Consider the following 57,671-nt stretch of genomic DNA (forward strand, 5'->3'; position numbering starts at 1 on the left):
GGCCCGGCGGCGAGGCACCGGCCGCGGCCGGGTCGGCTCAGGTCATCGTCGGGTCCCCCTTGATCAAGGCGAACGGGGCCCCTGCCGGATCCTTGAGCATGGCCAGCCGGCCGACGCCCGGGGCATCGGTGGGCGGGATGAGGACCGTGGCGCCGTGGCCGGTGGCCGCGGCGAAGGTGGCGTCGCAGTCGGTCACCCCGAAATACGGGTGCCACTCCGAGGTCGAGCCGGCCTGCAGGTGCTCCCTCTGCAACTGCATGATGCCACCGTGTCCCGGGTCGTCGGTCTTGCCGCCGCCCGGGGCGGAGACGATGGAGTAGACCATGTCCGCACCCATCGGCATGTCCTGATGGCCCCAGGAGAAGACCGAGCGGTAGAAGTCCTTCGCGGCGGCCGCGTCGGTGGTGTACAGCTCCGTCCAGCACAGGGAGTCCGGTTCCATGACCGTCTCCAGGCCCTTGACGTCGCCCGGCTGCCACACCGCGAAGTCGGCGCCCGTCGGATCGGTGAAGGCAGCCAGCCGGCCCGCGGTGAAGACGTCCATCGGCGGGACGCGCACCGAGCCGCCGGCCTGCTCCACCGCCTTGACCGTGGCGTCCGCGTCGGGGGTCTGGAAATACACCGTCCAGGCGGAGCGCGCGCCCTCGTCCGGCAGCGGGCCGACGGCACCGACCGTCTTGCCGTCGCGCTGGAGGAAGCCGTACCCGCCGGCGTCCGGGCCGGCCGACCGGAAGGTCCAGCCGAACACGGCGGTGTAGAAGGAGACGGCGTCGTCGATGTCCGGGGCCCCGAGGTCGAGCCAGTTGGGTGTGCCCGGGACGTAGTTGGTCGTCAGCATGGGTGGTCCTCCGTCGCACGGATCGGGACGTTCACGGCTGTTTCCCGCTGTTTCCCAGCATGGCAGGGGGCACTGACAGCCGCCCTTCACGCGCACCGTGCCGGGAGCGGCTCAGGGCGCTGCGAACCGTGCGCGCAGCTCGCGCTTGAGAACCTTGCCGCTGGCGTTGCGCGGCAGCGCGTCCACGAACATCACCCGTTTGGGCGCCTTGAACGGCGCGAGGCGGGCGCGGGCCGCCGCGATCAGCTCCTCCTCCCCCACGCCCTCACCGCCGTCCATGCCCGCGGCACCGCCCGTGCCGTCCGTACGCCGTACGACCACCGCGGTCACCGCCTCGATCCAGCGCTCGTCCGGCAGCCCGATGACCGCGACCTCGGCCACCTGCGGATGTTCGTAGAGCACGTCCTCCACCTGGCGCGAGGCGACCAGGACGCCGCCGGAGTTGATGACGTCCTTGACCCGGTCGACCACCGTGAAGTAGCCCTCCGCGTCGCGGACGGCGAGGTCCCCGGAGTGGAACCAGCCGTCCCGGAACGCCTCGGCGGTCTCCTCCGGCTTGTCCCAGTAGCCGGTGCACAGTTGCGGGGAGCGGTAGACGACCTCGCCCCGGGTGCCGTCCGGCACTTCCCGGCCCTCCTCGTCCACCACCCGCGCCTCGACGAACAGCACGGGGCGCCCGCAGGAGTCCATCCGGCCCTCGTGTTCGCCGGGGCCCAGCACGGTGGCCAGCGGCCCGATCTCGCTCTGGCCGAAGCAGTTGTAGAAGGCCAGCGCGGGCAGCCGGGCGCGGAGCCGCTCCAGGACCGGCACCGGCATGATCGAGGCACCGTAGTAGGCCTTGCGCAGCCCGCCCAGCTCCCGGGTGGTGAAGCCGGGGTGGTTCGCCAGCGCGATCCACACGGTCGGCGGCGCGAACAGGCTGTCCGCCCGCCCCGCTTCCACCAGGTCGAAGATCCGCCCCGGGTCGGGTCCGTCCAGGATGGTGTTCTCCGCGCCCACCGCCAGATAGGGCAGCAGAAACACATGCATCTGCGCGGAGTGGTAGAGCGGGAGCGAGTGCAGCGGCCGGTCCGTCTCCTTCAGGTCGAGGGCGACGACGGCGCTGGTGTACTCGTGCACCAGGGCCCGGTGGGTCATCATCGCGCCCTTGGGCAGGGCGGTGGTCCCCGAGGTGTAGAGAAGCTGGACCAGGGCGTCGTCGGGCAGCTCGGCCGCCGGTTCGGCGTCGTCCGGGACTTCGCCGGCCGCGAGCCGTTCCAGCAGCCCGTCGGGCGCCCCGTACAGCGGCATGGTGCGTACGGAATCCGGCAGCCGGTGCGCGAGCGCGGGATCGGTGAGGACCAGGGCGCTGCCCGACTGCTCGACGAGGTAGCGCAGATCCTCGCCCGTCAGGCCGTGGTTGACCGGCACGTGTACCAGTCCGGCGCGGGCGCAGGCCAGAAAACCGATCAGATACGCATCCGAGTTGTGGCCGTAGGAGGCGACGCGGTCGCCGGGCCGCAGGCCGTCCGTCCGCAGCACCCGGGCCGCGGCGGTCACCGCGTCGTCCAGCTCCCGATAGGTCCAGGCCCGGTCCGCATACCGCACCGCAGTCCGTTCGGGCACCCGGCGGGCGCTGCGCCGCAGGACTCCGTCGACCGTATTGCTCCGCGCTTGCGTCATGCCGCGATCCTGGGCCGCCGTCCATCGCGGGTCAAGGCACCCGACCGGAGTCCGGGGACGACAGCCGCCCGCGGTCGTGGCCCTGCCGGCTCCCGGTCGCGCGCCTCGCGCCCCGGCCGATTCTCACCCCCGCCCCTGCGGGCACGGTTCCCGCAGCGAATGACCGGCCGCCGGGTACGCTCAACCGCCTTTGCTCTCACTCCTGTTGGGAGGAATCATGCGCAGCCGTCCCGGAGCACCGGGGCTGCGGGTGCGGCACATGCAGCCCTGACCGCCCCGGCAGGCAGGTGCCCGCGGCGGCCGGTCACCGAGGGGGGACCGGCCGCCGTGGGCTGTCCGGGACCCATGGCTACACGGCCCGCTCCCGCCCCTGCCAGTACGGGTCACGCAGCCGGCGTTTGTAGAGCTTGCCGTTGGGGTCGCGGGGCATGGCGGTGATGAAGTCGACCGACTTGGGCCGTTTGTAGCCGGCCAGCTGCCCGGCGCAGTGGGCCAGGATCCCGGCGGCCAGTTCGGGCCCCGGCGGATGGCCCTCGGCGGGCTCGACGACGGCCTTGACCTCCTCGCCCCAGTCGTCGTGCGGGATGCCGAAGACGGCCGCGTCGGCGACCGCGGGGTGGCCGAGCAGGGCGGACTCGATTTCGGCGGGGTAGATGTTCACCCCGCCCGAGATGATCATGTCGATCTTGCGGTCACGGAGGAAGAGGAAGCCGTCCGCGTCCAGATACCCGAGGTCGCCGACGGTGAAGAAGTCACCGATCCGGTTCTTCTCCGTCTTCCCTTCGTCCTTGTGATAACGGAAGCCGCCGGTGCTCATCTTCATGTAGACGGTGCCGAGTTGGCCCGCGGGCAGCCGGTTGCCGTCGTCGTCGAAGACGGCCAGTTCGCTGATCGGCCAGGCCTTGCCGACCGTGCCGGGCTTCTCGAGCCAGTCCTCGGCGGTCGCGAAGGCGCCGCCGCCCTCGCTGGCCGCGTAATACTCCTCGACACAGCCGCCCCACCAGTCGATCATCGCGCGTTTGACGTGGTCGGGGCAGGGTGCGGCGCCGTGGATGGCGTGCCGCATCGCGCTCACGTCGTACGCCGCACGGGTGTCCGCCGGCAGGGCGAGCAGCCGGTGGAACTGGGTGGGCACCATATGGGTGTGGGTGCAGCGGTGGGTGTCCATCAGCGCCAGCATCTGCTGCGGCGTCCACTTGTCCATCAGGACGAGGCGATGGCCGAGGTGCAGCGAGGCGCCGGCGAATTGCAGCACGGCGGTGTGGTAAAGCGGCGAGCAGACCAGATGCACATTGCCGTCGAACGGTTTGATGCCGAAGATGCCGAGGAAACCGCCGAGGTGGGCGTCCTCGGGTGCGGTGCCGGGCAGCGGGCGGCGGATGCCGCGCGGGCGCCCGGTGGTTCCCGAGGTGTAGTTCATGACCCAGCCCAGGGTCCGGCCGGCGGGCGCGGACTCCGGCTGCCCGTCGAGGAGTTCGGCATACGGCCGGAAGCCGTCGAGGTGACCGACGGCATGGCGATGGGACGCCGGCAGCTTCGCCTCGTCCGCGGCGTGCCGGGCCGCCTGGGCGAACTGCTCGTGCGCGATCAGCACCTTCGCCCCGGAGTCGGCGACGATCCAGGCGATCTCCGGGCCGACCAGGTGGTGGTTGACGGGGACGAGATAGAAGCCCGCCTGGGACGCGGCGAGATAGGCGGTGAAGAACTCGACGCCGTTGGGGAGGACCACGGCGAACGCGTCGCCGCGCTCCAGACCCGCCGCGCGCAGCCCGTGGACCAGTTGGTTGCTCGCGGCGTGCAGCCGGCCCGCGGTCCACTCCTCGCCGTCCGGGGCGACCAGGACCGTACGGTCCGGGTCGGCGGCGGCCTGCGCCCAAAAGCCGTTGGGCGGTGGGGAGTCATGGGTCATTCCGCTGTCCTCCTCGGGATCGGGATCAGACGCGTCCGGCGATGCGGTTGATGCGGTCGACGGCCCGCTCGAAGCCGCGGGTGAGGTCGTCGAAGACGGCCTGTACGCTGCGTTCGCTGTTCATCCGGCCGACGATCTGGCCGACCGGGGTACCGAGCAGCGGCTCGACCTCGTGCCGCTGGATACGGGAGTTGGCCTCGGCGACCAGCAGGCCCTGCAGCGGCATCGGGAGGGGGCCGGGACCGCTCGGATCGTCCCAGGCATCGGTCCATTCGGTGCGCAGCTGGCGGGCGGGTTTGCCGGTCAGGGCGCGGGAGCGGACGGTGTCGCCCGGTCCCGCGGCGAGCAGTTTCTCCGTCAGCCGCCGGGAGTGCAGACCGGCCTCCTCGGTGGTCAGCCAGAGCGAGCCCAGCCAGACGCCCTGCGCGCCGAGCGCGAGCCCGGCGGCGATCTGCTCACCGGTGCCGATACCGCCCGCGGCGAGCACCGGCAGCGGGTCGACGGCGGCGACCACTTCCGGGGTGAGGACCATGGTGGCGATCTCACCGGTGTGCCCGCCGGCCTCGTACCCCTGGGCGACGACGATGTCGATACCGGCGGCCTTGTGGTGGCGTGCGTGCCGGGGGCTGCCGGCCAGCGCGGCGACGAGGATGCCGTGCTCGTGGGCGCGCCGGACGATGTCGGGCGGCGGCGAGCCGAGGGCGTTGGCCAGCAGCTTGACCGGATAGTCGAAGGCCACCTCGAGCTGGCTGCGGGCGACCTGCTCCATCCATCCGGTGATCCGCCAGCCGGACGCCTCCCCTTCCGCGAGCTGCGGCACCTGATGCTTGTCGAGGAGCTCGGTGACGAAGCGACGGTGCCCCTCCGGGATCATCGCCTCGACCTCGGCCTCGGTGACCCCTTCCACCTTCTTGGCAGGCATCACCACATCGAGGCCGTACGGCAGCCCGTCGGTGTGCTCCTGCATCCAGTCCAGGTCGCGCGCCAGCTCGTCCGGCGCGGTGTAGCGGACCGCGCCGAGCACCCCGAAGCCGCCGGCCCGGGTGATCGCCGCGGCGACCGCGGGAAAGGGGGTGAACCCGAAGACGGCGTGCTCGGCTCCCAGCGTGTTGCTCAGCTCCGTCTGCATGGGCGCAGGATGCCGCAGCGGACCGTACGAGGGAAGAGATTTTCTGATGCAGCGTCAGAAACTTGGCACCGGCCTCCGGGACGGGCGGCCCCGGCCGCCCGGGACGCCGGGGGCCGGCCCCGCCCCTCACCCCTCCGCCAGCACCGCCATCGCCGCATTGTGCCCCGGGATGCCGCTCACTCCGCCGCCGCGCACCGCACCCGCCCCGCACAGCAGGACGTTGGGGTGGGTGGTCGCCACGCCCCAGCGGGCCGGGGCGGACGGGGCGCCGCCGGCGGCCTCGTGCGACGGGTCCGCGTAGGGAAAAGCCAGGTCCCGGTGGAAGATGTTGCCGCCCGGCAGACCGAGTTCGCGGTCCAGGTCGAGCGGGGAGCGGGCTTCGATGCAGGGGCGGCCGTCGGCGTCGTGAGCCAGGCAGTCGGCGAGCGGTTCGGCGAGATGACTGTCGAGTTCGGCGAGGGTGGCCGCCAGGAGGCGGTCGCGGGTGGTGTCGTTGTCGGCGGTGAACAGGCTCGCGGGGGCGTGCAGGCCGAACAGGGTGAGCGTCTGGTAGCCCTGGCGGACCAGGTCGGCCCCGAGGATGGAGGGGTCGGTGAGGGAGTGGCAGTAGATCTCCGAGGGCGGGGCGGCGGGCAGGGTGCCGGACGCGGCCTGTCGGTAGGCGCTCTCCAGCTGCCGGTAGCCCTCGGCGATATGGAAGGTGCCGGAGAAGGCCTCCCGCGGGTCCACCCGGGTGTCCGTCAGCCGCGGCAGCCGGGTGAGCAGCATATTGACCTTGAGCTGGGCGCCCTCGGCGGGCGGCGGTGGTGCCTCGCCCAGCAGGCGGGCCAGCTCGCGCGGGGCGGCGTTGACCAGGACCCGGCGGGCGCCGACGGTGCCCGCCGCGCAGGTCACCTCCGCGCTCCTGCCGTCCGTGGCGATACCGGTCACCTCGCAGTCGGTGACGATCTCCACCCCGGCCCGGCGGGCGGCCTCAGCCAGTGCGTCGGTCAGGGCGCCCATACCGCCGATGGGGACGTCCCAGTCACCCGTGCCGCCGCCGATGACGTGGTAGAGGAAGCAGCGGTTCTGCCGCAGGGACGGGTCGTGGGCGGTGGTGAACGTGCCGATGAGGGCGTCGGTGAGGACCACGCCGCGGACCAGGTCGTCGGCGAAGGTCTCCTCGACCACCTCCCCCAGGGGACGTTCGAACAGGGCGTGCCAGGTGGCGTCGTCGTCGACCGTGGCGCGGAGCGCGGCGCGGGTGGGGAGGGGCTCGGTCAGGGTCGGGAAGATGCGCGCGGCAAGCCGCCCGGTCGTGCCGTAGAAGCGCTGCCAGGCGGTGAACTCCCGGTCGGATCCGGTGAGTTCGGCGAACGCGGTACGGGTCCTGGCCTCGCCGCCGCCGACGAGCAGACCGGTGGGGCGGCCGTCGCGTACGGCGGGGGTGTAGGAGGACACGGTGCGTTTGCGGACCGCGAAGCGCAGACCGAGGTCCCGCACGATCTTCGGCGGCAGCAGGCTCACGAGGTAGGAGTAGCGGGACAGCCGGGCGTCGACCCCGGCGAATGCCCGGGTCGACACGGCGGCACCACCGGTGTGGTCCAGCCGCTCCAGCACCAGCACGCTGTGCCCGGCGCGTGCGAGATAGGCGGCGGCCACCAGTCCGTTGTGGCCGCCGCCGACGATGACCGCGTCATACGAAGTCCGTTCCGGCATGCCCCTTGGTAGCACGCGGTGATCCCGGTCGCCAGGTACACGCGGCTGAAACCTTCGCCCCGGTCGGTGCGGCTTCTTGACCGGGCCGGGGGCTGCTCCTAGCGTCCGGCCGTGCTCCGTCCCGGCACCACCCCCGTCGTCCTCTCCTCAGGCCGTCCCGCCCACTCGTGAGGTGACCCGTGTCCCACTCGTCGGTACCCCGCATCGGCCGCATTCTCGCCGGACTGACCGCCGTCGCCGCCTGCTCGGCCGGGCTGCTCGCGGCTCCCGCGCCCGCCTCCGCCGCCCCGGATCCGGCCCGTGCGCCCGGCGCCCGGCACGCCGCGGGAGCGTATCCGAATCTGGCCCCGAGACCCCCGATGGGCTGGAACAACTGGTCGTACTACATGTGCGACATCAACGAGAGGGTCGTCCTCGACAACGCGCGGGCGCTGGTCCGTTCGGGGCTGGCGCGGCGGGGCTACCGCACCGTCACCGTCGACGACTGCTGGATGAGCCGGCAGCGCGGCCCCCGGGGCGAGCTGACGGCCGACCCGGCGAAGTTCCCGCACGGGATGGCCCACCTCGGGCGGCAGCTGCACGCGCTGGGACTGAAATTCGGGATCTACGAGGATGTCGGCACCCTCACCTGTGAGAAGTATCCGGGCAGTCTTGGCCATTTTTCCGAGGACGCGAAGCTGTTCGCGCGCTGGAAGGTCGACTATGTCAAGGCGGACGGCTGCAATGTGCCCGTCGCCCCGGGGCACACCAAGGAGGAGACCTACCGGGATCTGTACGGGCAGATGAGCGGTGCGCTCCGGGCGACCGGCCGCCCGATCACCTTCTCGGTGTCGGCGCCGGCCTACTTCCAGTTCGACGGTGACAGCGTCTGGCACCGGGTCATCGGCTGGTCGGCGGAGCTCGGCAACCTCTGGCGGGGCGGGCGGGATGTGGCGCTGCAGAAGAACACTCCGGCCGCGAAGTGGACCTCGATCGTCTACAACTTCCGCTACAACGCGCGACTGGCCGGCCTCCAGCACCCCGGCCGCTGGAACGACCCGGACTTCCTGCTGGCCGGCGACACGGGCCTGACGCAGCAGGAGATGCAGAGCCAGATGTCGCTGTGGGCGATGATGGCCGCTCCCCTGATCTCCAGTACGGACGTCGGCAAGCTGTCCCCGGCGGCGCGCAAGGTGCTCGGGAACAAGGAGGTCATCGCCGTCGACCAGGATGCGCTCGGAGTCCAGGGGAACCTCGTGCAGCAGGACGACGGCTCCGCGGTGCTGGCCAAGCCGCTGAAGAACGGCGACCACGCGATCGCCCTGTTCAACTCGGGTGACACCCCGCGCACGCTGTCCGTGACGGCCGCCGCGGCCGGGCTGCCGGCGGCACGCTCCTACCGGCTGCACGATCTGGTCACCGGCCGCCGTACGCACAGCGCGGACCCGGTCGTGGCACGGGAGGTACCGCCGCACAGCACGGTGCTCTACCGCGTCACTCCGGACTGACGGGTCGCCACGGACCGGGGCGCCACGCTTTTGGCCCGGCGGATTCCGATGGACCGCGCGCCGTCCCTACCGCCGGCGCGCGGCGCGCTCCTGGCGCAGTCCCGCGACCCGGCGGTGGAGGACGGCCGCCTCGTCCGTGCGGCCCAGCCGCTCCAGGCACTGGGCCAGGTCACCGGAGCTGGCCAGCACGTCGAGGTGGGCGGCGCCCAGCACCCGTTCGCGGGCGTCCGCAACCTCGCGGTAGAGGTCCAGTGCCTCGTCCCAGCGGCCGAGCCAGCCGAGCGCCACGGCGGTCTCCCGGCGGCTGACCAGTGTGTCGGGGGCATCGGGGCCGAGCACCCGCGCCCGTTCCGCGGCCACCTCGCGGGCCTCCACGAGCGCCTCCTGCCAGCGGTTCTGCCGTCCGAGGCTGACGCCCAAGCCGTGCCGGGCGCGCAGTGTCTCGGGGGCGTCGGCGCCCCGGGCGCGGGCGCAGTCGGCCGCCAGGTCCCGGTAGACCGCCAGGGCATCGGCGCTGTGGCCGAGGCGGCCGAAGCCGATCCCGACCTCGTAACGGGCGGCGAGGGCGTCGGGATGGTCGCGGCCGAGGGTCGCGCTGCGCGCCGCCGCGACGTCCCGGCAGATGGCCAGCGCCTCCGCCCACAGACCCAACTTGCCCAGCACATGGGCGAGCTCGAAGCGGGTGGCGAGGGTGTCGGCGTGGCGGGGGCCGAGTACCCGGGCGCGGGCCCCGGCCACCTCGTGGACCATGGCGCGGCAGTCCTCCAGCCGTCCCAGCCGGCCGAGGTTGAGCGCGACATGGTGACGGCAGCTCAGCGAGTCGGGGTGGTCGGGGCCCAGCGCACGTTCGCGGCCCGTCAGCACCTCGGTGTAGATCTGGTGCGCCTCGAAGTTCCGGCCGAGCCGGCTCAGCGCGTGGCCCGCCTCCAGACGGCTGGTGAGGGTGTCGGGATGATCGGGGCCGAGGAGCCGCTCGCGTTCCGCGGCGAGCGCCCGGTGTGCCTCGCCCGCCTCTTCCCAGCGGCCCAGCCGGCCGAGGTTCAGCGCGGCGGTGTGCCGGCCGGCCGGCGCGGCGAGGGTGGCGCGGCGGTCGTCGGGCCGTGCCGGGCCGGCGATGCCGGCGGCCGGGGACGCGTCGCCGCACTGCGGACCACTCCCGCCGGTCCAGGAATCGGTGAGGACCGTGGCGCCCGGGTCCGCCGGCGACCCGTGCGTCCGCCGGGCGGGGCCCGCCGGTGAGCCGAGGGTCATGCCGTGGGTCCAGGAGGGCAGCCACCGGCCGGGGACCGTCGGATCGTCCGCGCCTGCCGCGCGGCCCGCGCGGCCCGCGCGGCCCCGCCCGGGGTGCGCATGGCGGGCATCGGCGAGGCGTTTGCCCAGTTCGTCGGCGTTCCTGGGGCGGTCGTCGGGGTCCTTGGCGAGCAGTTCGAGCATGATCCGCTCGTAGGCCTCGGGCAGGTCGGGGCGGAGCGTACGGGGCGGCTTCGGGGTCAGGTCGCGATGCCCGACGAGCACCGCCCAGGCGTCGCCCAGGTCGAACGGCGGGACGCCGGTGGCGATCTCGTACAGCACACAGCCGAGGGAGTAGAGATCGCTGCGGTGGTCGACGCCGTGGGCGCCGATCTGTTCGGGCGACATGTAGTGCGGGCTGCCCATGGCGATGCCGGTGCCGGTGAGGCGGGCGGTGAAGCCGATGTCGTGGCCGAGCCGGGCGATGCCGAAATCGCAGATCTTGACCGTGCCGTCGGCGGTGCGGACGATGTTCGCCGGTTTCAGATCGCGGTGCACGATGGCTTGTTCATGGGTGTAGGCGAGCGCGGCGGTGACCTGCTCGGCGATCTCCATGAGGTCGGGTACAGGAAGCGGCTGGCGACGGTTGTCGTCCAGGAGCTGGCTGAGGTTACGGCCGCTGAGCAGCTCCATGACAATGAAGAGGGTGCCGTCGTCCTCGCCGAAGTCATGGACGACGGTGATGCCGCGGTGCTGGAGCGCGGCCGCGACCCGGGCCTCGCGGCGGAACCGTTCGCGCAGCACCGGCAGGAACGACTGTTCGTGCTGCGGTCCCATGGGCTTGAGGCATTTGACCGCGACCTGCCGGCCCAGCGACTCGTCGCGGGCCCGCCACACCTCCCCCATGCCGCCGCGCCCGATGGTGTCGAGCAGCCGGTACCGCCGTTGGACAAGTCTGTTTTCCGCCACCATGTATCGCCGCCCCCGTCCCCGTTCCCCGTGGTCAGCCGCGCAGTTCCCCCTGCGTGTCCTCCTGCCCGTCCAGTATGGCGGCGCAAGCGCGGAGCTTGTAGGGCGCTGGGCGGGTCTCGGGGCCGAGTCGTGCGACGGCGCGCAGAATGTGCCGGGGCGGGAGCTGCCAGCGGACCGTGGGGGGAACGGCCCGAAGGAGGCGGCCGGTGGCGCGCAGCCGGCGGGTGACGGCTGCGGACGTGGGTGCGGGGCGCCCGTAGAGCTCATGGGCATACGCCGGGAGTGCGCCGTAGGCGAGCCGTGCCACCCGCTGCCACAGCAGGGCACGGGCCGGCACGAGCGGGGCCGGTGTCGGGGGCCGGCGCAGAAAGCGGTCCACCTCACGGGCTTCGGGGGTCAGCGCCAACTCGGGCCGTACGCGGGCGAAGTAAGCGGCGAGCGCGGCCCGGCTGCCGGGGACACCGGCCGGGTCGAGGCCGACGAGCCGGGCGCTTTCGCGCTGTTCGTGGAGGTAGGCATCGGCCTGGGCGTCGCTGACGGGGTAACCGGAGCGGCGCAGTACGTGCAGGTAGGAGTCCACCTCCGCGCAGTGCACCCACAGCAGCAGGGCCGGCTCGTCGACGCCGTACCGTTCGCCGGTGACCGGATCGCCGGCGGACAGCCGCCGGTGGATGCGGCGGACCGTGGCACCGGCCGCTTCGGCCGCGTCGGTGGTGCCGTAGGTGAGGGTGCCGACGAAGCGGGCGGTCCGCATCAGCCGCCCCCAGGCGTCCCTTCTGAAGTCCGAGTTCTGGAAGACACCGCGCACCGCACGCGGGTGGAGCGCCTGGAGGTACAGCGCGCGGACACCCGCGATCCACATCATCGGATCGCCGTGCAGCTGCCAGGTCACGGAACGGGGCCCGAAGACCCCCGGGTCACCTGCCACTCCTCACACCTCCCGCCACCAGCATCCGTCATGCCGCGCCCAGAGACCATCAGGTCCCAGCGGTCGGCGCGTGCGAGCAGCTTGCGCATGCTCATTCCCTTGGCCGGCGTTCCGCCCGGTGGCAGGCGCTATGCCGAGACCAGTGCCAGGACGAGCGGGACGGCGGCGATGCCCAGCAGTGTCTGCGTCGCGGTGATACCGGCCATCAGCGGTGCGTCGCCGCCCAGTTGCCTCGCCATGATGTACGCGGACGATGCCGTGGGCAGAGCCTGGAAGAGCACGGCGATGATCAGCGCCTGGGACCCGAGGCCGGCCAGCTGAGCCGCCAGGAACGTCGCGGCGGGCATGAGGGCAAACTTGACGGACGACGACGTGAGGATCGGCGCCGCCCACGACCGTGCCGCACCGAAGCGCAGCGCGGCGCCGATGCACAACAGCCCCAGCGGCATCGAGGCGGCTCCGAGTGCCTGGAGCGCCGGCGCGATGCCCGGCGGCAGGCGCAGATCCAGTGCCTGAAGAAGGATGCCTCCCGCGCAGGCGAGGATGAGCGGGTTGGTCACGAGCTGTTTGACGATGCCCGTAAGGCGCGGGCGTGCGCTCCCGAACCGTGCGAAGACCAGCACGCACAAGACATTGACCGTGGGCACGACCGCCGCGTTGCAGACCGCGGCGGTGGCGACGCCCTGGGTGCCGTACAGGCCGGCGGCGATGGTCACGCCGATGTAGTTGTTGAACCTGACGCTGCCCTGGAAGACCGAGGTGAAGCCGTCGTCCTTCAGTCGCATCATGGGCCGGAAGGCGATGACCAGCACGGCGACTGCCACCGTGGAGGCGACCAGGGTGCCTGCCAGGGCCCGTACCGGCAGATCGCTGGTGTCGGCCGTCGCCAGGCTGTACAGGAACAGAGCCGGCAGCAGCACGTGATAGCTCAGGCGCTCGGCATCGGACCAGAAACTCTCGGCCGTGATCACCGATCGCTTGAGCGCATGGCCCAGCGCGATCAGCAGGACGACCGGAATCAGCGCCTTGACGGTCAGTGCGATCACGCCGGGACCTCGTCCAGCGTGGCGACGATAATGCGGCGGCCCTCTTCCAGGGTGGCGGTGGCGGTGGCTGTGGCGAAGGAGCACCGCAGAGGGCCCGGCGCACCGAAGGCGCTGCCCGGGACGGTCGCGCATCGCGCTTCGAGGAAGGTGTCCGCCGCTGCGAGGTCGTCGCCGGCCGCACGGCACGGAAAGAGGGAGAACGCGCCGTCGGGCACCATCGCGGAACTGCCGGCCGTTCTGTTTCGCTGGTGGGAGTGGGAAGAGCCGGCGCCTTGGGCACCGGGTGTCGAAGAGTGCATGCCGACAGGCTGATGTAATACATCGAGGCATGACAACCGTTACAGGATGCCTGCGAGAGCACTCAGCAGGCCACGGCCTTCCAGCAGTACCTCGACGAGCACGAACTGCTCCGGCCCCGCTGGTGCCGCCGAGGGCAACGGTCAAGGATTCTCAAGATCCCCGGCAGGGTCTCTCATCGGATCAGCGGAGAAGGCGGAGGGAGAGCAGACCCGACGGTGGGACGGTCAGCGAGTGCAGACCGGGCCCGAGGGCGAACCGGCGGTTACCCATGAGCGCCCCGGTGGCGTCCCGGACGGTTTCCTCCACGTCACTTGAGCCGGTGACGTCCAGCGTGACCCGGGGCGCTGAGGTGACGTTCACCACCTCGACCAGCCGGGTCCGCGCCAGATCGACCGGGGCGATCCGCTCGGCATGCAGCACGACGACCTGGTGCCCGTCCGTCCGGGCTCGCACCATCGGGTACAGCTCGTCGGGACGGCCCGGGTCCACTGCGCCGTCGAGCAGGACCGGCCGCAGCCGGATCCAGGTCCGCAGCCAGAACGCCAGGGCCGCCCGGTGGTCGGCGCGCAGCCGGTCCAGCCTGCCCGACAGCTGTGGCACTGACGTAAGGACGCTGAGCAGCTGCCGGGCCGCAGATTCCGGTGAGCCGTCGGGATCCCACATGAGCATGTCGGAGTGGACGACGCCGCCGAGCGCGAGCAGTCCGGCGTCCAGGGTCTTGACTCTGTTCGCGACGGCGTCGGCCGGGCAGTCGGAGGCCCTGAGCAGATTGCCGTAGGCGGCCATGCCGTGGCCGAGGTAGGGCTGGCGTAGCTCGATCATGATGCCGGGCCTGATCGCCTGGAGCGCGACGCGCAGTTCGTCGAGCAGGACGGTCATGGCGAGGCCGATATCCTCGCCGTCGCCCGCGTAGAGCTGCGCGTCGTCGAGGAAGTCGATCTTCAGCCCGTCGAGCCCGTGATCGGCGACCATCCCGGCGCACAGCGCCACGATGTGGGCCCGCACCTCGGGACGGCGCGGGTCGAGCACATGGGCACCCGGAGCCGTGCGGCTGGGCAGCGGGGCAAGGTCACGCATGCGTTCCCAGGCAGCCGACTCCGGGCCGAGCAGCAGCGGGGCGACCCAGACCAGGTAGGCCATGCCGAGTTCCTTGACCCGTCGGACATGCCCGGCCAGATCGGGGAACTTGGCAGTGTCGACCGCCCAGTCGCCGGCCCACGCGTAGCCGCGCTTGTTGCCGCCGGCGACCCAGCCGTCGTCGAGGATCAGCGTTCCGCAGCCGAGGTCGGCGGCGTGCGCGGCCTCGGCCTCAACGGCGTCCGCGTGGACGTCCTGGCCGAAGGCGTACCAGGTGGAGTAGACCGGCGCCCGTCCCGCGGCGGGGGTCGGCAACGGCGGGCGGGCGGCGGTCTCGGCGAGATGGCCGCGTAGCGACCGCAGCGCCGTGGCGACCGAGGTCGCGCGGGGCGCGAATGCCAGCGTGTACGGCCCGTCCCCGGCGACCAGATGCAGATGGACCACGAACCGCTTGGTCGCCTCGGAGATACCGAAGACCAACTCGGTCTCGATGACAGGGTCTTGTGCCGCGAACGTCAGCATGGTCGTGCCGGATGTCTCGTAGAGGCAGCCGACGGGAGCGCCCTTGATCAGGCTGGTGTGGATCCTGCCCGCCCAGTCCGCCAGCAGGGTCCGCTCCCAGCCACAGGCCGGATGCCAGAAGCCGACGGCATCGCGCAGCGGAACAGCCAGCCGGATCTCCACGGCGGTGCCCTTCGGGGCGGTGACGTCCAGGGCAGTCAGCCCGCCGGGCAGCTCGCGGACGTTGAACCGACCGACCGGCAGCGCGACCGTCACGTCGTCGATCAACGGGCTCTCCGGCGCCGCGGGACGCTCGGCAGTGGTCACCATACTCATGGTCATGAACTCCTCGGTGGTGGAGACAGGCGTGGGAGCCCGGATCGGGCGGACAGGGCGGTGGCCTCGGCCAACGCGCGGCTCAGCAGACTGTCGTGGGGGCGTCGTCCGCAGGACGGTGCCGCGCGCGCCAACGATCCGCCGGGTCCGGGGCAGGTGGTGCTTCCCCGGTCATGCCGCAGGTGTGCACATCACCGGCCGGCAGATCGCCCTGCGCGCACGTCGAGAGTCCTTGCGACACGATCTGCAGACTCCCCGACGGCCCTGTCACGGAATTGACCAGACCATCGATCTTGTTGCCGTTCTGGTCCGCCACCCGGCCGTAGAGCCCGAGAGTGCGGCCCTGCCACTTCTGGAGGGCGGGCACCACTGCGGGTTTTGCGTTGACCGGGTCGGGGGCGGCGCTCGCCGGTGTGGCGGGAGCGGCGAGGGTGAGCAGGGAGACCATCAACGCGAGAAGGCACAGCAGCTGTCTTGGACGCACTCTCATGGGAAACTCCAAGCGTTCTCGATGGATTCGTTCCTGGAGGTTCGTGCGGGTGACGCGACGGGGAGCAGGTGCCGGCCGTGCCGTGCCCCGGCCGAGGCCGGGGCAGGGCACGGCGCGGCGCGGTCACGGCCTGGCCGTCACCCTGTAGGTGATCTTCGCGTCGGCGATGCTCCCGCCGTTCTTGGCGGTGATGGTGAATGTGCTGGTGCCGGGAAAGGCAGGAATTCCGGTGATGCCACCGGTGTCCTGGTTGAGGGTCAGGCCGCGCGGGAGGCGGCCGTCGGTGACCTCGTAGCGGATGGTCCGCGGAGTCGTCGAGGTCACCTTGAAGGCGTACAGCTTTCCGACCCGGGCGTCCGTCGGCTCCGACGTGGCGAAGCCCGGCGTCGGGGCCTTGACCGGCTGCGGGTCGCCGATCGACTGACCGGACGTGTCCTTCTCCTGCAGCGTCCACTCGGCGTCCGGCGTGACCTCGCTCAGGTGCCAGTGCCTGCTCGCGACGCCCAGTTGCTTCTTCTGCTCGGCAGTGAACGCACCGGCTGCACGCGCGGACTCCCACATCCGGACGGCGGCGAGCAGCGCGGTGGTGTTCTGCCCGGACTGGAGGCCGCTCACGGTGGTCTCGAAGTTGATGCCGGCGTCGAGGGAGGCCGCGTGCGCCAGGGTGTCCTCGATCTTTTGCAGGGGGTCGCTGCCCGAGAGCCCCTGCTGGCCCATCATCCCGGGCAGGTAGTTCGCCCGGTAGAAGGTGTTGCTGCGGATGATCTGAGCGTAGCTCGTGGGGCCGATCTCACCCCAGCTCGCCCTGGACTGGGCGTCCCAGGTGTTCGACGCGAGGTTGCTGCACTCGGTGATGAAGTTCTTGGTGGTGACCTGCCGGTGGACGCCGTTGACGAGCCGTGCGAAGCCGTAGCCGCCCCAGCCGTTGTAGCCGGTGCCTTCGAGCCCGTCGTAGGACGTGGCGTGGACGCCGCTGGTGTTGTAGGCGGTGGCCAGCCGGGCCGCGATCTCGTCGGTGATCGGCAGACTGGCCAGCGCGCCGCCGTAGCCGTTCTGGATGAGCCGGGCGACGGTGGTGCCGGCCGGGTAGTCCTTGGCGGCCGAGGACCACTGTGCCCGGCTCAGGCCGCCGACCTGCCACTCGGTGTTGCTGACCTTGGTGACGGAACCGTAGGTGATGAACTCGTCGCCGATGCGCAGCCGTTGACCGTCGACGCCGGAGGCCAGCAGGCCGTTGGCATCCACGTACAGCGTGGTGTCCGCCCCGGCCAGCGGGCGGGTGAGCCGGGCGGAGCCGCCCACCGCGAGCCGTGGATCGGCCGGTGCCTTCACATACGGGTCGTTGGCGTCGATGAAGGTGGACAGGGTGTGCACTCCGACCTCGATGCCCTCCTTCGCCGCTGCGGCCACCAACTGGGCGGCCGCCACGTCCGATCCGCCGAAGGAGCCGTTGAACTGGTAGTGCCCGTGCGACACCCACGGCCCGTTGCCGCTGATCGCGTAGATGTTCCGCACCCCGGCCTGCGCGGCGAGCTCGGCGGCCGCGGTGACGTTGCCCGTGTTGAGGTCGTGGACCCAGAAGTGGGTCTGCGAGGTGCGCTGGGCCACCTTCTGCCACTGGCCGTCCAGGGTGGGGTACGCCTGGTCGTGCTCCTTGGCGATCTGGCTGAGCACGGTCAGGGCGAGATCCGGCGCACTGCCGAACAGGGCGATCTTCGACCCGACGATCCGGCCCTCGGGCGCGGGCAGCGGGCCGAGCGGGATCTCGTAACCGTTGGTGCGCTGCCGGACCCGTACCTTGCTGTAGTCGTAAGTGGTGGCGCGCAGGACGCTGCCCCACGTGGTCTTCGCGGCGACGTTGCTCGCCAGCCACTCGTCCTTCGCGCCGGTCTGGAGCCCGTACGGATTCCAGACGAGATCGGGACCGAACCCGTACGCCAGATGCTCGTTCGGCCACCCGCCCACCGTCTTGTCGTTCAGCGGCCGGACCCCCATGACGAAATCGGAGGTGGCGACCACACCGGCCGTCTCGCCGATGGTGTCGTCGAGTGTCGTCGGCAGCGGACCCCACAGCAGCGTCTGCACATCCACACCCGAGGCGGCCGTCAGGCCGACGACTTCCAGTGTGGAATGCGTGGGAAACCCGACGGCCTCTACCTGGATCGTCACGCTCTCGCCGACGAACTCCAGGACCTGCCGGTGGTGCGCCCGGTCACGCGACACGACCCGCACCTTCGCGGGAACCACATGCTTGCCGTCGGCCACCACACTGACCAGCGGCACGGGGGTGTCCTTGGCCAGGTGGTCGGTGCCGTCACGCAGGTCCACCAGGCTGTCCACGTACCCGGAGCCGCTGATGCCCACCGACAGGAAGCCCGCCCCGATCCGCAGCGACGGGGACGTCTTGGTCCTGGCCGTTCGCACGGCATACGCGGGTCCGGCGGCCATGGCCACGGCCGTGGCCGAACTCAAGCCGCCGGCAACCAGAAAGCGACGCCTGTCCACATGTCCTCCTAAGTGACTCTCGATGACGCGCGGGATCACTGATCAACTGCCCGTGAACAGCGCAGAGGGGCGCAACGCCGGCACACGTCGAGCGACGAACGAGGTCACCTGGATAGTTCGTATTCTTCAGCGGAGACGGTTCGCGCTGTTCCGGGGAGCGGGATCGGCGGACGGCCCTGAGCCGGAGAGCCCATAGGCCTGCCCGTGCAGGAAAGTGCGCTTGTTTCTCCTGTGTAACTACCCCAGCACAAGTGCGGTCCAGCGTGCACGGCACGGAAGGGGCCGTCAAGGCTTAGTTCGGATCTATTTCCGGGGACGCGGGTGCTCCGTGGGGCGGTCCGAGCACCCCTGAACGGGCAACCCGGAAGGTATCTTGGGGGCCCAGCACGTGGCATTTCGTGACGGCATGCATCGGATACATGGAGCAACATGACTGGATCTTCCCGGCCCGCGTCCGCATCCGCGGTATCGGAGACGGAGCCGGAGGCGGCTCCCTACCGCCCCGGCTACGAGGTCGCGGCGGAGCGCATCCTGGAGTACGTCGCCCGGCAGGGGATGGGGCCCGGTGACCGGCTGCCGACGGAGAAGGATCTGGCGGCCGAAGTAGACATGAGCAGGACGGTGGTGCGAGAGGGCGTCAAGATCCTCTCGGCCCTCGGGAGGCTCTCGGTGGAGAAGGGACGCGGCATTTTCGTGGCGCATCCCAGGAACGACCTGTGGTCCGACACGTTCTCCCGGTTCCTGCCGACCGACCCGAGCCGCGTCGGTGAACTGTTCGAGTTCCGACGCTTCACCGAGGCCGAGACCAGCGGGCTCGCGGCCGCGCGGGCCACACCGGTTCAGCTCAGGGCCATCCGCGAGGCGGCGCAGCGCTCGGCGGAGGCCGCCGAGCGCGACGACCACGAGTCGTTCGGCCGGGCCGATGCGGAGTTCCATCAGGCGATCGGCGCGGCAGCGGGGAACGCGTTCCTCTCCAGCCTGGTCGACGCGATCCAGCGGCTGCAGCGACAGATCACCATCGTGGCCCTGGCCGACTCCGCACCGGGATCACTCGCCGGGGCCGCGGAGCAGCACCTGACGATCCTGGAAGCGATCGGGGCCGGTGAGCAGGAACAGGCCGCCGCCCTCATGGCCCGCCATATCGACACGACGGAACTCCAGATCCAGCGAGAGATCCACAATCGCATCTTTTCCGCTCCCGCCGCTCCCGCCGCTCCCGCCGGCCCGGAGGGCGTGACCGCGGACGACAGCCTCGATCAGTAGTGCCGCCTCCCCCGCCCCGCCGCCCACACCGGAAACGGCGGGGCGACGGGGCGGCCGAAGCGTGCCGGGCTCGTGAACCGCACCACCGACGCGTCTCGTTCCTGTGAAGCGAATCCGTAGGGTCCGGCGAAACTCTATGGATATGTATCAGATCTATTGCCCTTGGTTTGAGGAAATAACCCCGTCTCATCTCTTGACATGCCGTCGCACGCGGACTTCCATACCCCAAAGGTGCCCTGAGGGGCGAACGCTGAGGGGAAGCGGTCGCCCTCGAGAGCAGCAGGACTCTGGGAAGAGTCTGAACCACGTGACGGATTCGGTGGACGGTCGGCAGTGGGATTCCCTCTCTCGTCTCGGTACGCACAAGACAGCGACTCGGTACCGCCCCCGGACAATGACGGGTAGGGAAGTTGGACATGATGCGCAATCCGATACTCACAAGAACCGCCGCCCTCGCCGGTGCTCTCCTCCTGGCCGGGTGTACGGCCGGCAGTTCCGGTACGAGTGCATCCAAGGGCGACGGCGGCAAGGTCACCTTGACCTTCCTCACCTTCGAAACGCCCAATCTGGACGCGAAGTACTGGGACGCCGCGATCGCCCGCGCCTCGGCGAAGGTGCCCGGGGTGACGATCAAGAAGCTCGTGTCGCCCAGCGCCGACCGCACCGGGTACGCGAAGCAGCTCGACAGCACGGGCCAGTTCCCGGACGTCATGATCGGCCTGAACCCCGCCGGATTCGCCGAGGCGGGCAAGCTGGCGCCGTGGACGGACAAGGAACTCGCGACGTACAAGAACCCCCGCGCCAACACGTACGACGGCAAGGTCTACCAGCTGCCCTACTCCGCCCAGACGACGCTGGTCTACTACAACAAGAAGGACTTCGCGGCGGCCGGCATCGGCACACCGCCCCGCACGTACCAGGAACTGCTCGACGACAGCGCCAAGTTGAAGAAGAAGGGCATCAACCCCTTCGTGGTCGGCGGTGGCGGCAAGGATTCCTGGGCCGACATGTTCCCGCTGATCTGCACGGTGGCCACCGACGTCTACAAGAAGACGCCGGACTGGCTGGCCCAACGCGCCAAGCACAAGGTCACGTTCACCGACCCGGCGTTCGTCGCCGCCGCCCAGAAGGTCGCCGGCCTCGCGGACAAGGGATACATCGACCGCGCCGGCCTTTCCCGCTCCTACGCGGACACCGAACAGGCCTTCCGTGACGGGAAGGGCGCGATGTATCCGATGGGCAGCTGGTTCTCCGCCTCGGCCGACACGAAGAAGCCGGACTTCGACACGGGCGTCTTCGCGTGGCCCACGGACCAGGGGGCCCCGGCACTCCCGGGCGCCCTCGGCGGCGGGATGACGGTGAGCTCCAAGTCGTCCGATGTTCCCCTGGCCAAGAAGTGGGCCAAGGCCTTCATGGAGGACCAGAAGAACCTGGACGCCGCCGTCAAGGCCGACGGGCTCATCATCGACATCAAGGGCTACAGCCCGCCCAGCACCATGGGCCCCGTCTACAAGAAGACCGTGGCGGCGTATCGGCAGGCCCAGAAGGACGACGGGATCGTCAACTCGTTCTCCCAGGAGACCGGTGACGGTTCCCTGCCGCCCGGCCTGGCCGACAAGGCCGCGACCGGCGTCCAGAATCTCCTCGGCGGCCGCATGTCGGCCCGTCAGTTCGGTGCCTACATGGACGAGCAGTGGGACAAGGCCACCCGGTAATGCGCATACGTACCCTGCCCCGACCGGAGAGTTCCCCTGCCGCGCCCGCAGCAAAGGACACGGCAGCGGTCCGATCACAGGACACCCCCGCACGGCGGGCGTCGCGACCGTCCCGGCGCTTCCGCCCGAACGGCGGACCGGGCCGCTTCGCCGTCTTCGCGGCTCCCGGACTGCTCGCCTACCTGGCCCTCGTCCTGGTGCCGATCGGCATGACCGCCGGCTACAGCCTCACCGACAAGAACCCCTTCAGCCCGCCGACCCGGTGGGTGGGCCTGTCCAACCTCACCAGCCTGTTCTCCGACGACGATTTCCTCAAAGCACTGCAGAACACCGTCGTCATCACCGTGATCGTGACGCTGGTGACCAACGCCGGCGGCCTGGCGATCGCCCTGCTGCTCGACCGGCGCGGCTGGCTGTACAACGCTCTGCGCAGCGTGTTCTTCGTTCCGGTCGTGCTGAGCGCCGTGGTGGTCAGCGTCATCTGGCAGGCGATCCTCGTCGACGACGGCCTGCTCAACTCCATGCTGCGACAGCTGGGGGTGAGTCATCCGCCGGGCTGGCTCTCCGACCCGGGCCTCGCCCTCTACACGGTCTCGTGGGTCATCGCCTGGCAGGGACTCGGCTTCTGCGTGGTGATCTACCTGGCCGGACTGCAGGGAATCCCGCAGGAGTTGCACGAAGCGGCGGCCATCGACGGCTGCGGACCACTGATGCGGTTCCGCCATGTCACCTGGCCGATGCTGGCACCCGCCGTCACCATCAACACGGTCATGTCACTGATCGGCGGATTCAAGGCCTACGACCAGATCCAGGTGCTCACCAACGGCGGCCCCGGCCCCGGCACCACATCCACCCTCGCCTTCCAGGTGATCCAGACCGCGTTCAACGGCAACCACGTCGGCTACGCCTCCGCGATGGCCGTGGCGATGCTGATCCTGGTCGCGACCGTCTCCGTGATCGCGCTCGGGTGGCTGCAGAAACGCGAGGTGTCCGCATGAGCACGAACACGAAGATGAACCCGGACCTGAACGCGAGCATGAACAGGGGTGGCACAAGGGCGTGGATACGCCCGGTCGTCGCGCTCCTCGCCGGCCTGCTGTTCTTCCTGCCGATCTACCTCGTGCTGGTCAACGTGTTCAAGGACGGTTCGGCGATCGTGTCGAACCCGGTCGGCCTCCCGGTCCCACCGACGCTGGACAACATCCAGAGCGTGCTGTCGCGCCCGGACCACCTCTTCTGGTACGGGCTGGTCAACAGCACGGAGGTCACCGTGATCTCCATCCTCGTCATCACCGCGATCTCCGCCATGCTCGGCCACTACCTGGCCCGGTCGACCGGCGTGCTGTCCAAGGTCATCATGGTCGTCCTGCTCTGCGGTCTCATGGTGCCGCCCGCGGTGATCCTCACCCCGATCACCGAAGTACTGCGCACGCTGGGGCTGATGAGCAGCGTGCCCGGACTGGTCCTGGCGTACGTCGGCTACTACATGCCGTTCGGGGTGTTCGTCTTCGCGGGCTTCGCCAAGACGATCCCCCGAGAGCTCGAAGAAGCCGCGGCGATCGACGGCGCCGGAGCGTTCCGCGCCTTCTGGCAGGTGGTCTTCCCGCTGATGCGGCCGGCGTCGGCCAGCGTGGTGATCTTCCTCGGTGTCTGGATCTGGAACGACTTCCTCAACCCGCTGATCGTCCTGGGCCCGGCGGCCGGCACCACGGTGACCGTCGGCATCTACCGTGCCATCGGCGAACACCAGGCGGACTTCGGCTCGGTCTTCGCCTTCATGTTCCTGGCGACACTGCCCATCCTCGTCTTCTACCTGGCCTTCCAGAAGCAGTTCGTCAAGGGCCTCACAGGAGGAGCGACGAAGGGTTGAGACCGGGCGGTACGCACGGCTGGGCATGTGACAGGGCGGGGCGGAGACCGACGCAAGCCCCGCCCCCCTGTCACCTGTCACGGACTTCGGACGCTCGCGCCCCTTCACGTCCTTTCACGTCCGTTCATGTCCGTTCACACCCCTTCAGCGAGAGGCATTCCTCACCCCATGCACCCCACAGGACCCGGGCACAGCGCCACCGCCGTCGACGCACTGTCGCTGGGTGCCGCCGCCCTGGGCAACCTGTTCCGCGCGGTCAGTGACGAGGACACGGCCGCCACCGCGATGATCAGCCACCCCGTCCCCGAGGGGATGTGGCTCGCCCTGCGTGCCCAGGGTCTGCTGCCGCCGGGCGTACCGGTGCCTGTCCCGCGTCAGGACGGCGTACGTCCCTGATCGCGGACGGCGGTGTGCGACCGGGTCCCCGGAGCGCAGACTCCCCGCGTGGAACCGGAATTGATCGAAGTTCCCTTCACCGGAACGCACACACGAGGATGGTTGCAGAATGCTTGACAGGAGAAACTGTCTTTCTCTGTTGGCGGCCGCTGGAGTCGGCGCGAAGGTCGCTCTCGAACCCACGATTTCACGAGCCCGACCGCTCGACGCAAGGGTTGCCGGAGCCGATGGCCAGGCTACGGAACTCAGCCGTTCTCTGCGCGAACTGCACGGCTCCCTCCGGGTGTCGATTCGGGAATATGACGGCACGACGCTGCGCCGGGCCCAGGAATTCGACGGCGACCTGCTGACCGACGGGCCGCGACAGTGGCGGCTGAAGCGGGATGCACGACGGGTGCCCGATCATCACGGATGGGAGGTCACCCTGACCTGCACCCTGGAGAAGGGGACGGCGGAACAGACCGCAATCTCCGTTGATTTCCCATTCGAGAGCTGGGAGACCGCCAACTACGTGATGATTCCCGGAATCATCTACAACGGCAATCGCTATCGCGCCATCGGCAACGGATACAATCCGGACTATCCGGCCGACATGTACGACAACCCACAGACGCCGCTGACGATATCGAACAACCCGCGACTGGCCTCCGATGCTGCCTTGCCCTCACGGATCGAGCTGGCGACGTGCAATACTGCCGCCCCGGCGATGAGCTTCTTCTCGCCCAAGTTCGGAAAGGGCTGGATCGTCCTCACCGAGCAAGGCACCCGCCTGGGCAACAGTGGGCTCTCGGTTGAGGAGAGTGCGAGCAGGGAAAGCTGTGAATTCCGCATCTCGGCACCGGTTGTGCGCCGGAAGGCGGCCGGTTTCGGCGACTTTCGGCCGAGCGGTGACAGTGCGTCGAACTGGGCTCCCGGTGACGCGGTTTCGATTCGCTTCCAGGTTTTCACCTTCGACGCCGACGGAATTCCGGCAGTCCTGCAAAAATTCATGGCTGTGCGAAAGTCGCTCACCGGCCCCACCACGCCTCGCAACCTGCTTCCGATGAGTAAGCTGGCGGAGCTCGGCACCAACATCTGCCGAGGCAATTTCACAGAGACCAAGGCGGGCCGCTACTACCTTCCAGAAAACTCCAGGCACTTTCAACTGGGTTGGGTGAGCGGAATGATCAACACCTACCCCATGTTGGCTCTGAATGACCCGACGGAACGGGGCAGGGTCTCCGATGAGCTTGACTTCATCTGTTCCCGCATGAAGGGGCGCAGCGGATTCTTCTACGGCTTCATCAGCGAAGATGGTGAGATCTGCTCAGAGAAGGCCCACCCCGACTTTCCGGCGGTGCAGGCGATGGTACGCAAGAACGGAGATGTGCTCTTCTGGCTGATCAAGCATGTGATGCTCCTGAAGGCGCAAGGGCACGGCGACACCGTCAAGGAATCCTGGGAACTGGCCGCAGGCGGTCTGGCCGAAGCTTTCACCCGGACCTGGCGAAAGCACGGAGAATTCGGTCAGTACATCGTGCCCGAAACAGGCGACATCGCCGTGTACAACTCGACGGCCGGCGCCATCGCTCCGGCCGGACTCGCCCTGGCGGCTGAATACTTCCACCGTCCGGACTGGTTGGCCGCCGCCGAGGAAGCAGCCGAATTCTATTATGAGCGCGACATCAAGTCCCGTGGATTCACCAGCGGAGCGTGCGCGGATATTTCACAGGATGCGGACTCCGAAACAGCGTTTGGTCTCCTGGAGTCATTCATGGCGCTGTACCAGTACACCGGAAAGAAGAGATGGCTGGATCGCGCGAAGGTCCAGGCCGCGCTGTGCTCGTCCTGGACTCTTGCGTACGATCCGCTGTTTCCGGCAGGCAGTGATATCGCGCGGCTGAAGGGAAGGATGGCCGGCGCCGTTTGGGCGAGCAGCCAGAACAAACATGCCGCGCCCGGTGTCTGTACGTCCTCCGCTGACCACCTGTTCAAGCTGTATCGAGCTACTGGGGACAAGAAGTACGCTGAACTCATCAGCGATATCCAGCATGCCCACGCCGAGGCCGTCAACATGCCGGGACACATCACCACCGACTACCTCATCGGTTCGAGCATGGAGCGGATCCAGCCCAGCGATGCCGAGGGCAAGGGTGCCGTCGGTGATTTCATCAGGACGAGAAACTCCTGGACCGAGACCAACGGTGTCTTGATGGCACTCGAACTTCCCGGAATCTACGTCCGGCCCGGGGAAGGAATTCTCATTCCCTTTGATCATGTCGAGGCCGAGCATGCCAGCGAGAGCCGTCAGGCCGCCGTAGTCCGCTTGACCAACAACACGGCCTACGCGGCACGGGTGTCGGTACTGGCGGAAACGGCCCGCCAATCGGCCCGCCCCCTTGGGTACACGGCGTTCCTCGATTGGCCGCAGGTCGAAGTCCCGGCGGGTGGGGCGGTCACCGTGCGGATCACGAGGAAAGGCAAGGTCGCACGTCAAGCCTGATCCGGCCGTGCTCGCTGTGCACCCGTTCCGTAGTTGCCGATGTGGGCGCGCTTGAGGGTCGCGAGGACCTCGGGCCAGGCCACCGCGTGCAGGGCGCGGTATTCCGCCTCGAGTTCCCCACGCAGGCGCATGACCGAGGCGTAGCGTTGCACGGGCACGGTGTGGCTCCTTTCCACGAAGCGCTGAGTCGTTGAGACGTGGGAGCCTGGGACCTCGTCAAGGACGTGCCGGGGCCGCCCTGTTGGTTCGACCGGAAGTCGTCACCAGCCCGGTTGATCGAAGCCGATGCCGGGGGCCGTCGGCGCCCGCACCAGCCCGTCGGCACCGACCGCCGGCTCGCGCTGTACGGGGTTGGTGTACACGAGGGACTCGTAGTAGGTGGTGTTGGGGATCGCCATGCAAAGGTGGGCGTTGACCACTCCGCTGCCGTGCACCTCGGCCCGCAGGTGGTAGCTCTCGGCCAGGTGCGCGATGCGCAGGGCTCCGGTGATCCCGCCTTTGAGCTGCGCGCTGGTGCGGACCCGGCTCGCCGCGCCCGCCATGATGAAGTCACCAGCGTTGAAATGCGCGCCGTCGGAGGTCTCCGCGACCAGCAGCGGAATGTCGACCTGTTCGGCCAGCCACCGGTGGGCGGTCACGCTGAACTCGCGCATCGGCTCCTCGTACCACAGGTAGTCCGCCTCGGACAGTGCGCGGCCGAGGTACACCGAGTCCGCGAGGTCGAACCCGGCCGAGCCGTCGTACATGAGCGGGACGTCGTCACCGACGTGGGCCCGCAGCTTCTGGCACAGGTCCGCGTCGGCTCGCGGGTCTCCCCACGCGTGCAGCTTGATGGCGGAGTAGCCGAGCTCCAGACACTGGCCGGCCACATCGAGGTACTCCTCGACGCTGCCGAAGGTGACCGTGCTCGCGTAGGCGGGGATGGCCTCGCGGTAGGGACCGAGCAGCCGGTGGACCGGCTGCCCGGCCGCGAGGCCGGCCAGATCCCACAGCGCTACGTCGACCAGGCCGAGCGCGTAGATGGGAAGCTCCTCTATGCGGTCCAGCTCCCACAGGCGGTGCCACAGCAGCTCGCGCATCAGCGGGTCGCGGCCGAGCAGGTCCTCACGTATACGGCGGTTCACCAGATCGGCGACGATCAGCCCACGTCTCGTGTGCGCCTCGCCCACCAGGCCTTCGTCCGTGTGGACCCGCAGGATCCCGCCCACGACCGCCGGCTCCGAACCGGGCAGCCCTGCCCGCCACCGGAAGGGCGGCTGAGCGGGCAGGTCGACCAGTTCCACAGTCACGTCGGTGATTCGCATGGGTGTCCTTCATGGGTGGTGGTGTGGGGTTCAGGCGTTGGGGGCGGCCCTTGTGCACGGACAGCCGGCCCAGCGCGGAGAGGGGCTTCACCGCCTCGCGGACCACGGTCCGGCTCATCCCCCCGGTCGGCCAGGTCCTGCTCGGCGGGCAGCCGGGCGCCGAGTCCCAGGCCGGCCACTTCTCCGTCGATCCATGTCACGGCGGTCCGGACGGTACGGCGGTCCACGTCGGGCGTGAGGTCGCCGAGCGACGCAGAGACGCAGAGACACCCCCTTGCGATATGTTTCTGATACATCAGCCAATCCGGGGTCAGTGAATCACATTCAAACTCTTGACGCCAGGATCCGGTGAGCTCAGACTCGTTCCGTCCCGCACCGACCACCTCACCCCATCTGTCATCGGGGCAACACCCTTCTCCCGCCCGGCCGCAGCACCCCCGAGAGCGCGGCCGCCCTGGCCGTCGACACCATCCCGACCCCCTCAGAATCAGGCACAAACCCACCACGTAACCGGATATGTTCCAGATCTATCATCCGGTCATCCTCGCCCTGCTGGGGTCGAAACCTTCTGAAAGGGCAAGCACCTTGGACGACATCAGGCTCGGCGTCATCGGCCTGGGTAATCGCAGCGACCTGGCCGATCTGGCCCATCAGCCCGGATCGGGCTCACTGGTGGCCGCCGCCTGCGACCACAACCGACAGTTGCTGACGCGCGCCGCACCGCGATTCGGCACCCAGGTGCGGACCGCCGCGGATCACCATGAGCTGCTCGATGCGGGACTCGACGGCGTGCTGGTGCTGACTCCGGACCACACGCACGAGGAGATCGGCCTGGACTTCCTCCAGGCCGGTGTACCGGTGTTCCTGGACAAACCGATGGCGATCACGACCGAGGGGTGTGACCGGCTGCTCGCGGCAGCTCACCGGCATCGGACCCCGTTGTACGTGGGCCACAACATGCGCCACATGCCGGTCGTGGTGGCCATGCGTGAGCTGATCGTCAAGGGGGCGATCGGCGAGGTCAAGGCCATCTGGTGCCGCCATTTCGTCGGCCACGGCGGGGACTTCTACTTCAAGGACTGGCACGCGGACCGACGCCTCACCACCGGCCTGCTGCTGCAGAAGGGCGCGCACGACATTGATGTCATCCACTGGCTGGCCGGCGGCTACACCCGGCGGGTGAACGCCATGGGCGGGCTGACGGTCTACGGGGACATCGACTCACACCGCGACCGCAGCGGGGAGCGGATGACCGAGTGGCTGTCGACGGAGAACTGGCCGCCGCTCAGCCAGACCGGTCTCCACCCGGTGGTGGACGTGGAGGACCTGAGCATGATGCAGATACAGCTGGACAACGGAGTTTTCGCAAGCTACCAGCAGTGTCACTACACCCCCGACTACTGGCGCAACTACACGGTGATCGGCACCGAGGGGCGCCTGGAGAACTTCGGCGACTCGGAGGGAGCGGAGGTCCACGTGTGGAACCGCCGCTCCGACGGCCGCGCCGAGGCCGATCTGGTGGTGCCCGTGCACACACCGACCGGCACGCACGGGGGCGCCGATCCCGTGCTGATGGCGGAATTCCTGCGGTTCGTACGGGACGGCGGAGCCACCGTCACCTCGCCCGTCGCGGCCCGCGAAGCGGTGGCCGCCGGCTACGCGGCCACCATGTCGTTGCGGGACGGCGGCCGGGCCGTCGAGGTCGCGGCCCCGGACCAGGACCTGACCGCGTACTTCGGGCACGGCCAGAGCTGATTCAGGCAGGCGGAAGCCTGCGGAATCCCGTCGGCCCTCCGGGACTCGCTTCGGGTGGCTGTGGTCCGGAAGGAATACGGACCGGAGCCACTTGGCAGTCCGAGGGTCATTCGGACGGGTGAAGTTCGGGGTGTCGCGGGGGTATCCGCCGCCCGGCTCGCCGTCGCGCGGGTGGCAGTCCCAGACGTTGAGGCAGTCCCCGGCCCGCGAGCTCTGGCCGTTCGCGACATCGCGGCACTTGTTGCTCGCCTTGCTGACGATGCGGTAAAGGGGCTTGCCGGAAGGCGAGTTGTAGCCGAGGGCAGCCAGGTACCACTGCTGGTGGGTGCCGCCGTCGGCGTGGTGCTGGATGACGTGCGTGCCGTTGTTGGTCTGAGGGTTGTAGACGTCGAGCAGGCGGTCGGCGTGGATGGTCAGGTCGACGGGTTCCGCTGCGGCCTGGAGGGCGCCGAAGCGGATCGGCCAGTCGTCGCTGCCGTAGTTGGGCAGGACGGTGGCCTGCCAGCGCTCGGTGTCGACGTCGGAGACCATGTAGTCGAGTTCGTTGCCGTTCTGCTGGGTGGCCTGGCCGCTGTTGTAGATGCGGGAGTCCGGGGGCAGCCCGAGGCCGGGCAGGGTCTGCGGGTTGAAGTTGATGTCGCCGGGCGCGGCCCACTCCAGGAAGCCCTCCGCGAACAGCAGGCGCACTCCGCCGAGTCTCCGGATCGCCTGACGGAGTTCGACGACCCCACGTACCCGGCCCTGAGCAAGGCCGCCTCGCACGTCGTCGCCGGTACCTTCGAGGAGCGCTTCGAGTTCGCGCTGAACAGGCAAGTGGTCGCGCTGCGCGCGGAGTTGGACCGTACGAGAGACACTCCCGGCTGACCCCATCCCGTTCCGGCACGACGTGACGGGCGCCTCTGCGGCTCCGCCGTCTCGCGGAACTCGGCTCCCGGGCCTTGCGTTGTGTTTCCCAACGACGAGAGAACGGGGGATGGCCGATGCGCATCACCATCGTGGGAGGCGGCATCGCCGGACTGACCTGCGCCCTGAGCCTGCACGCCGCAGGCTTCCGTCCGCAGGTGCGGGACGCGGCACGGACCATCGAGGCGGTCGGCGTGGGAATCAACCTGCTGCCGCACGCCGTACGCGAACTCACGGAACTCGGCCTGGCCGACGAACTGGCCGCCATCGCGCTGCCCCCGCACCGGCTGAGCTACCGCGACCGGGCGGGCGAGCCGGTGTGGGAGGAAGCCCTCGGCCTCGCGGCCGGATACCACTGGCCGCAGTACTCCGTACACCGCGGCCGTCTGCACCTCATGCTGCTGGCGGCCGTACACGAACGCCTCGGGACGGACAGCGTCCGCACCGGGCTGCAGTTCCAGCGCGCCGAGCAGACACCGGACGGCCTCCGGGCCCACTTCCTGGACCGGACCAGCCGCAGGCCGGTGACCGAGGACGCCGACGTGTTGATCGGCTCCGACGGCATCGACTCCGCCGTACGCGCCCAGTTGTACCCGTCCGAAGGGCCCTCGCACGGGAACGGGGTCCACATGTGGCGCGCGGTCGCCCCGCATCCGCACCTCCTCGACGGCCGGACGATCGTGGTGGCCGGCGGCACCCCCGGCGCGAAGTTCGTCGCCTACCCGATCGACGACCCAGCGGCCGAGGGCGGCGACGCCCTGGTGAACTGGGTGCTCGAAGTACGTCACGGCAACGGGAAGCAGGCAGATCCGCAGGCCCGCCGCATCACCACGGCGGAGGCCCTCGCGGGCGTGGCGGACTGGAGCCTGCCGTGGGTCGATCTGACGAAGCTGGTCGAGCGCTCATCGGCGATCTTCGAGTACCCCATGCTCGACCGCGACCCCCTGCCGCGCTGGAGCTTCGGCCGGGTCACGCTGCTCGGCGACGCGGCCCACCCGATGTTCCCGATGGGTATGAACGGCGGATCGCAGTCCGTCGTCGACGCCCGGGTGCTGGCCTGGTGCCTGGCCCGGGAGCACGACCCCGTGACCGCGCTCCGCCGCTACGACACGATGCGCCGGCCGACGGTCAACGCGATCGTGCTGGCCAACCGCGAGCTGGGACCGGAGAAGATCATCGCGCGTGCCGAGGAGCGCACCGGGGTGTTGCCCCTCGCCGAGGCCACGGAGATGGCGAACAGTTACAAGGACCTGGCCCAGGCAACAGCTGCGCAGCTGAACTCCCGTACCTCATGGACCGTTTCGAAGGAGAACAGGGATTCGGCGCGCTGACGTCGTGGTCACCGGGGCAAGTCGCCTTCGGTGAGAGGCGCGTGGGACGCCACTGGGGCCGAAGGTCCGCCAGAACGTTCCGGTGATGGCTGTGAGGCCGTCTTCCGGGGTGGTGGCGCCACCAGTAGATTCTGCAGAATGACGGCGAATGCGACATCGAACGCCGCGCTCCCAGGGGATTTCCGTCATGGCCCGGACTCAACAGCGCGAGGGCCACCACCCGGCAGGCGATGACGAAGCGACCGTCGACCCGTGTCGCGATGCCGCACAGGGCAACAGCGAAGAACGGCGCGCCGAGTCCTCGGCTTCGGCGGTCATGCGGCAGATCGGCCTCCTCACCAGCTGACACACCCTCATGCTCGGGAGACATCGATGACCAACGACCCGTCCGCACACCACACCGTCCCGTCGAAACCGGACGCCGGCCGACTCCATGACGAGCAGACCGAGACCGCGGACGGCGCGGCCGTCGACGGGAACATCCATGTCGGCTACTGGGACAGCGCCACGGACGACCGCTCCCTCAACGAAGCCACCGACCGGCTCACCGACCTCGTGGCGGCGCGGCTGGCCGCCGCACCCGGCCGTCACCTGCTGGACGTCGGCTGCGGAACCGGACGGCCCGCCCTGCGCATCGCCCGTGCCACCGGCGCCCGTGTGTCGGGAATCTCCGTCAGCAACGAGGACATCGACCTCGCCCGGACCCGGGCGGACGCCGCCGCCCTCGCCGACCGGGTGGACTTCCGATACGCGGACGCCTGCGCACTGCCCTTCGAGGCCGCGTCCTTCGACGGTGCCTGGGCGATCGAGTCCATGATGCACCTCCCCGACCGGACCACCGCCCTCGCCGAGATCGCCCGGACTCTGCGACCCGGCAGCCCGCTGGTCATCACCGATGTCCTGCTCCGCTCGCCGGTGACCGGGGATGCCGCGGAGACAGTCCGCCAGACGTGCCGGGCGTTCGGGTCCCCCGGGTTTCCCGAACCGGCGGAGCTCCGCACGGCCCTCGACCGCGCCGGTCTGGAGGTGGTGGAGTTCAACGACATCGCAGAGCACGTCCGGCGCACGTACCAGGCGTTCGCCGATGCCTTCGCCGACGTCGCACCCTCCGCCGACGACCCCCACTACGAGTTCTTCAACTCCACGCGCTTCCTTCCCCGGTTCGGTGCGCTCCCACAGATCGGCTACGTCTTCCTGGTCGCCCGCCGCCTGTGAACGAAGCACCCGCCCGGGGGCCGGTGGTGACACCACGGGCCCCCGCCGGCAGGTGGGCCGGAGTTCGTGGCCGACGGGCAGTGCCACCAGGCCTCGGCGAGTGGCAAATCCGGCCAACATATTCCACCGCGAAACGGCCGGGGTGGCAAAAAAGAAGGATCGCTCAGGCGAAGTGCGCTGAAGAAACCCCTCACCCACCGAGCGGGCAGACCGAGACCACAGCAGCCCGCAGTTCGGTGCAGACTGCCGGAGCGCCTACGCCCGACTGGATATGCAGCACCTGCCGTGTCACACCCTCAGCATATGACTTGATGCCGTGTCAAGGAGAAGTTGAGGCATCCGAAGCTTTGGGGGAACCCATGCACAGCACAGGGTTCCAGGTATTATTCATGACGGAAAATCAGGCCCGGCAGCAAGCACGATTCGGCGGCAAGTCGGGCTGCTTGAATTTCCCTTCGAACCGTTCGACTCCTTTTCTATTTTACCCGAAGCATGGCGCACGCGAAATCTTTTACGTGCAGGTGAAACGAGGGAAGAGTGGTCAGCTTGTTCCGCGAGAGACGGCGTGTGGCTGCAGGTGCAGCTGGGGCCCCATTCCTCACTCAGTTCCTCCAGCAGCCCTCGTCGGCCACCGCCGCGGATTCGCCAACCGTGCGACCCCCAAGCCCGGTGAAAGGCTGACGTGACCGAGCCGAACGAACCCCGACGTGTGGTGGGCGCGCTGATCCGCGACCCGTACGACCGGATCTTCGTCCAGCGCCGCTCGGCCGGCCGACGCCTCTTCCCCGGGTGCTGGGACGTCGTCGGCGGAGCGGTGGAGGAAGGGGAGTCCCTCTTGGACGCGCTGCGCAGGGAGATCGCGGAGGAGACCGGGTGGCGGCTGCGCCGCGTTCTGGCCCAGGTGGCGCACGAGGAGTGGACGGCGGACGGACTGCGCCACGTCGAGGCGGACTACGTCGTCGAGGTGGACGGGGAGCTCTCCTCGCCCGCACTCGAACGGGACAAGCACACCGAGTTCGCCTGGATCACGGCCGGGGAAGTCTCGCTTCTCGACGAGAACGCGCAGGGCAGCGGAAGCAACTTCATCAAGGACGTGGTGACCGCAGCACATGCCTGGCTCGCCGATGCTTCCGGAAAAAGTCGAAGAATTCCCTGAACCCCCTGCGACCAAGCGTCCGATCAGGATCTCCACGATCCTTTCCTGGCTGCCCGCGTCATCCTCAGATCTTCTGCGAGGGGGATATTCCGCATGTCCAGTGACAGGTTGAAGAACGTGCGTCCGCGACCGCGAGTACTGGTGGTCGGATTTGCTGGACATCAAGGAAAGGAATATCTGCCGGTCGTGCGGGAGAATGCAGATGTCGTCGGCGGCGTCGACCCCGCCCCGGCAGCCTCATCACTCGCCGACGAATGGGGTTTCCCACATTACGGCGTCCTCGACGAGGCACTCGAAAAGGCCGAATTCGACGCCGCTGTGGTCACCGTGCCGCACAGTGAGCACTTCCCGGTCTGTACGGAACTCCTGGCACACGGCAGGCACGTCATCAAGGAAAAGCCGTTCGCCGTCACCGAGCAGGAAGCCCGGCAACTGATACACCTGGCGCAACGGGCCGACCGCAGCGTCTTCACCCTGTTGCAACGGAACTTCAACCCCGTCTTCCACTTCGCCCAGAAGAACCTCGCCCGGATCGGGCAGCCCTACTGGTTCTCCTACGACTACCACTTGAACCTGGCTCACCCGACCACGGGTTGGCGCGCCTCCAGGGAGCAGGCGATGGGCGGTGTGCTCCTCGACATGGGTTACCACCTCATCGATGTACTCAGCGGGCTCTTCCCCGAACCCCCTCGGGTGCACTCCGCCTTCGTGCACCAGTACCGGGAGATGCGGGATCGCCGGCTGGAGGATCTCGTCAGCCTCATGTGCAGCTATCCCTCGACGGGACTGGCCGGCTCGCTGCGTATCTCACGCCACAACCACGAGAAGATCGAACGCCTCTGCGTGCTCGGTACGGAGGGCGCGTTGAACGTCGCCCCCGCAGTCGCCACCCTGCACTCCGTCGGAGGGCTGCCGTTGGACCGCTGCGCCTGGGCAGGCCCCAAGATCGACGCCGTGCGCTCCATGATCGCCCACCATCTGGGACACCTGGACGACCTCCGCTACCGCCAGGACCACTTCCAGCGTCAGCTCGCCGCCGTGCGCACGATCGACGGGATCTACCGGGACCGGTTGGGCGAGCAGAACAAGCTCGCCGACCGGTGCGCCTGACTGACCCCGCCGCCGTACCGAGCACCGGCCGGGCCCCGGCGGGCCGGTCCCGAGCCCACCCGCGAAAAGCCCACCCGTGAAGGCAGGAAGGACACATGACCACCATCGAACAACTCGCCCTCCTCGGAGGCACGCCCGTCATCGAACAGCCGCTGCCGCACGAAGTCTGGCCGCCCCCCGCCGGCGAGGCCGAGCTGTCGGAACTCGCCGAGCAGCGGAACACCGACATCTCCATCAAGGGCAACAGCGGTCCCATCGGCCGGCTTGAGGCCGACTTCCTTGCCTTCCTGGACCATGGAGCCCGCTTCGCGATCACCTTCAACTCCGGTACCAGCGCCCTCCTCGCCGCCTACTTCGCGCTCGGGGTGCGCGAAGGCGTGGACGTCGTGGGCCCGGCGCTCACCTACCACGCGGCGCTGAGTCCCGTCTTCGCGCTCCGCGGTGACGTGGTCCTGGCCGACATCGACCCCGACACCCGCGGTCTGGACCCCAAGGCACTTCACGCCGCACTCACCGAACACACCAAGGTCATCACAGTCGTCCACCAGTGGGGCCACCCCTGTGACATGGACGCGATCCTGCGCATCGCCGAACGACACGGGCTGCGCGTTCTGGAGGACTGCTCCCACGCTCATGGCAGCCGCTACAAGGGCAGGCCCGTCGGCACCTTCGGCGACGCCGCGGTCTTCTCCCTCCAGGCCAACAAGGCCGTCTACGCGGGCGAGGGCGGCATCCTCGTCACGAGCGACCCCCAGGTGCACGACCGTGCCACGCTTCTCGGGCACTACCGGGACCGCTCCCGGGACGCCGTCCTCGACGAGGACCTGCGGGCGCACTGGGTCACCGGTTTCGGGCTGAAGCTGCGCATGTCGCCGTTCAACGCCATCGTCGCCCGGCACGCGCTCGCGGCGTTCCCGGCACGCAAGGAGGCCCGGCACCGCTGTCTGCGCCACCTCGGCGGGCAACTCGGCGACGTGGCCTATCTGGAGCCGGTGCACGTGGCCGACCACGTCGACATGGGTGCTTGGTACGGCTACAAACCGCTCTACCGGCCCGAGGCCCTGGGCGGTGTCCCCCGCGCCGTCCTCATCGAGGCGCTGCGCGCCGAGGGCATGGAGGTGGGCGCCCCCTCCGGCCCCCGGCTGTCGACGCTGCCGCTCTACGCCCGCCAGGAGAACCCCCTCTTCCCCGGCACGTCGAAGAAGGGCATCGCACCGGAGAGCGGCTCGCACGCGGAGCACGTCGAGCAGCACGCGCTGTCCCTGCCCACCTTCACCACCTGGCCCGAGGACAAGACGCTCATCGACCAGTACGCCGAGGCCTTCCGCAAGATCGGCCGCCACCGCGAAGCGCTCGTACGGTACGCGGCCGGGCCGAACCGATGACCCGCACGACCGGAGAGGCAGAGACGATGACTGTCGGGGAATCCCCCGAGGCCGTGGCCCAGGTCCTCCAGCACGCCCTCGTGGGGGACGATCTGCCGGACTCCTTCACCCTGCTGGGGCGGGAATGGAGCCTGCACCGGGGCGTCTTCCCCAGCACCCTGAGCGCCGCCACCGAGGTGATGGCCTCGATGGTGCCCTATCCGCCTGGCGGCTCGTTCCTGGAGGTCGGCTGCGGCACGGGCGTCATCTCCGTGACCGCCGCCCTCAACGGCTGCACCTCCGTCACCGCGCTGGACATCAATGACAAGGCAGTGGCCAACACGGCTGCCAACGCCGAACGGCACGGTGTGAGCGACCGGGTGCGCGTCCTCCACAGCGACATGTACGCGGCGCTCGAACCCGCGGACCGCTTCGACGCCATCTTCTGGAACGTGCCCTGGACCTATGTGGAGGACGACTTCTCGCTCTCCACCGATCTGCACTCCGCCGTCTTCGATCCGGGCTACCAGGGCCAGGCCCGGTACCTCGCCGGCGCCCATGAGCACCTGTCCGACGGCGGCAGGCTGCTGCTGGGCACGGCCGACCTCGGGGACCGCGAACGGCTCGACGCCATCGCGGAGGAAGCCGGCATGCGGGTCGAACTGCTGCGCCGCGTGCGCCGGATCGAAGAGGTCCGGGTCATGGAGTACCACATGCTCGAACTGCACGCGAAGTAGTCCGGCGGCCCGTGCCGCTCCGCCCGGATCCGTCACGGGCCGAGCCCCCGAAACCCACGAGGTGTGCAGTGAGGCGCCCCATGTCACGACAGGACGATCTCGAACTGGCCCTGCGACTCGGCGACATCGCCGACGGCGTCACCAGCCGCCGCTTCCAGGCCCTCGACCTGAGGATCCGGGAGAAGCCGGACCGTACGCCCGTGACCGACGCGGACACCGCCGTCGAGACGGCCGTACGCGAGGCACTGAAATCCGACCGCCCGGATGATGCCTTCGCCGGGGAGGAGACCGGCGGCTCCGTCACAGCCGGGCGCACCTGGATGGTCGACCCCATCGACGGCACCAAGAACTTCCTGCGCGGGATACCGGTCTGGGCCACCTTGATCGCCCTGCTGGAGGACGGCCGGCCCACCGTCGGTGTGATCAGTGCCCCCGCCCTGCACAGCCGTTGGTGGGCGGCGGCCGAACGGGGCGCCTGGCTGCGGCGCGGGCCGGCCGGAAGCGCCCCCCTGCCCTTGCGGGTCTCCGGCAACACCCGTCTCGCCCACGCCTACCTCTCCACCACCAGCACCCGCACCTGGGACGTCTTCCACTCACGTGACGCCTATCTGCGCCTGGCCGAAGAGTGCTGGGAGGACCGTGCCTTCGGGGACTTCCTCCAGCACTGCATGGTCGCCGAAGGAACCCTCGACATCGCGGCCGAACCGGTCGTGAACCCCTGGGACATCGCCGCCTTGCAAGTTCTCGTGGCGGAAGCCGGCGGTGTCTGCACCGATCTCCTGGGCGCCTCGCCCCACAACGGCACCGGCGCCCTGTCCGCCAACCCGCAGTTGCACCAGCTCGCCCGGAAAGTCCTCTCGGCGGCGGCCGGTCCCGGCGCTGTCTGATCCCGGCATCCCACTGTCAGGTCGGAAGTTCGCAGAGAATTCGCAGAGAGACGGACCATCATGCTGATTCTTTCCCTCAAGGAAGGCCATGACGGGGCAATCGCGGCCGTCGAGGACGGGAAGCTGCTCTTCTCCCTGGAGGCGGAGAAGGACTCGTTCGTCCGCTACAGCACCCTGACCGCCGAGGTGTTCGCCGTAGCGGCGGACCGGCTGGACAAACAGCCGGACGTCGTCGCCGTGAGCGGCTGGATCAAGGGGACCCAGGCCACCGACCAGCCCTCGCGTGCCGGGTACTTCGGTGTGGGCGAATCCGCGATCTCGGACGAGGCCGGCCGGTTCTTCGGGAAGAACGTGCGCGTCTTCTCCTCCACGCACGAGCGCTCTCACCTCATGACGTCCTACGGAATGTCGGCATTCCGTCGGGACCAGCCCTTCTACAGCCTGGTGTGGGAGGGGAACATCGGCTCGTTCTACCGCATCGACGAGCACGGGAAGGTGACCCATCTCCAGGAGGTGCTCAACTACCCGGGCAACAAGTACTCCTACGGCTTCGCGCTCGCCGACCCCAAGTACAGCTCGCACGAGGAATTCGTCCGCTTCCAGGACGCGGGCAAGCAGATGGCACTGGCCGGATTCGCCGAGGACCGGCCGCCCACCCCGGCAGAGCAGGAAGTCATCGAATTCGTACTCGGACAGCGGGAGGTCATCACCGGCAGCCTGAAGGACCGGATGACCGATTCCCCCTACTACAACATCGGCGTGGAGACAGACGCGTACAAGAACCTCGCCGCCCGCCTGTCGGACGCCATCTTCGACCGGTTCCACGCCTACGCCCGGGAGCATTTGACGGAGGGCCTCCCGCTGCTCATCTCCGGCGGCTGCGGGCTCAACTGCGAGTGGAATCGCCGTTGGCGCGAGTGCGGGCTCTTCCCTGCGGTCTTCGTCCCGCCGTGCCCCAACGACAGCGGCTCCGCGATCGGGACCGCCATCGACGCCCAGCACTTCTACACCGGCTCGGCCGGCCTGGAATGGGACGTCTACGCGGGTGGCGAATTCGTCGAGGACATGCCCTTTGACCCCCAGCGGTACGAAATCCGGCCGCTGCGCCACGGCGAGGTCGCCCGCTACCTCCGCGACGGGAACATCATCGGCTGGGCGCGGGGCCGCTGGGAGATCGGCCCCCGCGCGCTCGGGAACCGGTCGATCCTCGCCGCTCCCTTCACCGAGGAGACGACGGGCAGGCTCAACAAGATCAAGCAGCGCGAGGGCTACCGCCCCATCGCCCCGATCTGTCTGGAGCAGGACGCGGGCCGCTGGTTCGGTGGAGGGGTCCCCGATCCCTACATGCTGTACTTCAGCCAGGTCGAGTCCGGCGAACTGCGGGCGGTGACGCACGTCGACGGAACAGCCCGCACCCAGACCGTCGACCCGGCGGCGAACCCGGAGATGGCCGAACTGCTGACCTCTTTCGGCGAACTGACCGGATTCAGCGTCCTCTGCAACACCTCGCTCAACTATTCGGGACGCGGCTTCATCAACCGCACCAGCGACCTGATGGCGTACGGCGAGCTCCACGGGCTGGACGGATATGTCGTGAACGACACCTTCATCACCCCGCGACGGTGACGCCGCCCGGCAGCAACCCGAAGGCGTACAGGTCGCGGAGCTCACCGGACCGGGCAAGGACTCCACCTCGTCCCTAGGCAACAGCACGGACCTCTCCCTGTGCTTCTACGAGCACAAGAACTACGGCGGCCTGGAGTTCAGGACCGGTCCCGGCGAGTGGTGGGCCACCATCCCCGGCCGGATCAACGACAAGATCTCGTCCTACCGCCTCTGCTGACCGCTTGTACTCTCGCCCCCGGCCGCCACCGCCACCACGGGATGCGGCCGGGGCCCGGGGCTGCCGTACGCAGGTCGTGTCCAGGTAGCCATCACCGACGCGAGGGCGCGTGTCGCGACAGGAACCGTCGGCGTACGCGTCACCACGTCAGCGCCGTACGCGCGGCATTCCGAGGCCGATCCACGAGATGATTTCGCGCTGGATCTCGTTGTTGCCGCCGCCGAAGGTGAAGATGACCGCGGAGCGGTAGCCGCGTTCGAGTTCGCCGTGCAGTACCGCGCCGGCCGAGCCCTCCTTCAGGGGGCCGGCGGACCCGACGACCTCCATCAGCCAGGCATACGCGTCCCGGCGGGCCTCGGAGCCGTAGACCTTGACCGCGGAGGCGTCCTGCGGGGTGAGGGTGCCCTGCTGGAGCGCGTCGACCATCTGCCAGTTCAGCAGCTTCATGGCGTCCAGCCGGGTATGGGTGCGGGCCAGCCGTCCGCGCACCCAGCCCAGGTCGATCACCCGGCGGCCGTCGCCGAGTGCGGTGCCGGCGGCCCAGCGCTGGACGTTGTGCAGGGCGCGGATGGCCATGGTGCCGTGGGCGGCGAGGGTGACCCGCTCGTGGTTGAGCTGGTTGGTGATGATCCGCCAGCCCTTGTTCTCCTGGCCGACGCGGCGGGAGGCCGGGACGGTGATGTTCTCGTAGTAGCTGGCGGTGGTGTCGTGCGAGGCGAGGGTGTTGATCAGAGTGCAGGAGTAGCCGGGGTCGCCGGTGGGGACCAGGAGCATGGTGATGCCCTTGTGGGGCGGCGCTTCCGGGTCGGTGCGCACCGCGAGCCATACCCAGTCGGCGGTGTCGCCGTTGGTCGTCCAGATCTTCTGCCCGTTGACGACGTAGTGGCCGCTCTCCTCGTCACCGACCCGTACGGCGCGGGTCTTGAGGGCGGCCAGGTCGGTGCCGGCATCCGGTTCGCTGTAGCCGATGGCGAAGTCGATCTCGCCGGAGAGGATCCGGGGCAGGAAGTAGGCCTTCTGTTCGTCGGTGCCGAACTGCATGATCGTCGGGCCGACGGTGTTCAGCGCCATCAGCGGCAGCGGCACCCCCGCCTGGGCCGCCTCGTCGAAGAAGATGAACTGTTCCGTCGGGGACATACCGCGCCCGCCGAACTCCTTGGGCCAGCCGACGCCGAGCCAGCCGTCGGCGCCCAACCGGCGCACGGTCTCTCGGTAGAAGCGCTTCTGGGCGGCGGGGCCGTCGAGGGGGGCACCGCCCGTGCCCTGGGCGCCACGGGGGCCGGCGGAGGCGTGGTCCGGCACCAGCTCGGCGAAGTACGTGCGCAGTTCGGCGCGCAACTGCTGCTGCTCGGGGGTGTATTCGAGGTGCACGGCCCCTCCAGTTCGTCCGGTCCGGTCGTCCGGCCCGAGGGCGGCTGCGGGACGCTGACGGCCCGTCGGCTGCCGGATCGAGAGGCACAGTAGAACTTGTTCCAGTAATGCGGAAGGGCGCGCGGCCCGTCACTCCTCGTCAGGGCACGATCGAGTCGAGGTACCCGCCGCCGACACGGACGGCCGCCCCGGCTGCCGAAGCTGTTGATGAGGATGTCCACCTGCGGTACGGCCGCGACGACCTGTGCGAAGCCGCTGTCGGTGCCGATGCCGCCGGGCGCCGGGCGCCGGGCGCCGGGCGCCGCAAGGAATGCCGCGCCCGGTTCCTGCGTGCGCATCCGCTCCCGTGCCCGCACCACGGACCCGGCGCTGCGGCCGTTCACCGCGACCCGGGGCCCCGGCGTGCGCCGGCCCCGTGGCGATGGCCGTCCCCATGCCCTGGGCCGAGCCCGTCACCCTCGCGGTACGGCCGGCGAGATCGATCTGCACGGCGCTTCTCCGTTCTCGGCTGCCCGCCCCCGGACTCCGCGGGCGAACCCTGTCCGCCGCGCACACGAAGGCCCGGCCCGGCACTTCCGCGGCACCGGACCGGGCCTTCCCCGGGCTCCATCAGCCCACGGCGTGCTTCGCCGCGTTGTTCGGCTGCACCCGGCCGCGCCGGATGTCCTTGCAGTACTTGACGAAGCCGCTGTTGGTCACGTACTTCGCCGAGACCCAGCTCGCCCGCTCCTCGCGGGTCAGGTACCAGACGGTGTTGCCGCCGACGCTCTGGGTGCGCACCTTGCACACCAGGCCGACCTGCGCTCGGTGGTGGAGGTACCCCCGCACCGAGGAGTCCGTGCTGGGGTACTGACGCTGGCTCAGACCCGCCTTGGCAGTGACCACACCGAAGGGCTTGACGGGTACGGGCGCCGCCTGGGCCGGAGCCGCGGCGAACAGCGTGGCGCCGAGGGCGACGGCCGTGGTCAGCGCGCCCGCGCCGGCTGCGAGCTGTCTGCCTCGGGCCACGAGGATTCCGGTCGTGGACATAGGGGGTCTCCTGTTCTTGACGCGCAATGCCACCCATTGGCGCGAAGTGGACATTACGCGTAAATCACCCTCGGAATGTGGTGAAACGACGAACAGGCCGCCGATCGTGTGACGGCACAAGTGCGCCCGGGGCACGGGCAGTAGCCGCCCCCGTGGACGCCCCTCGGCAGGCCGGGATCAGCCCTCGGTACCGGCGCCGTGGATCCCGAAGGAGCCTCCCTGCGGATCCCGGACCACCGCGACCCTCGGCCCGTGGGGCACATCCGTCGGGGGCACCAGGAGCATGCCTCCCGACTCGGCGGCGCGGGCGGCCGTCGCATCGACGTCGGCGACCGCGAAGTACGGCAGCCAGTGCGCCCTGACGTCGTCCGGATAGAACTCGTCCAGCGCGCTCAGACCGCCGAAGTCGGCGCCGTCGATACCCCATTGCGGATAGTCCTTGTGCGTGCCCACGGTCCAGCCGAAGACCCCCGTGTAGAAGGCCTTGGCGGCCTCCGCGTCCCGGGTGGCCAGCTCGACCCAGCCGAGCGAGCCCGGCGCGTTGAGCACCGCGGCGCCGGCGAAGGACCGGCCCTGCCAGAGCGAGAAGACCGCGCCTTCCGGGTCGGCCATCACGGCGAAGCGGCCCAGGTCGAAGACCTCCATCGGCCCCATCAGCAACCGTCCGCCCGCCTCGGTGACGACCGCGGCCAGCGCATCGGCGTCCCGCGTCGCGAACGACACGGTCCAGGCGGTCGGCTGCCCGGGGGCGTAGAGCGGGGTCAGCGCGGCGACCGGGGCGTCCCCCAGAAAGAGCATGGTGTAGCCGCCCGCCTCCTCCCGCGGGTCGGTCTGCGCCCGCCAGCCGAAGACCTGGCGGTAGTACACCTTGGCGGCATCCACATCCGAAGTGCCCAGCTCCACCCAGCAGGGCGCGCCGGGCGTGGGCTCAGTGATCTTCACGGTGTCTTCCGTTCCTCCGCACCGGGCCGTGGCCGGGCGGTGCCGCGCTCGCGTCCGCGCGCTGCCGGCCGGTATCCGTACGCTGCCGATCGTGCGACGGGCGCGTAGGCGCCGCAACCGGAGCGCGGGCGGGCCGGATCGGCCGCCCGGGGCATTGCGGCAGATCACCCGCTGCCGGTCGGGCGACCGGGAAGCGGCGCCCTGGGCGGGGCGGGGCACACGCGGTGACCGGACCCTGCGGCGGTGGCACGGGGTCCGTGCGCCGCGGCGCCGCGGGTCACCGGAAGTGGGCTCGCAGATGGCGCAGCGAGCCGTGCGGGGCGTCCGGGGAGATGGCGTTGGCGAGGCCGCGGGCGGCGGCGTCGGCTGCTTCGGCGGCGCGGGGCAGCATGGCCGTTTCGTAGGCGCGTACGGCCGCGTCCTGGTCGCTGTGTCCGACGAGGGCCCCGGCGAGTTCACAGCCGTCGAGCATGGCGAGGTTGGCGCCCATGCCGGAGAACGGCGACATCAGATGCGCGGCGTCGCCGAGCAGGGTCAGGCCCGGGGTGTGGGTCCAGGTGTGCGGCACCGGCAGGGCGAACAGCGGCCGGTTGACGAACCCGCCGTCATTGTCCCGCAGCAGCGCCAGCAGCCGGTCGTCCCAGCCCGCGTACGCGTCGAGCAGCACGGCACGGACGGCCTCGGTGTCCGCCACTTTCACCCCGGCCTCCAGCGCCCAGTCCTGGGAGCCGCGGAAGGCGGCGTAGACGCGGAGGTGGCCGCGGCTGTTGCGCTGGGCGATCAGCGCCTTGTCGGCGGACGCCGCCATCATGCTGCCGTCGCCGACCAGACGGGCGAGGTGCGGGTGACGGCGGTCGGTGTCGTCGAACCCGCACTCGACGAAGGTGACGCCGGTGTAGTGGGGGGTGGCGTCGGAGAGCAGCGGCCGCACCCGGGACCAGGCGCCGTCGGCACCGATGACCAGGTCGAAGGTCTCGGTGCGGCCGTCGTCGAACTCGGCCTTGTGGCGGCCGTCGCCGAGGGGGTGCAGGGTGCGCAGATAGCGGCCCCAGCGCACGGTTTCGGGGGCGAGGGAGTCCAGCAGCAGCCGGCGCAGTTCGCCCCGGTCGATCTCGGGGCGGTCGCTCTCACCGTCGGCGGGGGTGTACTGGAAGAGCACGGTCGCGGTGTGGTCGAGCAGCCGCTTCTCCTGGCCCTCGGGGCGGGCGAGCGCGGCGAACTCCTCGTGCAGTCCCGCGGCCCGCAGCGCCGCCTGACCGGTCGTCATATGCAGGTCCAGCGTGCCGCCTTGCGGGCGGGTGCCGGCGGACGCTTCATGGTCGAAGACGGTGACCGCTACGCCGTGGCGCTCCAGTACGCGGGCACAGGTCAGCCCGCCGGGACCGGCGCCGACGATCGCGATACGGGGAGGGGTGGGGGTCATGGTGCTCCTCAGCTGGGTGGGACGACAGGACCTCCCTTCCAGAAAAGCACAGTGGTTAACAAAGTGCAATCGATACACTTTTTGAGCGGCTCACCTCACGCGGGACCGGCCCGCGACCGGGGCGCCGAAGGCGTTTCGATGGAGTGAGCAGGTGGATAAACGGGTAGATCACCCCAGGTCGGAGCCCTGCGGAGCCGTAGCGGCCGGGATTCGCCCGGCAAAAAGGACAGTTGGTCAGGTAGCGCGGCCATGTTTGCGAATTTAGGTATGCCTAACCTAATGTAACGACACGTGCCGACGATCAAACCATCTGCCACCGCACCCCCTGTGCCCGATGTGCGTCCCGCCGCGAAGGTCCTGCGGCGCGTCCCGCTGTTCGTGGCCGGGCTCTGTGCACTGGCCGCCTGTGCCGCCCTGAGCCTCGCGCTCGGTGCCCGGTCCGTACCGCTGTCCACCGTGTGGGACGCGCTGTCCGGCACCGCTCACGGGCGGGACGCCCTGGTGGTGACGGGACTTCGGCTGCCGCGCACGGTGATCGCCCTCGCGGTCGGCGCGGCGCTCGGTGCCGCCGGGGCCGTCGTCCAGGGCGTCACCCGCAACCCGCTCGCCTCCCCGACGACGCTCGGCATCAACGCGGGCGCGGGCTTCGCGGTGGTCACCGCGATCTATGCGCTGCATCTGACCCGGCCCGCCCAGTACCTCTGGTTCGCGTTCGCGGGAGCCGCGGCCGCCGCGCTGTTCGCCCAGGCGCTGGCCCGGCGCGCCGGTGACCTCGACCCGGCACGTCTCGCGCTGGGCGGCACCGTCCTCCAACTCGTCCTGCTGTCCTGGACCTCGACCGTCATGCTGGCCAGCAAGCGGTCGCTGGACGAGGCCCGGTTCTGGATGGCCGGATCGCTGGCCGAGCGCCCGCTGTCGGTGCTCTACCCCGTCCTGCCGGCCCTCGGCCTCGGTCTGCTCCTCGCACTGGCCCTCGCCCCCGCCCTCAACGCGCTGGCGCTGGGCGACGATGCGGCGCAGGCGCTGGGTGTGCGGGTGGCCCGGATCCGGGCGGCCGGCGGCCTGGCCGTCGTGCTGCTCGCCGCGTCGGCGGTGGCCGTGGCCGGTCCGCTCGCCTTCATCGGACTGGCCGCGCCCCATCTGGTCCGCCAGCTGCTGCGCACCTCCGACCACCGGGTCGTGGTGCCCGGCTGTCTGGTCGCCGGCCCTCTGTTGCTGCTCACCGCCGACATTCTCGGACGGATCGTCATCCGGCCGTCCGAGTTGCAGGTCGGCATCATCAGCGCGTTCCTCGGCGCGCCGCTGCTGGCGCTGCTGGCCCGGAAGGTGGCCCGATGACCGACGTCGTACGGAGCGAGAAGCCGCTCGGCTCCCCTTCCCCCGCCCGGCCCCCGGCCGTCGGGCGCAGGACCGCACCGCGCCGTACTCCCCTGCTGGCACTCGCCGGTGTCGTGGTGCTCGGCGTACTGGTGGCGGTGTCCGTGGCCAACGGCGATATGCCGCTGCCGCCGGTCGATGCGGTCAAGGGCCTGTTCGGCCTCGGCGATTCCGCCACGGTGCTGGTGGTCCAGGAGTTCCGGGCCCCGCGGATGGCCGCGGCGATCGTCGCGGGGGCGGGTCTGGCGGTGGCCGGTGCCCTGCTGCAGCGGCTGTTCCGCAATCCGCTCGCCTCCCCCGATGTGATGGGGGTGACCGGCGGTGCCTCGTTCGGCGCGGTGGCGATGCTGGCCGCGGGGGCCTCGCAGGCACTGATGCCGCCGGCCGCGCTGGGCGGCGGGCTGCTCGCCGCGGTGCTGCTGGGGGTGTTCGGCCGGCGCTCCGGTGCCGGTGTGACGCGCCTGGTGCTGGTCGGTCTCGCCGTACAGGCGGGGCTGTCCGCGGCGGTGAGCTTCATGGTCGTCCGCTTCCCCACCGAACTCGCGGGGTCGGCCCTGCAGTGGACGACGGGCTCGGTGTACGGGCGGACCTGGACCGAAGTGTGGTCCGCGGGCGGGGCGACGGCCGTGGCGCTGCCGGTCGCCTTCGCACTGCACCGCCGGCTCGCCGTCCTCGACCTGGGCGACGACTCGGCCGGCGCGCTGGGGCTGCGCACCCACACCGCCCGGCTGCAGATCCTGGTCGTCGCCATCGTGCTGGCCTCACTGGCCGCCGCGCTCACCGGCCCGGTCGCCTTTGTCGCCCTGGCCGTTCCACACGTGGTGCGGTTCCTCGCCGGGCCGCCGACCGCCGGAACGCTGGCGCTGTCCGGCCTCGCCGGTGCCGTGCTGCTGCTCGCCTCGGACCTGGTGGCGCAGTACCTGCTGCCGGTCGGCGGGCTGCCGGTCGGTGTGGTCACCGCCACGCTGGGCGCGCCATGGCTGCTGGTGCTGATGATCCGTCAGAGCAGTTCCGTCAACAGGAGTGTCCGATGACCGCCAACCAGCTCTCCACTCAGGGACTCGACCTGCGCTACGGCGACCGGCTGATCGTCGGCGGCCTCGATCTGGTGCTGCCCGGCGGCGCCGTCACCGCGGTGGTCGGCCCCAACGCCTGTGGCAAGTCGACCCTGTTGCGCGGGCTGACCCGGCTGCTGCCGCCGGCCGCCGGCACCGTCGCGCTGGACGGTGCCGATATCCACCGGATGCCGGCCCGTGCGCTGGCCCTGCGGATGGGGCTGCTGCCCCAGCAGCCGGTCACCCCCGACGCGATCACCGTCGAGGCACTGGTCCGGCTGGGCCGCTACCCGCACCAGCGGCTACTGAGCCCCTGGTCGACGGCGGACCAGCAGGCGGTGGAGGAGGCGCTGCGGCGCACCGGCACCGTCGAGCTGCGCGACCAGCCCGTCGACCGGCTCTCCGGCGGCCAGCGGCAGCGCGCCTGGATCGCCCTCGCGCTGGCGCAGGACACCGAACTGCTGCTGCTCGACGAGCCCACCACGTTCCTGGACCTGCGGCACCAGCTCGATGTGCTCGACCTGGTCGCCGCACTGCACGCCGAGGCGGGCCGCACCGTGGTGATGGTGCTGCACGACCTCGGGCAGGCGGCCCGGTACGCGGACCACCTCGTGGTCCTCAAGGACGGGCAGCTCGCGGCGGCCGGCGCCCCGGCGGACATCCTCGACGCGGAGCTGGTCAAGTCCGTGTTCGACGTCGACTGCCGGGTGATTCCCGACCCCGAGACCGGCACCCCGCTGGTCGTCCCCAAGAGCAGCGCGAAGCGGCACACCGCCGTCTCCGCCTGACCCGGCCTCCCCCACGCTCACCTCTCTTTCCGCTCCCCTCAAGGAAGTTGCCCGTCATGTTCAGCAGATCCACTCTCCGCGGCGCCGGCCGGCCGGCCGCCGCACTGCTCGCCGTCGTCCTGGGCGCCGGCGCCCTCACCGCGTGCGGCGGCGGCAGCCCGTCGGCCGGCGACGACACGGCGAAGGCCGGGGCCGGTTTCCCCCGCACCGTCAAGAGCGCCATGGGCGGCGACGTGAAGATCCCCGCCAAGCCCAAGCGGGTGGTCGTCCTGGACACCGGTGAGCTCGACGACGTCACCACGCTCGGCGTCAAGCCGGTCGGCGCGGTCTCCCCGCACATGAAGACCGAGGGCGGCTTCCCGTCCTACCTCAAGGAAGAGATCGGCGGCGTCAAGGACGTCGGTCCGCTGCTGGAGCCGAACCTCGAAAAGATCATCGCTCTCAAGCCCGATCTGATCCTGTCCTCCAAGGTCCGGCACGAGAAGATCTACGACAAGCTCAGCCAGATCGCGCCGACCGTCTTCACCGAGACCACCGGCGGCCCCTGGAAGGCCAATCTGAAGGTCCACGCCAAGGCACTGGGCCTGGAGAAGGAGGCCGGCCGGAAGCTGAAGGAGTACGAGACCCGGGCCAAGGCGCTGGGCGCGGCCATCAAGAAGAAGTACCACGGCACGATGCCGTCGGCGTCCGTGGTCCGCTTCGTCGCCGGCCCGACCCGCCTCTACCAGAAGTCCTCCTACAGCGGCGTGGTGCTGAACGACATCGGCCTGGCCCGGCCGAAGTCGCAGAGCTCCACCGACCCGGCCAGGACGATGCTCGACGTCAGCCCGGAGCAGATCGACAAGGCCGACGCCGACCTGGTGTTCGTGACCGTCGCGGACTCGCCGGACAAGACCCAGCAGAAGGACGTCACGTCCAACCCGGTCTGGAAGGACCTGCCGGCCGTCAAGAAGCACAAGGTGTTCGACGTGCCCGACGAGACCTGGATGTCCGGCATCGGTATCCAGGCCGCCGAGCACATGCTCGCCGACGTGGCGAAGGCCACCGGCGTACCGCTGCCGAAGAGCTGACGCACCCGGCCAGGGGGGTGGGCCGCCGTCCCCACGGCCCGCCCCCGCCCCCGCCCCCGATGTCCCCCCGCACCACCCTTGATCCTGAAGGGCCCCGCCCATGCGGATGTATCTGCTCGCTCTCAACCCCACCGACTCGGTCACCGAGGGTTTCCTCCCCGCCGCCGCCCGTCTCGGTCTCGATGTCACGGTGCTGACGGACCAGCCGGAAGCACACCGGCGCGTCTGCCACCGGGCCGAGGTCCTGGCGTGCGACGTCCACGACTTCCGCGCCGTCATCACGCGCATCGCCACCCACCACCCGGCCGCCGCGGTCTTCACCAACAGCGACCATCTGCAGACCCAGGCGGCCCTGGCCGCCGGCTACTTCGGGCTGCCCGGCAAGGACTGGCGGGCCGCGCTGCGCGCCAAGAACAAGGCCGAGATGCGTCGCCATCTCGCCGCGTCCGGCGCCGACACCGTACGGTCCGCGGAGCTGGCCCCCGGCCAGGACCCGTCCGCGCTCACCGCCGCGGAGCTGCCCTACCCCTGTGTCGTCAAGCCCCGCGAGGGCGTGGCCAGCGAAGAGGTGATGCTGGCCGCCGACCCCGGGGAACTGGTGGTACGCGCCAAGGAGATACAGTCCCGGCGCCCGCAGGCGGCGCTGGTCGCGGAGGAGTTCCTCGCCGGTGAGCTGTACACCCTGGAGACCCTCGGCGACGGACGGCTGCGTCACGTCCTGGGCGGCTTCCACACCACCCTCTCCGCACCCCCGGCCTTCATCGAGAAGCGGCACGTTTTCGTCGCCGCCCACCCGGAGCCCGTCGTCGCCCAGGTACTGGCCCAACTCGACGCGCTGGGCGTCGGGTTCGGCGCCTGCCACACCGAGTTCGTGGTGCACGAGGGCCGGGCGCGGCTCATCGAGGTGAACTACCGCGTCATCGGCGACCAGTGCGATCTGCTGCTCGCCCAGGTCCTGGGCATCGAGCTGTTCGAGCATGTGCTGCGTACGCATCTGGGCGAGCCGCTGCCCGCCGACCTCGGCGCGCGGCAGGACGGTGCGGGCCGGGTGGAGTACGCCCTCGCCGACCGGGCCGGGACGCTCACCGCGGCGCCCGCCGCCACGGACCGCGAGGCGGACGGCGTACGGCTGGCCTACCGGCCGCTGCGCGCGGTCGGCACCGAGCACCCGCTGTACCGCACCAACCGCGACTACCTCGGCGTCCTGCGGGCCACCGGCACCGACCCGGGTGCCCTGGACCGGGCCGCGGACGGCTTCTTCGCCGCCGAGCGCTGGGAGATCTCGTCATGACCGTCTCCCTGGACACCACCGACGGGACCGGGCAGGAGACGGCCGAGGAGTCCGAGCTGCTGCTGCGGGTGCTGAGCGCGCTGCTGCGCGAGGACGTCGTCGGGCTGCGCACCCGCGGCACGCTGCTGGAGCGGCCGGACGGCCCCTGGCTGCGGCTGCCCGCCGGCCCGGACGCCGGTGCGCTGCTGCTGCCGCTGGGCACGGACGGCTACCAGAGCGCGTACGCGGCCCGGCTGCCACTGCTCGTCCGCGCATCCGACGGCGCCCGGCTCACCTCGGTCGAGACGGTCCTCGGCGCCCTGCGCGCACTCGCCGACCCGGCCGACCACCCGGGCTTCGACGCCTTCGCCGAGGAGTGCCGGCAGACCCTGGCGACGATGCGGCTGCACACCCGTACCCGGGACGAGACCGACCGGGTGCTGACGGAGCGCCATGGCCCCTCGGCCGGTGCCTGGCCTGGGCTGGACGGCGGCCTGGCGTACGACACCCTCGCCGCGCGGCTCGACCACCCCGTCTACCCGGCCTCCCGGGGCCGCTCCGGCCTGGACGAGGCACAACTGCGGGCCTACGCACCGGAGTTCCATCCGCGGTTCGCGCTGCGCTGGCTCGCCGTACCGCGGGCCGCGCTGACCGTCGCGGGCGGCGCCGAGGCGCTGCCCGGCTGCTGGCCGACGCCGGCGGAGCTGGATCTGCCGCACCTCGACGACAGCCATCTCGCCATGCCCGTCCACCCGTTGACGCTCGGCGGCCCGCTGCACGAGGCGCTGCGGGAGACCGGTCTGGAGCGCGACGCGGTGCTGTCCGCGCGGACGCCGCTCGACGCGGTGCCCACGCTCTCGATGCGGACCGTGGCGGTGGACGCCGATCCCCGGCTGCACCTCAAACTGCCGCTGGCCACCGCCACGCTGGGGCTGCGCAACCGGCGCACCATCAAGCCCCGCACCCTCATCGACGGCGCCGAGGGCCAGCGGCTGCTGGACCGGGTGCTCGCCCGCGAGCCGCGGTTCGCACCCTCGATCCTGCAGGCCGACGAGACGGTTCATGCGCACGCCGGCCATGAGCTGCTCGCCGTGCTGTGCCGGCGCTACCCGGCCGGGCTGGACGGCAGTGCCGTGGTGCCGATGGCCGCGCTGCTGGGCCGGGCGCCCGGCGGACGGCTGGTGATCGACGCACTCGCCGACCGTTTCTACGGCGGTGACCCGCTGGCGCTGCTGGATGCCGTGCTGACCCTGCTCTTCGACTGGCAGACCACCCTGTTCGGCTACGGCTTCGGCCTGGAGTCGCACCAGCAGAACATCTCGCTGGTGCTGGACGAGGGGGCGCACGGCACCCGGCTGCGGCTGCTGTTCAAGGACAACGACGCCCCGCGCATCAACGCCGTGCGGCTGCGGGAGGCCCTGGGCGAGGACGCCCCGGACCCCGCGGACTTCGCCGATCCGCGGATCTTCGCTGACCACGACCGGCCGGTGCTGGACCTGTTCACCACCATCACCGTCCATCTGTGCGCGGGCTCCTACGCCTTCGGGCTGGCCCGGCACGGACGCGCGCCGCTCGACCGGCTGCTGGCCCTGGTGCGTGACCGGCTCGCCGAGGCCGTCGAACGGCTGGGCACCGCGCCGGGCGAGCCGGGCGCCGCGCTGCGCGCCCATGTCCTGGACGCCCCACAGCTACCGGTCAAGGCGATGGTCAGCGCCGGCAGCCTGCTGTCCAAGGAGCGGTCCGGCGCGGCCGACATCAACAAGCACTACACCACCGGCCCCAACTATCTGCTGCCGATGGGGACTTCCCGATGAGCCCGATGAAAACCGCCCGCTCCCCGCGGCTCGAACCGGCCGCCGTCGAGACCAAGGTCCGCCCCGGTCTCGCCCGCCGCCAGGTGTTCGCCGTAGCCGGCTGCTACTTCGTGGCGTCGTTCGCCGCGCTGGGCCTGCCGCCGTACCTCACCGAAATCCTGCCCGAGCTGGGCGACGGCACCGCCCGCTGGGCCGGTCTGCTCTACGTCGTGCCCACCGTCTTCGGCGCCATCGGCGCGCCGCTGTGGGGGCGGCTCGCCGACCGGTACGGCCGTAAACGGCTGCTGCTGCGGGCACAGTTGGGCCTCGCCGCGGCATTCCTGCTGGCGGGCTGGGCCGACTCGATCGCCACCTTCGCCACCGCCCTGGTGATCCAGGGAGTGCTGGGCGGCACCTTCGCCGCGTCGAACGGCTATCTCGGAGCGGCGCTGGAGGGCCATGCGCTCTCCCGGGCGCTGACCCTGATGCAGGGCAGTGCCCGCGCGGCGCTGGTGTGCGCGCCGATCGTGGTCGGCTCGCTGACGCCGTGGCTGTCGCCGCACCGCCAGTACGCCCTGCTGGCCGTGCTGCCGCTGGCCGCCGCGGCGATGCTGGCGGCGCTCCCGGAGCCGCCGCGGACCCGTAACGCCGCGCCGCGGGCCGCCGCCACCGCGGAGGGGGAGGCGGACGGTACGCCGGCGGCCGAGGCCGCCGCCGAGCCCTCCGGGCGCGCCCCGGCCGCTTCGCTGCGGGCCCTGTACGCCATCGAGTTCGCCTTCGTCTTCTCCACTGTCATCTCCTTCCCGTACCTGATCTCCCTCATCAAGGAGCGCATACCGGGCACCGGACCGATGGTGTCCGGCGTCCTGTTCGCCCTGCCGCACATGTGCTACCTGGTCGCCGCGATCCCGGTGCACTCCCTCTTCCGCGGCCGGCCCCGGCTCGGCATCGCGCTCGGCTTCGGCTGTATCGCGCTGGGCCTGGCCGGGCACGGCATCGCCGGCTCGCTCACCACCTTCGTCGCGGTACGCCTGGTGCTCGGCGCCGGCCTTACCCTGGGCCTGGTCTGTATGTCGGTGCTGGCCGCCGACTGCGCCAAGGGCCGTTCCCCCGGCGGGCTGTTCGGCTCGATCGAGTTCTTCTCCAAGGCCGGCGCGGTTGCCGCCGGGGTGGCCGCCGCGGCCGGAAACGACTGGTTCGGTCCCACCGCGCCCATCCTGACCGGCACCGCGACAGCCCTGGTCACCGTGGTGGCGACCGCCGCCCCTCGCCTCCCCCGTACGTTCCGCACCCGCAGGAGCCTTTGATGCCCTCGCTGACCAACTCACCCGCCACCGCCCCGGCCTGCGCCGCACCCGCCGGCCTGCCCACCGCCGACGAGGCCGTGGCGCACACCCTGCTCAACTGCCTGCTGCGGGAGGTGTCCGGACCCGAGCACCAGACCGCCGTCGACGACGGCCGGCTGCTGCTGCGGCTGCCCCGGCGCGGAGTGCTGCTGCGCGTCGCGCTGCGCCGTACCTCGCTCCTGGGCGCGCACCGGTTCACCGGCCCGGTGTGCGAACAGACCGCCGACGGCTGGGCCGAGGCGGGCTGGCGCCGGCTGGCCGAGCATGTGCACGCCGAGCTGTCGCTGCGGACCGGGGTGGACAACGAGGAGTTCCTGGCGCAGATCGCCTCCAGCCACCAGGCCGTGTCCGCGGCGTCGGCCTCCCGCACTGCGCCGCGCCCGGCCGCCGGGGAGAGCGGCACGCGGGAGGTGCAGGCGGGTGCGGAGGACTGGCAGGCGGCCTATGTCGCCTCCGAGCAGGCGCTGGTCCTCGGCCACCGCTTCCACCCGACGCCCAAGGCCCGCACCGGCGACCCCGCCGCCTGGCAGTCGTACGCCCCCGAGACCGGGGCGGTCTTCCCGCTGCTGCTGCTCGCCGTGCGCGAGGAGCTGATCGCCGAGGACGTGTCCGCCGACGGGGCGACGGCCCCGCTGGACGCGCTGCACACCGATGTCCCGGACGGCTACCGGCTGCTGCCCGTCCACCCCTGGCAGTACGAGCTGCTGCGCGACCACGCGGGCCTGCAGGAGGCGCTGGACCGCGACGACATCCGCATCCTGGGCGGCAGCGGGACGCCGTTCGCGGCCACCGCGTCCGTGCGCACGCTCTACGACGGCGAGGCGTTCCTCAAGTTCAGCCTGAACGTCCGGATCACCAACTGCCTGCGCAAGAACGCCAGTTACGAGCTGTCCGGGGCGGTGGCGCTGACCCGGCTGCTGGCACCGGCGCTGACCGACCTCGCCACCCGGTTCCCCGGGGCCGCGGTGCTGCGGGAGCCCGCCTACCGCAGCCTGGCGCTGCCCGGCGCCGACGGCCGCCCGGACACCGAGCTGCTCGAAGGGTTCGGCGTCATCGTCCGCGAGGGCCTGTCCCGGCAGCTGCTGCCCGGCACCACCCCGCTGCTGGCGGCCGCCGTCGCCGACGAGTACCCCACCAGCGCGGCCCATGTCTCCCGCCTCCTGGACGGGGCCGGTCCGCAGGCCGCGCTGGAGTGGTGGAGCGCCTACCTCAATCTGCTCCTGCCGCCGGTGCTCGCCGCCTACTTCGACCACGGCCTGGTGCTGGAGCCGCATCTGCAGAACGTGCTGGTCTGTGTCGACGGCGACGGGATGCCCGCGCAGGTCCTCTTCCGTGACCTGGAGGGCACCAAGCTCGTCCCCGAACACCACACCGAGCTGCTGGCCTCGCTGCCCGAGCAGGTCGCCGCGCCGATGACCTACGACGCCCAGCGCGGCTGGGACCGCGTCGTGTACTGCCTGCTGGTCAACCATGTCGCCGAGATGCTCGCCGCGCTGGCCGATCTGCACCCGGACACCGAGACGGAGCTGTGGGCGCAGGTCCGCCGCACCCTGCAGACCCACGCGGACCGCTACGGCTGCCCGCCGCGGCTGGCCGCCCTGCTGGCCGGCGTCCCGCTGCCTGCCAAGGCCAATCTGCTCACCCGCTGGGAGCGCAAGGCCGACCGCGAGGCCGGCTATGTCCTGCTGCCCTCGCCGCTGGCCGAGGCCGTTTTGTCGGGCGCCGGGCGTACCGACGACACCACCCCCTGGAGCGCACGATGACCCCTCCCGCCCCCGCCCTCACACCGGACGTCCGCGACCATGCACTCGCCCTGCCCCCCGGGGAACTGCCCGCCTACCTCTACGACCTGACGGCGCTGCGCGCGCATCTGGCCGGGGTACGGGCCGCCCTGCCCGAGCGCGTCGAGCTGTACTACGCGGCCAAGGCCAACCCGGAGCCGGAGATCCTGGGCGCGCTGCGCCCGTACGTGGACGGCTACGAGGTCTCCTCGGGCGGCGAGCTGGCGCATGTCGCCGAGGCCGTGCCGGGTGCGCCGCTCGCCTTCGGCGGGCCGGGCAAGACGCCCGCCGAGGTCACACAGGCGCTGGAGACCGGGGTGCAGCGCTTCCATGTGGAGAGCGTGTACGAGCTCCACATGCTCGCGAGCCTGGCCGCCCGCCTCGTACCGGAGCGCCGGATCGCGGTGCTGGCCCGCTTCAATCTGCCGGTCGACGACGGTTCGCTGGACGGCAGTTCGCTCGCCATGGGCGGCCGCCCCACCCCCTTCGGGCTGGACCCCGCGCAGGCCGGCGAGGTCGTCGCCCTGCTCACCGACGGCAGCTGCCCGCAGCTCGAACTCCGCGGTATCCACGCCCACCTGGCCAGCGGCCTGGAGGCGCCCGAGCAGCTCGCCGTCTCGGAGGCCGTCGTGACATGGGCCGCCGAGCTGGCCGCGCACCACCGGATTGCCCTGACCGAGGTGACCCTCGGCGGCGGGATGGCCGTCGACTACGCCGCCCCGGAGCGCCGGTTCGACTGGACGGCGTACGGTGCGGGCCTGGCCCGGCTCGCCGCCGCCCACCCCGGCTTCACCCTGCGCATCGAGCCGGGGCGCGCGCTCACCGCGTACTGCGGCTGGTACGCCACCGAGGTGCTGGATGTGAAGCACAGCCACGGCGAGGAGTTCGCCGTGGTCCGCGGCGGCACCCACCATCTGCGCACCCCCGCGACCAAGGGCCACGACCAGCCCTGCACGGTCCTGCCGTCCGACGCGCCCTGGCCGCATCCCTGGCCGCGGTCGGCGGCGCAGGGCGGCCTGGTCACCGTCACCGGGCAGCTGTGCACCCCCAAGGACGTCCTCGCCCGCAACGTCCCGGCGCCGGGGCTGCGGGCCGGCGACCGGGTGGTGTTCGGGGTCGCCGGCGCGTACGCCTGGAACATCTCGCACCACGACTTCCTGATGCATCCGCGCCCCGGCTTCCACTTCCTCGGTGCCGCCGAGCCCGGCCCGGCCGAGGAGGCCTGAGGTGCTGCGCCCCAACGAGGTCCGGCGCAGGCTCGCGGCGGGCGAGGAGGTGTACGGGCTGTTCAGCACGCTTCCCGAGCCCACGATGGTCGAGATGATCGGCTGTGCCGGGTACGACTTCGTCATCCTGGACACCGAGCACACCCTCGTCGACCCGCAGCGGCTGGAGAACCTCATCAGGGCCGCCGAGACGAGCGGGCTCACCCCCTTCGTCCGGGTCCCCGAGGCCGACCCCGGTGCCGTGCTGCGCGCACTGGACGCCGGGGCGATGGGCATCGTCGTCCCGCACGTCCGCCGGCGCGCGGACATCGATGCCACGATCCGCGCGGCCCGCTACGCGCCCGAGGGCATGCGCTCCCTCAACGGCGGCCGGGGCCCCGGCTTCGGCCGCATCGACCCGGCCGAGTACCTCCGCCGGGCCAACGCGGAGATCATGGTCATCGCGCTGATCGAGGACGCCGAGGGGGTCGAGGCGATCGACGGGATCCTCTCCCCCGGCGGCGTCGACCTCGTCCTGCCGGGTCCCGGCGATCTCTCCCAGTCCTACGGGGTCCCCTGGCAGGTCCGCCACCCCCGGGTCCAGGAAGCGGTCCGCACCCTCCGCGGTGCGTGTGCCCGCCACGGCGTTCCCTTCTGCGCCATGTCCACCACGGCACAGCGCCGCGCCGAGTGGCGCGCCGACGGCGTCACGGCCTTCGTCCTGGGCGAGGACCGCGATCTGACGGCGCGTGCCCTGCGCGGGCACCGGGAGCGGACCGCCGGGCGGGAGTGACGGCAACTCCTTCGGCGGTACCTGCGCGGGCTCCGGACGGGTAACTGATGACCGGGTAACCGATCGTCCGAAGGAGCTGAGCGGGACATGGCCCGGAACACGGCATTCATCATCGCGGGAGCGGGGCTGGCCGGCGCGAAGGCGGCGGAGACGCTGCGCACGGAAGGCTTCGACGGCCCCGTCGTGCTGTTGGGCGACGAGAGCGAGCGTCCCTACGAGCGTCCTCCGCTGTCCAAGGGCTACCTCATGGGCGCCTCCGGGAAGGAGGAGGTGTACGTCCATCCGGACCGGTGGTACACCGAGCACCAGGTCGATCTGCGCCTGGGCAACGCCGTCACCGCCCTCGACCCGGCCGCCCACGAAGTGGCCCTCGCCGACGGCAGCCGGCTGGGCTACGCCAAGCTGCTGCTGGCCACCGGCTCCACACCGCGCCCGCTGCCGGTGCCCGGCGCCGACCTCGACGGGGTCCACACGCTGCGGCGGCTGGCGGACAGTGAGCGCCTCAAGGAGGTCTTCCGGACCGCGTCGCGGATCGTGGTGATCGGCGGCGGCTGGATCGGCCTGGAGACCACGGCCGCCGCGCGCGCGGCCGGGGTCGAGGTGACGGTGCTGGAGGCGGCGCCGCTGCCGCTGCTGCGGGTGCTGGGCCGCGAGGTCGCGCAGATCTTCGCCGGTCTGCACACCGAGCACGGCGTCGCGCTGCGCTGCGGCACCCGGGTCACGGAGATCACCGGCACGAACGGTGCGGTGGACGGGGTACGGCTGGCCGACGGCACCTGTATCGCGGCCGATGCGGTCATCGTCGGCGTCGGGATCACGCCCAACAGCGAGCCGGCCGCCGCGGCCGGGCTGAAGGTGGACAACGGCATCGTCGTGGACGAGCGGCTGTGCTCCTCCCACCCGGATGTCTTCGCCGCCGGTGATGTCGCCAACGCCTTCCACCCCCTCCTGGGCAGGCATCTGCGCGTCGAGCACTGGGCCAACGCCCT

At 70.6% G+C, this 57,671-nt stretch carries 47 protein-coding genes and 1 pseudogene (1 of these 48 running past the window's edge); 29 read left to right on the plus strand and 19 right to left on the minus strand.

Annotated features, from left to right (window positions below; genetic code table 11):
- Positions 1 to 37 precede the first annotated feature (37 nt).
- From ACWGJY_RS19145 to ACWGJY_RS19165, 5 genes are all read right to left on the minus strand, one after another.
- Entirely contained in the window at positions 38 to 838 is an 801-nt protein-coding gene (locus tag ACWGJY_RS19145) for a VOC family protein (protein ID WP_453261991.1), read from the minus strand.
- 111 nt (positions 839 to 949) lie between these two features.
- The gene (locus tag ACWGJY_RS19150) at positions 950 to 2,500 is read right to left on the minus strand and encodes a fatty acyl-CoA synthetase (RefSeq protein WP_453261992.1); all 1,551 of its coding nucleotides are present in this window, start codon (positions 2,498 to 2,500) and stop codon (positions 950 to 952) included.
- A 349-nt stretch (positions 2,501 to 2,849) separates the two neighbouring features.
- Positions 2,850 to 4,409: an acyl-CoA synthetase gene (locus ACWGJY_RS19155; RefSeq protein ID WP_453261993.1), complete on the minus strand. Its 1,560-nt coding sequence runs from the start codon at positions 4,407 to 4,409 to the stop codon at positions 2,850 to 2,852.
- 25 nt (positions 4,410 to 4,434) lie between these two features.
- Positions 4,435 to 5,538, minus strand: coding sequence for an NAD(P)H-dependent flavin oxidoreductase (locus tag ACWGJY_RS19160; RefSeq protein ID WP_453261994.1), 1,104 nt, complete (start codon positions 5,536 to 5,538; stop codon positions 4,435 to 4,437).
- Between the two features lie 126 nt (positions 5,539 to 5,664).
- On the minus strand, positions 5,665 to 7,236 hold the full coding sequence (locus tag ACWGJY_RS19165; RefSeq protein ID WP_453261995.1) for a phytoene desaturase family protein: 1,572 nt from the start codon (positions 7,234 to 7,236) through the stop codon (positions 5,665 to 5,667).
- A gap of 179 nt (positions 7,237 to 7,415) precedes the next feature.
- On the opposite strand from ACWGJY_RS19165, the gene ACWGJY_RS19170 reads away from it, so the two are divergent.
- Complete coding sequence (locus tag ACWGJY_RS19170; protein ID WP_453261996.1) at positions 7,416 to 8,723, plus strand: glycoside hydrolase family 27 protein; 1,308 nt, start codon at positions 7,416 to 7,418, stop codon at positions 8,721 to 8,723.
- 66 nt (positions 8,724 to 8,789) lie between these two features.
- Here ACWGJY_RS19170 and ACWGJY_RS19175 read toward each other — a convergent pair whose 3' ends face one another.
- The 7 genes from ACWGJY_RS19175 to ACWGJY_RS19205 all read right to left on the minus strand — a co-directional run bounded on the left by ACWGJY_RS19175 (position 8,790) and on the right by ACWGJY_RS19205 (position 18,051).
- On the minus strand, positions 8,790 to 10,922 hold the full coding sequence (locus tag ACWGJY_RS19175) for a protein kinase domain-containing protein (RefSeq protein ID WP_453262072.1): 2,133 nt from the start codon (positions 10,920 to 10,922) through the stop codon (positions 8,790 to 8,792).
- 34 nt (positions 10,923 to 10,956) lie between these two features.
- Positions 10,957 to 11,853, minus strand: coding sequence for an oxygenase MpaB family protein (locus tag ACWGJY_RS19180; RefSeq protein ID WP_453261997.1), 897 nt, complete (start codon positions 11,851 to 11,853; stop codon positions 10,957 to 10,959).
- 128 nt (positions 11,854 to 11,981) lie between these two features.
- On the minus strand, positions 11,982 to 12,899 hold the full coding sequence (locus ACWGJY_RS19185; RefSeq protein WP_453261998.1) for an AEC family transporter: 918 nt from the start codon (positions 12,897 to 12,899) through the stop codon (positions 11,982 to 11,984).
- Positions 12,896 to 13,198, minus strand: coding sequence for a hypothetical protein (locus ACWGJY_RS19190; protein WP_453261999.1), 303 nt, complete (start codon positions 13,196 to 13,198; stop codon positions 12,896 to 12,898). The genes ACWGJY_RS19185 and ACWGJY_RS19190 overlap by 4 nt, the downstream gene beginning before the upstream one ends.
- A 181-nt stretch (positions 13,199 to 13,379) precedes the next feature.
- Positions 13,380 to 15,113: a glycoside hydrolase family 36 protein gene (locus ACWGJY_RS19195; RefSeq protein WP_453262000.1), complete on the minus strand. Its 1,734-nt coding sequence runs from the start codon at positions 15,111 to 15,113 to the stop codon at positions 13,380 to 13,382.
- Positions 15,114 to 15,195: 82 nt separating this feature from the next.
- Complete coding sequence (locus tag ACWGJY_RS19200; protein ID WP_453262001.1) at positions 15,196 to 15,603, minus strand: hypothetical protein; 408 nt, start codon at positions 15,601 to 15,603, stop codon at positions 15,196 to 15,198.
- Between the two features lie 123 nt (positions 15,604 to 15,726).
- Positions 15,727 to 18,051, minus strand: coding sequence for an Ig domain-containing protein (locus ACWGJY_RS19205; RefSeq protein WP_453262002.1), 2,325 nt, complete (start codon positions 18,049 to 18,051; stop codon positions 15,727 to 15,729).
- A 486-nt stretch (positions 18,052 to 18,537) separates the two neighbouring features.
- Between ACWGJY_RS19205 and ACWGJY_RS19210 the strand changes: the two genes are divergently transcribed.
- The 6 genes from ACWGJY_RS19210 (at position 18,538) to ACWGJY_RS19235 (ending at position 25,834) form a co-directional block, all read left to right on the plus strand.
- Positions 18,538 to 19,371 carry a FadR/GntR family transcriptional regulator gene (locus ACWGJY_RS19210; RefSeq protein WP_453262003.1) on the plus strand — a complete coding sequence of 278 codons (834 nt, stop codon included), beginning with the start codon at positions 18,538 to 18,540 and terminating at the stop codon, positions 19,369 to 19,371.
- Positions 19,372 to 19,787: 416 nt separating this feature from the next.
- A complete protein-coding gene (locus tag ACWGJY_RS19215; protein ID WP_453262004.1) occupies positions 19,788 to 21,086 on the plus strand; it encodes an ABC transporter substrate-binding protein in 1,299 nt (432 codons plus the stop codon).
- Positions 21,086 to 22,084, plus strand: a complete 999-nt coding sequence (locus ACWGJY_RS19220; RefSeq protein ID WP_453262005.1) for a carbohydrate ABC transporter permease — start codon at positions 21,086 to 21,088, stop codon at positions 22,082 to 22,084. The genes ACWGJY_RS19215 and ACWGJY_RS19220 overlap by 1 nt, the downstream gene beginning before the upstream one ends.
- Positions 22,085 to 22,122: 38 nt before the next feature.
- Complete coding sequence (locus tag ACWGJY_RS19225; protein WP_266737255.1) at positions 22,123 to 22,956, plus strand: carbohydrate ABC transporter permease; 834 nt, start codon at positions 22,123 to 22,125, stop codon at positions 22,954 to 22,956.
- Between the two features lie 168 nt (positions 22,957 to 23,124).
- Positions 23,125 to 23,352, plus strand: a complete 228-nt coding sequence (locus ACWGJY_RS19230; RefSeq protein WP_453262006.1) for a hypothetical protein — start codon at positions 23,125 to 23,127, stop codon at positions 23,350 to 23,352.
- Positions 23,353 to 23,461: 109 nt separating this feature from the next.
- Complete coding sequence (locus ACWGJY_RS19235; RefSeq protein WP_453262007.1) at positions 23,462 to 25,834, plus strand: hypothetical protein; 2,373 nt, start codon at positions 23,462 to 23,464, stop codon at positions 25,832 to 25,834.
- On the opposite strand, the gene ACWGJY_RS19240 is transcribed toward ACWGJY_RS19235, so the two are convergent.
- The gene (locus ACWGJY_RS19240) at positions 25,825 to 25,992 is read right to left on the minus strand and encodes an L-rhamnose mutarotase (protein WP_453262008.1); all 168 of its coding nucleotides are present in this window, start codon (positions 25,990 to 25,992) and stop codon (positions 25,825 to 25,827) included. The genes ACWGJY_RS19235 and ACWGJY_RS19240 overlap by 10 nt on opposite strands.
- 102 nt (positions 25,993 to 26,094) lie before the next feature.
- Entirely contained in the window at positions 26,095 to 27,138 is a 1,044-nt protein-coding gene (locus ACWGJY_RS19245) for an enolase C-terminal domain-like protein (RefSeq protein ID WP_453262009.1), read from the minus strand.
- A 585-nt stretch (positions 27,139 to 27,723) separates the two neighbouring features.
- Here ACWGJY_RS19245 and ACWGJY_RS19250 point away from each other — a divergent pair.
- On the plus strand, positions 27,724 to 28,893 hold the full coding sequence (locus tag ACWGJY_RS19250; RefSeq protein ID WP_453262010.1) for a Gfo/Idh/MocA family protein: 1,170 nt from the start codon (positions 27,724 to 27,726) through the stop codon (positions 28,891 to 28,893).
- A 252-nt stretch (positions 28,894 to 29,145) separates the two neighbouring features.
- On the opposite strand, the pseudogene ACWGJY_RS19255 reads toward ACWGJY_RS19250, so the two are convergent.
- A pseudogene (locus ACWGJY_RS19255) lies at positions 29,146 to 29,244 on the minus strand (hypothetical protein); the annotation flags it as partial.
- Between ACWGJY_RS19255 and ACWGJY_RS19260 the strand changes: the two are divergent.
- From ACWGJY_RS19260 to ACWGJY_RS19305, 10 genes are all read left to right on the plus strand, one after another.
- Positions 29,215 to 29,757 carry a hypothetical protein gene (locus ACWGJY_RS19260; RefSeq protein WP_453262011.1) on the plus strand — a complete coding sequence of 181 codons (543 nt, stop codon included), beginning with the start codon at positions 29,215 to 29,217 and terminating at the stop codon, positions 29,755 to 29,757. The pseudogene ACWGJY_RS19255 and the gene ACWGJY_RS19260 overlap by 30 nt on opposite strands.
- A gap of 116 nt (positions 29,758 to 29,873) precedes the next feature.
- Positions 29,874 to 31,127 (plus strand): FAD-dependent monooxygenase, encoded by a 1,254-nt coding sequence (locus tag ACWGJY_RS19265; protein WP_453262012.1) that lies wholly within the window; start codon positions 29,874 to 29,876, stop codon positions 31,125 to 31,127.
- A 187-nt stretch (positions 31,128 to 31,314) separates the two neighbouring features.
- Entirely contained in the window at positions 31,315 to 31,473 is a 159-nt protein-coding gene (locus ACWGJY_RS19270; protein WP_453262013.1) for a hypothetical protein, read from the plus strand.
- Between the two features lie 26 nt (positions 31,474 to 31,499).
- Complete coding sequence (locus ACWGJY_RS19275; protein WP_453262014.1) at positions 31,500 to 32,342, plus strand: SAM-dependent methyltransferase; 843 nt, start codon at positions 31,500 to 31,502, stop codon at positions 32,340 to 32,342.
- A gap of 682 nt (positions 32,343 to 33,024) precedes the next feature.
- Positions 33,025 to 33,498, plus strand: a complete 474-nt coding sequence (locus tag ACWGJY_RS19280) for an NUDIX hydrolase (protein WP_453262015.1) — start codon at positions 33,025 to 33,027, stop codon at positions 33,496 to 33,498.
- 93 nt (positions 33,499 to 33,591) lie between these two features.
- Positions 33,592 to 34,608 (plus strand): Gfo/Idh/MocA family protein, encoded by a 1,017-nt coding sequence (locus ACWGJY_RS19285; protein ID WP_453262016.1) that lies wholly within the window; start codon positions 33,592 to 33,594, stop codon positions 34,606 to 34,608.
- 95 nt (positions 34,609 to 34,703) lie between these two features.
- Positions 34,704 to 35,993, plus strand: coding sequence for a DegT/DnrJ/EryC1/StrS aminotransferase family protein (locus tag ACWGJY_RS19290; protein WP_453262017.1), 1,290 nt, complete (start codon positions 34,704 to 34,706; stop codon positions 35,991 to 35,993).
- Positions 35,994 to 36,019: 26 nt separating this feature from the next.
- Complete coding sequence (locus ACWGJY_RS19295; RefSeq protein WP_453262018.1) at positions 36,020 to 36,709, plus strand: methyltransferase; 690 nt, start codon at positions 36,020 to 36,022, stop codon at positions 36,707 to 36,709.
- A gap of 80 nt (positions 36,710 to 36,789) precedes the next feature.
- Positions 36,790 to 37,596 carry a histidinol-phosphatase gene (gene hisN, locus ACWGJY_RS19300; protein ID WP_453262019.1) on the plus strand — a complete coding sequence of 269 codons (807 nt, stop codon included), beginning with the start codon at positions 36,790 to 36,792 and terminating at the stop codon, positions 37,594 to 37,596.
- A gap of 60 nt (positions 37,597 to 37,656) precedes the next feature.
- Positions 37,657 to 39,222 (plus strand): carbamoyltransferase C-terminal domain-containing protein, encoded by a 1,566-nt coding sequence (locus ACWGJY_RS19305; protein ID WP_453262020.1) that lies wholly within the window; start codon positions 37,657 to 37,659, stop codon positions 39,220 to 39,222.
- Positions 39,223 to 39,586: 364 nt separating this feature from the next.
- Here the strand turns inward: ACWGJY_RS19305 and ACWGJY_RS19310 are convergent, their stop codons facing one another.
- From ACWGJY_RS19310 to ACWGJY_RS19325, 4 genes are all read right to left on the minus strand, one after another.
- Complete coding sequence (locus ACWGJY_RS19310) at positions 39,587 to 40,810, minus strand: acyl-CoA dehydrogenase family protein (protein ID WP_453262021.1); 1,224 nt, start codon at positions 40,808 to 40,810, stop codon at positions 39,587 to 39,589.
- 609 nt (positions 40,811 to 41,419) lie between these two features.
- A complete protein-coding gene (locus ACWGJY_RS19315) occupies positions 41,420 to 41,839 on the minus strand; it encodes an SH3 domain-containing protein (protein WP_453262022.1) in 420 nt (139 codons plus the stop codon).
- A gap of 177 nt (positions 41,840 to 42,016) precedes the next feature.
- The gene (locus ACWGJY_RS19320) at positions 42,017 to 42,781 is read right to left on the minus strand and encodes a VOC family protein (protein ID WP_453262023.1); all 765 of its coding nucleotides are present in this window, start codon (positions 42,779 to 42,781) and stop codon (positions 42,017 to 42,019) included.
- Positions 42,782 to 43,058: 277 nt separating this feature from the next.
- Positions 43,059 to 44,204 (minus strand): FAD-dependent oxidoreductase, encoded by a 1,146-nt coding sequence (locus tag ACWGJY_RS19325; RefSeq protein ID WP_453262024.1) that lies wholly within the window; start codon positions 44,202 to 44,204, stop codon positions 43,059 to 43,061.
- A 327-nt stretch (positions 44,205 to 44,531) separates the two neighbouring features.
- Between ACWGJY_RS19325 and ACWGJY_RS19330 the strand changes: the two genes are divergently transcribed.
- From ACWGJY_RS19330 to ACWGJY_RS19380, 11 genes are all read left to right on the plus strand, one after another.
- On the plus strand, positions 44,532 to 45,542 hold the full coding sequence (locus ACWGJY_RS19330; RefSeq protein WP_453262025.1) for a FecCD family ABC transporter permease: 1,011 nt from the start codon (positions 44,532 to 44,534) through the stop codon (positions 45,540 to 45,542).
- On the plus strand, positions 45,539 to 46,615 hold the full coding sequence (locus ACWGJY_RS19335; protein ID WP_453262026.1) for a FecCD family ABC transporter permease: 1,077 nt from the start codon (positions 45,539 to 45,541) through the stop codon (positions 46,613 to 46,615). Before ACWGJY_RS19330 ends, ACWGJY_RS19335 begins: the two co-directional genes overlap by 4 nt.
- Positions 46,612 to 47,424 carry an ABC transporter ATP-binding protein gene (locus ACWGJY_RS19340; protein WP_453262027.1) on the plus strand — a complete coding sequence of 271 codons (813 nt, stop codon included), beginning with the start codon at positions 46,612 to 46,614 and terminating at the stop codon, positions 47,422 to 47,424. Before ACWGJY_RS19335 ends, ACWGJY_RS19340 begins: the two co-directional genes overlap by 4 nt.
- Positions 47,425 to 47,480: 56 nt before the next feature.
- A complete protein-coding gene (locus ACWGJY_RS19345) occupies positions 47,481 to 48,494 on the plus strand; it encodes an ABC transporter substrate-binding protein (protein WP_453262028.1) in 1,014 nt (337 codons plus the stop codon).
- Positions 48,495 to 48,594: 100 nt separating this feature from the next.
- Positions 48,595 to 49,785 (plus strand): ATP-grasp domain-containing protein, encoded by a 1,191-nt coding sequence (locus tag ACWGJY_RS19350; protein ID WP_453262029.1) that lies wholly within the window; start codon positions 48,595 to 48,597, stop codon positions 49,783 to 49,785.
- Entirely contained in the window at positions 49,782 to 51,578 is a 1,797-nt protein-coding gene (locus tag ACWGJY_RS19355; RefSeq protein WP_453262030.1) for an IucA/IucC family protein, read from the plus strand. Before ACWGJY_RS19350 ends, ACWGJY_RS19355 begins: the two co-directional genes overlap by 4 nt.
- A gap of 5 nt (positions 51,579 to 51,583) precedes the next feature.
- The gene (locus ACWGJY_RS19360) at positions 51,584 to 52,864 is read left to right on the plus strand and encodes an MFS transporter (protein WP_453262073.1); all 1,281 of its coding nucleotides are present in this window, start codon (positions 51,584 to 51,586) and stop codon (positions 52,862 to 52,864) included.
- On the plus strand, positions 52,864 to 54,666 hold the full coding sequence (locus ACWGJY_RS19365) for an IucA/IucC family protein (protein WP_453262031.1): 1,803 nt from the start codon (positions 52,864 to 52,866) through the stop codon (positions 54,664 to 54,666). Before ACWGJY_RS19360 ends, ACWGJY_RS19365 begins: the two co-directional genes overlap by 1 nt.
- Entirely contained in the window at positions 54,663 to 55,910 is a 1,248-nt protein-coding gene (locus tag ACWGJY_RS19370) for a type III PLP-dependent enzyme (protein WP_453262032.1), read from the plus strand. Before ACWGJY_RS19365 ends, ACWGJY_RS19370 begins: the two co-directional genes overlap by 4 nt.
- A gap of 1 nt (position 55,911) precedes the next feature.
- Positions 55,912 to 56,682, plus strand: a complete 771-nt coding sequence (locus ACWGJY_RS19375) for an HpcH/HpaI aldolase family protein (RefSeq protein WP_453262033.1) — start codon at positions 55,912 to 55,914, stop codon at positions 56,680 to 56,682.
- Between the two features lie 87 nt (positions 56,683 to 56,769).
- On the plus strand, positions 56,770 to 57,671 hold the 5' portion of the coding sequence (locus tag ACWGJY_RS19380; protein ID WP_453262034.1) for an NAD(P)/FAD-dependent oxidoreductase. The gene runs 331 nt beyond the window's last position; only the first 902 of its 1,233 coding nucleotides appear in the window; it begins with the start codon at positions 56,770 to 56,772; its stop codon lies beyond the right edge, outside the window.

It is taken from the genome of Streptomyces sp. NPDC054765, from assembly GCF_053612065.1.

Coding starts and splice junctions, on each gene's coding strand:
- ACWGJY_RS19195 (WP_453262000.1), bottom strand. CDS start 15,113: ATGAGTATGGTGACCACTGCCGAGCGTCCCGCGGCGCCGGAGAGCCCG.
- ACWGJY_RS19210 (WP_453262003.1), top strand. CDS start 18,538: ATGACTGGATCTTCCCGGCCCGCGTCCGCATCCGCGGTATCGGAGACG.
- ACWGJY_RS19365 (WP_453262031.1), top strand. CDS start 52,864: ATGCCCTCGCTGACCAACTCACCCGCCACCGCCCCGGCCTGCGCCGCA.
- ACWGJY_RS19340 (WP_453262027.1), top strand. CDS start 46,612: ATGACCGCCAACCAGCTCTCCACTCAGGGACTCGACCTGCGCTACGGC.
- ACWGJY_RS19315 (WP_453262022.1), bottom strand. CDS start 41,839: ATGTCCACGACCGGAATCCTCGTGGCCCGAGGCAGACAGCTCGCAGCC.
- ACWGJY_RS19265 (WP_453262012.1), top strand. CDS start 29,874: ATGCGCATCACCATCGTGGGAGGCGGCATCGCCGGACTGACCTGCGCC.
- ACWGJY_RS19285 (WP_453262016.1), top strand. CDS start 33,592: ATGTCCAGTGACAGGTTGAAGAACGTGCGTCCGCGACCGCGAGTACTG.
- ACWGJY_RS19245 (WP_453262009.1), bottom strand. CDS start 27,138: ATGCGAATCACCGACGTGACTGTGGAACTGGTCGACCTGCCCGCTCAG.
- ACWGJY_RS19205 (WP_453262002.1), bottom strand. CDS start 18,051: ATGGCCGCCGGACCCGCGTATGCCGTGCGAACGGCCAGGACCAAGACG.
- ACWGJY_RS19225 (WP_266737255.1), top strand. CDS start 22,123: ATGAACAGGGGTGGCACAAGGGCGTGGATACGCCCGGTCGTCGCGCTC.
- ACWGJY_RS19335 (WP_453262026.1), top strand. CDS start 45,539: ATGACCGACGTCGTACGGAGCGAGAAGCCGCTCGGCTCCCCTTCCCCC.
- ACWGJY_RS19155 (WP_453261993.1), bottom strand. CDS start 4,409: ATGACCCATGACTCCCCACCGCCCAACGGCTTTTGGGCGCAGGCCGCC.
- ACWGJY_RS19370 (WP_453262032.1), top strand. CDS start 54,663: ATGACCCCTCCCGCCCCCGCCCTCACACCGGACGTCCGCGACCATGCA.
- ACWGJY_RS19350 (WP_453262029.1), top strand. CDS start 48,595: ATGCGGATGTATCTGCTCGCTCTCAACCCCACCGACTCGGTCACCGAG.
- ACWGJY_RS19215 (WP_453262004.1), top strand. CDS start 19,788: ATGATGCGCAATCCGATACTCACAAGAACCGCCGCCCTCGCCGGTGCT.
- ACWGJY_RS19270 (WP_453262013.1), top strand. CDS start 31,315: ATGGCCCGGACTCAACAGCGCGAGGGCCACCACCCGGCAGGCGATGAC.
- ACWGJY_RS19290 (WP_453262017.1), top strand. CDS start 34,704: ATGACCACCATCGAACAACTCGCCCTCCTCGGAGGCACGCCCGTCATC.
- ACWGJY_RS19360 (WP_453262073.1), top strand. CDS start 51,584: ATGAAAACCGCCCGCTCCCCGCGGCTCGAACCGGCCGCCGTCGAGACC.
- ACWGJY_RS19200 (WP_453262001.1), bottom strand. CDS start 15,603: ATGAGAGTGCGTCCAAGACAGCTGCTGTGCCTTCTCGCGTTGATGGTC.
- ACWGJY_RS19275 (WP_453262014.1), top strand. CDS start 31,500: ATGACCAACGACCCGTCCGCACACCACACCGTCCCGTCGAAACCGGAC.
- ACWGJY_RS19220 (WP_453262005.1), top strand. CDS start 21,086: ATGCGCATACGTACCCTGCCCCGACCGGAGAGTTCCCCTGCCGCGCCC.
- ACWGJY_RS19160 (WP_453261994.1), bottom strand. CDS start 5,538: ATGCAGACGGAGCTGAGCAACACGCTGGGAGCCGAGCACGCCGTCTTC.
- ACWGJY_RS19345 (WP_453262028.1), top strand. CDS start 47,481: ATGTTCAGCAGATCCACTCTCCGCGGCGCCGGCCGGCCGGCCGCCGCA.
- ACWGJY_RS19145 (WP_453261991.1), bottom strand. CDS start 838: ATGCTGACGACCAACTACGTCCCGGGCACACCCAACTGGCTCGACCTC.
- ACWGJY_RS19355 (WP_453262030.1), top strand. CDS start 49,782: ATGACCGTCTCCCTGGACACCACCGACGGGACCGGGCAGGAGACGGCC.
- ACWGJY_RS19235 (WP_453262007.1), top strand. CDS start 23,462: ATGCTTGACAGGAGAAACTGTCTTTCTCTGTTGGCGGCCGCTGGAGTC.
- ACWGJY_RS19305 (WP_453262020.1), top strand. CDS start 37,657: ATGCTGATTCTTTCCCTCAAGGAAGGCCATGACGGGGCAATCGCGGCC.
- ACWGJY_RS19230 (WP_453262006.1), top strand. CDS start 23,125: ATGCACCCCACAGGACCCGGGCACAGCGCCACCGCCGTCGACGCACTG.
- hisN (WP_453262019.1), top strand. CDS start 36,790: ATGTCACGACAGGACGATCTCGAACTGGCCCTGCGACTCGGCGACATC.
- ACWGJY_RS19295 (WP_453262018.1), top strand. CDS start 36,020: ATGACTGTCGGGGAATCCCCCGAGGCCGTGGCCCAGGTCCTCCAGCAC.
- ACWGJY_RS19325 (WP_453262024.1), bottom strand. CDS start 44,204: ATGACCCCCACCCCTCCCCGTATCGCGATCGTCGGCGCCGGTCCCGGC.
- ACWGJY_RS19150 (WP_453261992.1), bottom strand. CDS start 2,500: ATGACGCAAGCGCGGAGCAATACGGTCGACGGAGTCCTGCGGCGCAGC.
- ACWGJY_RS19190 (WP_453261999.1), bottom strand. CDS start 13,198: ATGCACTCTTCGACACCCGGTGCCCAAGGCGCCGGCTCTTCCCACTCC.
- ACWGJY_RS19165 (WP_453261995.1), bottom strand. CDS start 7,236: ATGCCGGAACGGACTTCGTATGACGCGGTCATCGTCGGCGGCGGCCAC.